Annotated in this window: 55 protein-coding genes and 1 pseudogene (2 of these 56 only partly in view); 21 read left to right on the top strand and 35 right to left on the bottom strand. The window is 71.6% G+C overall.

The genetic code is table 11. The features are described 5' to 3' along the window. A protein-coding gene (locus tag ABZ624_RS14620) for a DUF3152 domain-containing protein (RefSeq protein WP_360087241.1) crosses the window boundary here: on the bottom strand, positions 1 to 1,154 show its 5' portion. 394 nt of this gene lie to the left of the window's left edge; only the first 1,154 of its 1,548 coding nucleotides appear in the window; the start codon lies at positions 1,152 to 1,154; its stop codon lies beyond the left edge, outside the window. Between the two features lie 7 nt (positions 1,155 to 1,161). Continuing rightward, on the bottom strand, positions 1,162 to 2,145 hold the full coding sequence (locus tag ABZ624_RS14615; RefSeq protein WP_360087238.1) for an alpha/beta hydrolase: 984 nt from the start codon (positions 2,143 to 2,145) through the stop codon (positions 1,162 to 1,164). Between the two features lie 232 nt (positions 2,146 to 2,377). On the opposite strand from ABZ624_RS14615, the gene ABZ624_RS14610 reads away from it, so the two are divergent. The 4 genes from ABZ624_RS14610 (at position 2,378) to ABZ624_RS14595 (ending at position 4,201) form a co-directional block, all read left to right on the top strand. Continuing rightward, positions 2,378 to 2,602, top strand: a complete 225-nt coding sequence (locus tag ABZ624_RS14610; RefSeq protein WP_360087235.1) for a hypothetical protein — start codon at positions 2,378 to 2,380, stop codon at positions 2,600 to 2,602. A gap of 157 nt (positions 2,603 to 2,759) precedes the next feature. Then, complete coding sequence (locus ABZ624_RS14605; RefSeq protein WP_360087232.1) at positions 2,760 to 3,401, top strand: TetR/AcrR family transcriptional regulator; 642 nt, start codon at positions 2,760 to 2,762, stop codon at positions 3,399 to 3,401. 134 nt (positions 3,402 to 3,535) lie between these two features. Next, positions 3,536 to 3,763 carry a DUF3107 domain-containing protein gene (locus ABZ624_RS14600; RefSeq protein ID WP_031163497.1) on the top strand — a complete coding sequence of 76 codons (228 nt, stop codon included), beginning with the start codon at positions 3,536 to 3,538 and terminating at the stop codon, positions 3,761 to 3,763. Positions 3,764 to 3,931: 168 nt separating this feature from the next. Then, positions 3,932 to 4,201, top strand: coding sequence for a hypothetical protein (locus ABZ624_RS14595; RefSeq protein ID WP_360087229.1), 270 nt, complete (start codon positions 3,932 to 3,934; stop codon positions 4,199 to 4,201). 94 nt (positions 4,202 to 4,295) lie between these two features. On the opposite strand, the gene ABZ624_RS14590 is transcribed toward ABZ624_RS14595, so the two are convergent. Then, a complete protein-coding gene (locus ABZ624_RS14590; protein WP_360087226.1) occupies positions 4,296 to 5,042 on the bottom strand; it encodes a ferritin-like fold-containing protein in 747 nt (248 codons plus the stop codon). A gap of 506 nt (positions 5,043 to 5,548) precedes the next feature. Here ABZ624_RS14590 and ABZ624_RS14585 point away from each other — a divergent pair. After that, a complete protein-coding gene (locus tag ABZ624_RS14585) occupies positions 5,549 to 8,278 on the top strand; it encodes a DEAD/DEAH box helicase (protein ID WP_360087809.1) in 2,730 nt (909 codons plus the stop codon). Positions 8,279 to 8,366: 88 nt separating this feature from the next. Continuing rightward, positions 8,367 to 9,248, top strand: coding sequence for an alpha/beta hydrolase (locus tag ABZ624_RS14580; protein WP_360087223.1), 882 nt, complete (start codon positions 8,367 to 8,369; stop codon positions 9,246 to 9,248). On the opposite strand, the gene ABZ624_RS14575 is transcribed toward ABZ624_RS14580, so the two are convergent. Then, positions 9,245 to 10,141, bottom strand: a complete 897-nt coding sequence (locus tag ABZ624_RS14575; protein ID WP_360087220.1) for an NYN domain-containing protein — start codon at positions 10,139 to 10,141, stop codon at positions 9,245 to 9,247. The genes ABZ624_RS14580 and ABZ624_RS14575 overlap by 4 nt on opposite strands. Positions 10,142 to 10,368: 227 nt before the next feature. Between ABZ624_RS14575 and ABZ624_RS14570 the strand changes: the two genes are divergently transcribed. Beyond that, the gene (locus tag ABZ624_RS14570) at positions 10,369 to 10,521 is read left to right on the top strand and encodes a hypothetical protein (protein WP_360087217.1); all 153 of its coding nucleotides are present in this window, start codon (positions 10,369 to 10,371) and stop codon (positions 10,519 to 10,521) included. Between the two features lie 55 nt (positions 10,522 to 10,576). Here ABZ624_RS14570 and ABZ624_RS14565 read toward each other — a convergent pair whose 3' ends face one another. From ABZ624_RS14565 to ABZ624_RS14550, 4 genes are all read right to left on the bottom strand, one after another. Then, a complete protein-coding gene (locus ABZ624_RS14565) occupies positions 10,577 to 11,182 on the bottom strand; it encodes a MarC family protein (RefSeq protein WP_351238331.1) in 606 nt (201 codons plus the stop codon). Positions 11,183 to 11,246: 64 nt separating this feature from the next. Continuing rightward, entirely contained in the window at positions 11,247 to 12,104 is an 858-nt protein-coding gene (locus ABZ624_RS14560) for a PHP domain-containing protein (protein ID WP_360087214.1), read from the bottom strand. A 190-nt stretch (positions 12,105 to 12,294) separates the two neighbouring features. Beyond that, positions 12,295 to 12,936 (bottom strand): DUF6758 family protein, encoded by a 642-nt coding sequence (locus ABZ624_RS14555; protein WP_360087211.1) that lies wholly within the window; start codon positions 12,934 to 12,936, stop codon positions 12,295 to 12,297. 196 nt (positions 12,937 to 13,132) lie between these two features. Then, complete coding sequence (locus ABZ624_RS14550) at positions 13,133 to 13,717, bottom strand: suppressor of fused domain protein (RefSeq protein WP_360087208.1); 585 nt, start codon at positions 13,715 to 13,717, stop codon at positions 13,133 to 13,135. 457 nt (positions 13,718 to 14,174) lie between these two features. Here ABZ624_RS14550 and ABZ624_RS14545 point away from each other — a divergent pair, with 457 nt between their 5' ends. Both ABZ624_RS14545 and ABZ624_RS14540 read left to right on the top strand, forming a co-directional pair. Then, complete coding sequence (locus ABZ624_RS14545) at positions 14,175 to 15,305, top strand: magnesium and cobalt transport protein CorA (protein ID WP_360087205.1); 1,131 nt, start codon at positions 14,175 to 14,177, stop codon at positions 15,303 to 15,305. A gap of 23 nt (positions 15,306 to 15,328) precedes the next feature. Next, entirely contained in the window at positions 15,329 to 15,850 is a 522-nt protein-coding gene (locus tag ABZ624_RS14540; protein WP_360087202.1) for a hypothetical protein, read from the top strand. Between the two features lie 65 nt (positions 15,851 to 15,915). Here ABZ624_RS14540 and ABZ624_RS14535 read toward each other — a convergent pair whose 3' ends face one another. Beyond that, positions 15,916 to 16,665, bottom strand: a complete 750-nt coding sequence (locus ABZ624_RS14535; RefSeq protein ID WP_360087199.1) for a hypothetical protein — start codon at positions 16,663 to 16,665, stop codon at positions 15,916 to 15,918. Positions 16,666 to 16,890: 225 nt separating this feature from the next. Here ABZ624_RS14535 and ABZ624_RS14530 point away from each other — a divergent pair, with 225 nt between their 5' ends. From ABZ624_RS14530 to ABZ624_RS14520, 3 genes are read left to right on the top strand one after another with little or no spacing between them, the layout of a single operon-like run. Then, on the top strand, positions 16,891 to 18,180 hold the full coding sequence (locus ABZ624_RS14530) for a CBS domain-containing protein (protein WP_360087196.1): 1,290 nt from the start codon (positions 16,891 to 16,893) through the stop codon (positions 18,178 to 18,180). After that, positions 18,170 to 18,784: a DUF1003 domain-containing protein gene (locus ABZ624_RS14525; RefSeq protein WP_360087193.1), complete on the top strand. Its 615-nt coding sequence runs from the start codon at positions 18,170 to 18,172 to the stop codon at positions 18,782 to 18,784. Before ABZ624_RS14530 ends, ABZ624_RS14525 begins: the two co-directional genes overlap by 11 nt. Before the next feature lie 43 nt (positions 18,785 to 18,827). Then, on the top strand, positions 18,828 to 19,961 hold the full coding sequence (locus ABZ624_RS14520) for an Mrp/NBP35 family ATP-binding protein (RefSeq protein ID WP_360087190.1): 1,134 nt from the start codon (positions 18,828 to 18,830) through the stop codon (positions 19,959 to 19,961). Positions 19,962 to 20,037: 76 nt separating this feature from the next. Here ABZ624_RS14520 and ABZ624_RS14515 read toward each other — a convergent pair whose 3' ends face one another. Then, positions 20,038 to 20,424, bottom strand: a complete 387-nt coding sequence (locus ABZ624_RS14515) for a hypothetical protein (protein ID WP_360087187.1) — start codon at positions 20,422 to 20,424, stop codon at positions 20,038 to 20,040. Positions 20,425 to 20,622: 198 nt separating this feature from the next. On the opposite strand from ABZ624_RS14515, the gene ABZ624_RS14510 reads away from it, so the two are divergent. Next, complete coding sequence (locus ABZ624_RS14510) at positions 20,623 to 23,208, top strand: DUF6185 family protein (RefSeq protein WP_360087184.1); 2,586 nt, start codon at positions 20,623 to 20,625, stop codon at positions 23,206 to 23,208. A 66-nt stretch (positions 23,209 to 23,274) separates the two neighbouring features. On the opposite strand, the gene ABZ624_RS14505 is transcribed toward ABZ624_RS14510, so the two are convergent. From ABZ624_RS14505 to sigE, 5 genes are all read right to left on the bottom strand, one after another. Continuing rightward, entirely contained in the window at positions 23,275 to 23,940 is a 666-nt protein-coding gene (locus ABZ624_RS14505) for a hypothetical protein (protein WP_360087181.1), read from the bottom strand. A 251-nt stretch (positions 23,941 to 24,191) separates the two neighbouring features. Next, on the bottom strand, positions 24,192 to 24,650 hold the full coding sequence (locus ABZ624_RS14500; protein WP_360087178.1) for a sec-independent translocase: 459 nt from the start codon (positions 24,648 to 24,650) through the stop codon (positions 24,192 to 24,194). A 104-nt stretch (positions 24,651 to 24,754) separates the two neighbouring features. Continuing rightward, complete coding sequence (locus ABZ624_RS14495) at positions 24,755 to 26,701, bottom strand: trypsin-like peptidase domain-containing protein (RefSeq protein WP_360087175.1); 1,947 nt, start codon at positions 26,699 to 26,701, stop codon at positions 24,755 to 24,757. A gap of 133 nt (positions 26,702 to 26,834) precedes the next feature. Then, positions 26,835 to 27,890 (bottom strand): zf-HC2 domain-containing protein, encoded by a 1,056-nt coding sequence (locus tag ABZ624_RS14490; RefSeq protein ID WP_360087172.1) that lies wholly within the window; start codon positions 27,888 to 27,890, stop codon positions 26,835 to 26,837. Then, positions 27,887 to 28,597: an RNA polymerase sigma factor SigE gene (sigE, locus tag ABZ624_RS14485; protein WP_360087169.1), complete on the bottom strand. Its 711-nt coding sequence runs from the start codon at positions 28,595 to 28,597 to the stop codon at positions 27,887 to 27,889. Before sigE ends, ABZ624_RS14490 begins: the two co-directional genes overlap by 4 nt. A 234-nt stretch (positions 28,598 to 28,831) precedes the next feature. On the opposite strand from sigE, the gene ABZ624_RS14480 reads away from it, so the two are divergent. Further along, the gene (locus ABZ624_RS14480) at positions 28,832 to 29,530 is read left to right on the top strand and encodes an O-methyltransferase (RefSeq protein ID WP_360087806.1); all 699 of its coding nucleotides are present in this window, start codon (positions 28,832 to 28,834) and stop codon (positions 29,528 to 29,530) included. Positions 29,531 to 29,617: 87 nt separating this feature from the next. Here ABZ624_RS14480 and ABZ624_RS14475 read toward each other — a convergent pair whose 3' ends face one another. Then, positions 29,618 to 29,785: a DUF3117 domain-containing protein gene (locus tag ABZ624_RS14475; RefSeq protein ID WP_018544333.1), complete on the bottom strand. Its 168-nt coding sequence runs from the start codon at positions 29,783 to 29,785 to the stop codon at positions 29,618 to 29,620. Between the two features lie 372 nt (positions 29,786 to 30,157). On the opposite strand from ABZ624_RS14475, the gene ABZ624_RS14470 reads away from it, so the two are divergent. Beyond that, positions 30,158 to 30,961, top strand: a complete 804-nt coding sequence (locus ABZ624_RS14470) for an enoyl-CoA hydratase-related protein (RefSeq protein ID WP_360087166.1) — start codon at positions 30,158 to 30,160, stop codon at positions 30,959 to 30,961. Positions 30,962 to 30,994: 33 nt separating this feature from the next. Here ABZ624_RS14470 and ABZ624_RS14465 read toward each other — a convergent pair. The 3 genes and pseudogenes from ABZ624_RS14465 to ABZ624_RS14455 form a co-directional block, all read right to left on the bottom strand. Next, positions 30,995 to 31,261 (bottom strand): annotated as a pseudogene (locus tag ABZ624_RS14465) (hypothetical protein); the annotation flags it as partial. A 5-nt stretch (positions 31,262 to 31,266) separates the two neighbouring features. Beyond that, a complete protein-coding gene (locus ABZ624_RS14460) occupies positions 31,267 to 31,857 on the bottom strand; it encodes a DNA-3-methyladenine glycosylase I (protein ID WP_360087163.1) in 591 nt (196 codons plus the stop codon). Continuing rightward, positions 31,854 to 32,210, bottom strand: coding sequence for a DivIVA domain-containing protein (locus ABZ624_RS14455; protein WP_360087160.1), 357 nt, complete (start codon positions 32,208 to 32,210; stop codon positions 31,854 to 31,856). The genes ABZ624_RS14460 and ABZ624_RS14455 overlap by 4 nt, the downstream gene beginning before the upstream one ends. 137 nt (positions 32,211 to 32,347) lie before the next feature. On the opposite strand from ABZ624_RS14455, the gene folP reads away from it, so the two are divergent. Next, positions 32,348 to 33,208: a dihydropteroate synthase gene (gene folP / locus ABZ624_RS14450; protein ID WP_360087157.1), complete on the top strand. Its 861-nt coding sequence runs from the start codon at positions 32,348 to 32,350 to the stop codon at positions 33,206 to 33,208. 62 nt (positions 33,209 to 33,270) lie between these two features. Here folP and ABZ624_RS14445 read toward each other — a convergent pair whose 3' ends face one another. Then, positions 33,271 to 34,029, bottom strand: a complete 759-nt coding sequence (locus ABZ624_RS14445) for a TIGR00730 family Rossman fold protein (RefSeq protein ID WP_360087154.1) — start codon at positions 34,027 to 34,029, stop codon at positions 33,271 to 33,273. A gap of 105 nt (positions 34,030 to 34,134) precedes the next feature. After that, entirely contained in the window at positions 34,135 to 35,214 is a 1,080-nt protein-coding gene (dapE, locus tag ABZ624_RS14440) for a succinyl-diaminopimelate desuccinylase (RefSeq protein WP_360087151.1), read from the bottom strand. A gap of 97 nt (positions 35,215 to 35,311) precedes the next feature. Between dapE and ABZ624_RS14435 the strand changes: the two genes are divergently transcribed. Together ABZ624_RS14435 and ABZ624_RS14430 are read left to right on the top strand one after the other, a co-directional pair. Continuing rightward, a complete protein-coding gene (locus ABZ624_RS14435; protein ID WP_360087148.1) occupies positions 35,312 to 36,304 on the top strand; it encodes a heavy metal transporter in 993 nt (330 codons plus the stop codon). A 284-nt stretch (positions 36,305 to 36,588) separates the two neighbouring features. Next, entirely contained in the window at positions 36,589 to 37,008 is a 420-nt protein-coding gene (locus ABZ624_RS14430) for an ATP-binding protein (protein ID WP_360087145.1), read from the top strand. Positions 37,009 to 37,185: 177 nt separating this feature from the next. On the opposite strand, the gene ABZ624_RS14425 is transcribed toward ABZ624_RS14430, so the two are convergent. Next, positions 37,186 to 38,277: a bifunctional succinyldiaminopimelate transaminase/glutamate-prephenate aminotransferase gene (locus tag ABZ624_RS14425; RefSeq protein ID WP_360087142.1), complete on the bottom strand. Its 1,092-nt coding sequence runs from the start codon at positions 38,275 to 38,277 to the stop codon at positions 37,186 to 37,188. Positions 38,278 to 38,414: 137 nt separating this feature from the next. Beyond that, positions 38,415 to 38,735 carry a ferredoxin gene (gene fdxA / locus ABZ624_RS14420; RefSeq protein WP_023546973.1) on the bottom strand — a complete coding sequence of 107 codons (321 nt, stop codon included), beginning with the start codon at positions 38,733 to 38,735 and terminating at the stop codon, positions 38,415 to 38,417. A 140-nt stretch (positions 38,736 to 38,875) separates the two neighbouring features. Between fdxA and ABZ624_RS14415 the strand changes: the two genes are divergently transcribed. After that, a complete protein-coding gene (locus ABZ624_RS14415; protein WP_360087139.1) occupies positions 38,876 to 40,003 on the top strand; it encodes a GNAT family N-acetyltransferase in 1,128 nt (375 codons plus the stop codon). Between the two features lie 7 nt (positions 40,004 to 40,010). Further along, positions 40,011 to 40,877 (top strand): transglutaminase-like domain-containing protein, encoded by an 867-nt coding sequence (locus ABZ624_RS14410; RefSeq protein WP_360087136.1) that lies wholly within the window; start codon positions 40,011 to 40,013, stop codon positions 40,875 to 40,877. A gap of 4 nt (positions 40,878 to 40,881) precedes the next feature. Here the strand turns inward: ABZ624_RS14410 and ABZ624_RS14405 are convergent, their stop codons facing one another. The 8 genes from ABZ624_RS14405 to ABZ624_RS14370 all read right to left on the bottom strand — a co-directional run bounded on the left by ABZ624_RS14405 (position 40,882) and on the right by ABZ624_RS14370 (position 48,688). Further along, positions 40,882 to 41,496, bottom strand: coding sequence for a response regulator transcription factor (locus tag ABZ624_RS14405; protein WP_360087133.1), 615 nt, complete (start codon positions 41,494 to 41,496; stop codon positions 40,882 to 40,884). Next, complete coding sequence (locus tag ABZ624_RS14400; protein WP_360087803.1) at positions 41,493 to 42,683, bottom strand: sensor histidine kinase; 1,191 nt, start codon at positions 42,681 to 42,683, stop codon at positions 41,493 to 41,495. Before ABZ624_RS14400 ends, ABZ624_RS14405 begins: the two co-directional genes overlap by 4 nt. A 5-nt stretch (positions 42,684 to 42,688) precedes the next feature. Continuing rightward, complete coding sequence (locus ABZ624_RS14395; protein WP_360087130.1) at positions 42,689 to 43,429, bottom strand: ABC transporter permease; 741 nt, start codon at positions 43,427 to 43,429, stop codon at positions 42,689 to 42,691. After that, positions 43,426 to 44,355, bottom strand: coding sequence for an ABC transporter ATP-binding protein (locus ABZ624_RS14390; protein ID WP_360087127.1), 930 nt, complete (start codon positions 44,353 to 44,355; stop codon positions 43,426 to 43,428). Before ABZ624_RS14390 ends, ABZ624_RS14395 begins: the two co-directional genes overlap by 4 nt. A gap of 142 nt (positions 44,356 to 44,497) precedes the next feature. Next, positions 44,498 to 46,963 (bottom strand): hypothetical protein, encoded by a 2,466-nt coding sequence (locus ABZ624_RS14385; RefSeq protein WP_360087124.1) that lies wholly within the window; start codon positions 46,961 to 46,963, stop codon positions 44,498 to 44,500. Between the two features lie 188 nt (positions 46,964 to 47,151). After that, a complete protein-coding gene (locus ABZ624_RS14380; RefSeq protein ID WP_360087121.1) occupies positions 47,152 to 47,568 on the bottom strand; it encodes a DUF6113 family protein in 417 nt (138 codons plus the stop codon). Continuing rightward, positions 47,565 to 48,425, bottom strand: coding sequence for an N-acetyl-1-D-myo-inositol-2-amino-2-deoxy-alpha-D-glucopyranoside deacetylase (gene mshB / locus ABZ624_RS14375; RefSeq protein ID WP_360087118.1), 861 nt, complete (start codon positions 48,423 to 48,425; stop codon positions 47,565 to 47,567). The genes ABZ624_RS14380 and mshB overlap by 4 nt, the downstream gene beginning before the upstream one ends. Before the next feature lie 68 nt (positions 48,426 to 48,493). Further along, entirely contained in the window at positions 48,494 to 48,688 is a 195-nt protein-coding gene (locus ABZ624_RS14370) for a hypothetical protein (protein ID WP_351238397.1), read from the bottom strand. A 164-nt stretch (positions 48,689 to 48,852) separates the two neighbouring features. On the opposite strand from ABZ624_RS14370, the gene ABZ624_RS14365 reads away from it, so the two are divergent. Next, entirely contained in the window at positions 48,853 to 50,991 is a 2,139-nt protein-coding gene (locus ABZ624_RS14365; RefSeq protein ID WP_360087115.1) for a prolyl oligopeptidase family serine peptidase, read from the top strand. A gap of 116 nt (positions 50,992 to 51,107) precedes the next feature. On the opposite strand, the gene ABZ624_RS14360 is transcribed toward ABZ624_RS14365, so the two are convergent. The 4 genes from ABZ624_RS14360 to ABZ624_RS14345 form a co-directional block, all read right to left on the bottom strand. Then, positions 51,108 to 52,172, bottom strand: coding sequence for a dipeptide ABC transporter ATP-binding protein (locus ABZ624_RS14360; protein ID WP_360087112.1), 1,065 nt, complete (start codon positions 52,170 to 52,172; stop codon positions 51,108 to 51,110). Continuing rightward, complete coding sequence (locus tag ABZ624_RS14355; protein ID WP_360087109.1) at positions 52,156 to 53,139, bottom strand: ABC transporter ATP-binding protein; 984 nt, start codon at positions 53,137 to 53,139, stop codon at positions 52,156 to 52,158. Before ABZ624_RS14355 ends, ABZ624_RS14360 begins: the two co-directional genes overlap by 17 nt. A gap of 84 nt (positions 53,140 to 53,223) precedes the next feature. After that, positions 53,224 to 54,204, bottom strand: a complete 981-nt coding sequence (locus ABZ624_RS14350) for an ABC transporter permease (protein WP_360087106.1) — start codon at positions 54,202 to 54,204, stop codon at positions 53,224 to 53,226. Continuing rightward, positions 54,197 to 54,916 carry the 3' portion of an ABC transporter permease gene (locus ABZ624_RS14345; protein WP_360087103.1) on the bottom strand. 201 nt of this gene lie beyond the right edge of the window, so the window shows 720 of its 921 coding nt (coding positions 202-921); its start codon lies off the right edge, out of view — the gene reads right to left on this strand; its stop codon occupies positions 54,197 to 54,199. The genes ABZ624_RS14350 and ABZ624_RS14345 overlap by 8 nt, the downstream gene beginning before the upstream one ends.

Below are 54,916 nucleotides of genomic sequence, written 5' to 3'. Positions count from 1 at the left end.
CTCCGGTCGTCGTTCAGGGTCTTCTGCACGGCCTCGGCGAACAGCTCGCCGTCAAGCCCCAGCCCCTGCTCGATGTCCACGCGGTAGGTGTACTTCTGTCCCTTGCCGGGCGCCTTGGCGAAACCGGGCACCGCGTCGAACTTCCCCGGGCCCTTCAGCGTGGCGCTGAGCGGGTACGTCCGGCCCATCTTCTGCTCGTACGACAGCGTGGCCGTGCCCGGCGAGGCCTGTCCGCCGGGGGTGCGCGCGTCACGGGCCTGGTCGGTGGCGGAGTGCGACTGCACGGCACCGCCGTCGCGCGACTCGGTCACCTGTCCGGCGACGACCACCGCGAGGACCGTGGTGACGGCGGCCGCGGCGATGCCCGTGAAGGTCCGGCCGCGCGGCGTCCCCTGGGGGACGGTGCCGCCGTCCTGCGGCTGCGGCTGCGTCGCGGTCGCCCGCGCGGTTCCCCGCGCCCCCTGCGGGGCGCTGTCGCCGGGGCCGTCCGTCTCCGGCGCGTCGGCCGGGTGCCGCTCGGCGGGGCGGGGCTTCCCCACACGGGGCGCGAAGACGCCAACGTCGTCCTCGGCGCCGACAGCGCCGGCGCGCCCGTCGGCGAAGGCTTCGAGGTACTCCTGCCGGGGCCCAGCGCCGGACCCCGGCCCCGCCGGTCGCTGCTGCTGCGGAATCCCGACACCGGGACCGGTCGCCCCCGCGAACTGCCCCCAGCCGCCCCCGGCTTCCCGCTGCTCGGGGTGCCCCCCACGCGCAGGACCACCGTCACGAAGGCGGGGCACACCGTGTGCGGGGGTGCCGTCGGGGAGCCTCGGCATGCCATGAGCCGGGGTGCCGTCGCCGAGACGCGGCATGCCATGAGCCGGGGTGCCGTCGCCGAGACGCGGCACTCCATGGGCGGGGGTGCCGTCCGGGAATGTCGGCGGGCCCTGGGGGGCGCGCGGCGGATGGCCCGCGGCGGCGCCCACCCCGCCCGTCGGCGCCTGGCGCTGCCCTCGCGGCGCCTGTCGTTGACCCGGCAACACCGGTTGTCCGCCGCTCTGCACCGGACTGTCCCCGCCGTCGCCCGAGCGGGTGTCCGGCTGTTCGCTGCGCCTGGCGACTATGTCCGCGGCGTCGCCCTTGGGGGCCGGGCCGCGGCGGCTGTGGCGTCCCACGCCGGCCTCAGCTCCCCGCGCCCGGATCGGTGCCGCTGTCCTCGGTCTCCGCGAGGAGTTCCCGGAACGCCGTGGCCACCACGTCCGGGTACTCCATCATCGCCACGTGCCCGGCGTCCGGCAGGGACAGCAGGCGGGAGGCACGGAAGGCACGGGCGGCCCGGTGGGCCATGCGGAAGCCGACCAGCTGGTCACGGCCGCCGTAGATGAGCAGGGTCGGCGCGAGCACGCGCTCGGCCTGGCGCCACAGCCCGTGCTGTCCGCCGAGTGTGTAGGCGTTGACGATGCCGCGCGCGGAGCGGGTCATCGCGTCCCAGAAGTACGGCAGCCGCAGCCGCCGCTCCAGCTCCTCCACGGCGTGCCCGAACGCCTCGGGCGACACGCGCGCGGGGTCGCCGTAGCAGAGCGCCAGGACCCCGCGCACCCGCTGCTCAACGGTCCACTCCTTGGTCAACCGGGTGAACAGGGCGGTGACACCGGGCACGCCGAGCAGGGCGGTCGGCGCCGCGGTGCGCTGGATGCGCAGCTCCGGCAGGGCGGGCGACACCAGGGTGAGCGTACGGACCAGGTCGGGTCGTACGGCGGCCACGCGCGTGGTGACCGCGCCGCCGAGCGAGTTGCCGAACAGGTGGACCGGGCCGCGGCCGGCCGCGTCGAGATAGCGGATCACCGCGCGCGCGTGCCCGGTGACCGAGTAGTTCCCGTCGTCCGGGGGCGGGGAGTCGCCGAAGCCCGGCAGGTCGACGGCCTCGCTGTCGACGACGCCGTCCAGCTCGGCCATCAGCGACGACCAGTTCTGCGAGGAGCCGCCGAGTCCGTGGACGTACAGGGCAGGCGGCAGGCCCTCGCGCGCGGGACGGCGGGAGCGGATCGACAGGGTGACGCCGGGCAGCCCCACGGACCGCAGCCGTTCGCCCTCACCGACCCGGACGGGCGCCACCTTCGGAAGCACACTGGCGGCCGGCACGGACGGCGACTCGGTCGAAGACATGCGGCAATGTTACGAGGTGATCACGCCGAGGTTCATGTGGCGGCCGTCACAGACTGAACCGTGGGTGACGGGTGAACCGGACTGCGCGTGGGCCCTCCGCGACGGGTGAACAGGGGCGACGAACGGGGGAGACGGCATGGCGTCCGGATCTGCTGTCTCCTAGGCTCGTACAGAGGGCACCCACATGTGGCCCCTGCTTCTTCCAGGGACATTCGTAGGAAGGGAGCCCATCATGGCCTATGACCCGATTGAGCCCGACACCATCGACGACCTGGAGGCCGACACGGACCCCGAGATCGATGTCGAGGCCCCCGAAGTGGACGCCGCCGAGCAGCACGCGGACGTCAAGCCGGACCGGGACGATCCCCTGACGGAAGTGGATCCGGACCGCGCCAACGAGGCCGATCTGGTCGAACAGGCGCGCGTGGTCTCACTCGACGAGGACGACTACCGCTGACGTCGACGCGCTCCTGCGGCCGCACCCGGCACCCACTGCCGCTTTCGCCGCCGTCCGGTACGTGAAATTCTGCGCTCGCACCGCGCACACCACGGTTACCGAAAAGTACGATGGCGGCGCGGCTGACACCGCGATATGGACGACTTTGGGAGGCGGCGTGACAGCCATCGAGCAAACTGAGGCGGTACGCCCACGTGGCACCCGTCTGCCGCGCCGAGCCCGACGGAACCAGCTGCTGGGCGCCGCCCAGGAGGTCTTCGTCGCGCAGGGCTATCACGCGGCCGCGATGGACGACATCGCCGAGCGGGCCGGCGTGAGCAAGCCGGTGCTCTACCAGCATTTCCCCGGCAAGCTCGATCTCTACCTCGCCCTGCTGGACCAGCACTGCGAGTCGCTGATCCAGTCCGTGCGCAGCGCGCTGGCGTCGACGACCGACAACAAGCAGCGCGTCCGGGCCACGATGGACGCGTATTTCGCGTACGTCGAGGACGACGGCGGTGCCTTCCGGCTGGTCTTCGAGTCGGACCTGACGAACGAGCCGGCGGTGCGCGAGCGCGTCGACAAGGTCACCAACGACTGCGCCGAGGCGATCTGCGACGTCATCGCCGAGGACACCGGCCTCTCGCGCGCGGAGTCGATGCTGCTCGCCTCCGGCCTCGGCGGTCTCGCCCAGGTGGTGGCCCGTTCCTGGCTGCACAGCGACCGCAGCGTGCCGCGCGACCAGGCGGTGCAGCTGCTCACCTCGCTGGCCTGGCGGGGCATCGCGGGCTTCCCCCTGCACGGCAGCGAACACCACTGACGGCTGTTTGTTCCCGTGCGCTGTTCGCTGACGGCGTTCGGGCCCGCAGCGTGTACGTCCCCTCACCGGACTAATGTGTGCGGGGTACGGCGCGGAAGATCGCGCACATCACTGGCCGTCGGAGGGACAAAGCCGTGGAGGTCAAGATCGGCGTGCAGTACGCGCCCCGCGAGATCGTTCTGGAGAGCGGTCAGAGCGTCGAGGAGGTCGAGCGCCTGGTGTCGGACGCGCTGGCCGGCAAGACGCAGTTGCTGAGCCTGCAGGACGAGAAGGGCCGCAAGGTCCTGGTGCCGACGGACCGCCTGGCGTACGTGGAGATCGGCGAGCCGACCGTGCGCAAGGTCGGGTTCGGCACGCTGTAGGCCAACCTCGTGAGAAGGGCCCGGCGGCCTGTGCCGCCGGGCCCTTCCGCATGCGGATCGCACACATGTGGCGCACAACTTCTCCACAGCGGAGGATTGCGCTCCGCAGGTCACGGGTATGACGGGCTACGACCGTTCAAGGCAGACCGGCCGTGGGAGGGACCCGACATGATCCTGGAAGCACTCGGCTCCGCAGTGCTCGGTCTGGCCTTCGCCCTGATCGCGGCGTACCGCCTGTCCCACCGGCTGCCGGCCCGCCCGCTGGTCCTCTCTACGGGCATCGCCGGCGCCCTCTTCGGCGACTTCGTCACCCACACCGCCCTCGGCTCCGCCGCCACCTGGCCGAGCCTCCTGGGCGCCGCGATCATCTCGGCGGCGTCGCTGTCCCTGCTGCTCCGCCCGGCGGGCGGGCTGCGCCGACGATCATTGACGGCGTAGGCGAAGCCGAGCCGTCAGGGGCGCGGGGAACTGCGCGAACAACCACGACTCGACCCGCACCCGCCAACGAGCGGAACCGGCACCCCAGTAGGCGCTACGCGGCCAGGCCCAGCGCAGCCATCCGCTTCGTGTGCGCCTCCGTGATCCGCGAGAACATCCTCCCGACCTCCGCGAGATCGAACCCGTCGGCCACCCCGCCCACGAGCATCGTCGACAGCGCGTCCCGGTCGGCGACCACCCGCTGGGACTGCGACAGCGCCTCGCCCATCAGCCGCCGCGCCCACAGGGCCAGCCGGCCGCCCACCCGCGGGTCGGCGTCGATGGCGGCCCGCACCTTCTCCACCGCGAACCCGGCGTGCCCCGTGTCGTCGAGGACGGCGAGGACGAGCTCGCGCGTGTCGGAGTCGAGACGCGCCGCGACCTCCCGGTAGAAGTCGCTCGCGATCGAGTCGCCGACGTACGCCTTGACCAGTCCCTCCAGCCAGTCGGAGGGCGCGGTCTGCTTGTGGAAGCCGTCCAGGGCCGCGACGAACGGGTCCATCGCGGCCGTCGGCTCCTCGCCGATCTCGGTCAGCCGGTCCCGCAGCCGCTCGAAGTGGTGGAACTCGGCCGAGGCCATCTTCGCCAGCTCCGCCTTGTCCGCGAGGGTCGGAGCCAGCTTGGCGTCCTCCGCGAGCCGCTCGAACGCCGCCAGCTCGCCGTACGCGAGCGCACCGAGCAGATCCACGACGGCGGCGCGGTACTGTGGGTCGGCGGAGGCCTGCGCCCAGTCCTGGGCGGCGACACCGGTGGGTTCGGCGGAGGCGGCGGACCCGTTCTCAGGCTTGTCAGAGCTAGTCATGAGCCGCACAATAGCCCGCTTGGCCCTCCTCGTAGCCCCTGGTCAACCACTGTGACGACCATGACGTGACCAATTCGGCCATCGCATGTGCGCGAATCCGGGGTATGGTGGTAATGCGCCTGCCAGAGTGCGTCGACGATGTACGACGTCTCCCGACAGGGCGCACGCATGAGGATGCCCGGTCGGTGGCCCGATCGGCTCCGACCCGACAGCCCTCCCTGGCCGTACGTGAGAGTACGTACGACGACCGGAGGGACACCCTCAGCGGTACGAGCGCTAGAGCGTCGGCAGAGGTCCCGTGTCATACGGCTTGCCTTGAATGGTTCGCCCGTACGGCAGCCGACGTCCCCCGGCACGGTCGCACACGATCCCCCGCGCTCGCCTCGCACCGCGCACACAGAAGAGGCATGACCCTGACTACGACGTTCCGCGAACTTGGGATCCTCCCCGAGACCGCCGAGGCCCTGGAGGCCGTCGGCATCATCACCCCCTTCCCCATCCAGGAGATGACGCTCCCCGTCGCCCTTTCCGGCACGGACGTCATCGGCCAGGCCAAGACCGGCACCGGCAAGACGCTGGGCTTCGGTCTTCCGCTCCTCGAGCGCGTCACCGTCCCCGCCGACGTCGAGGCCGGACGCGCCGCCCCCGAAGACCTCACCGACGCCCCGCAGGCGCTCGTCGTCGTCCCCACGCGCGAACTGTGCACCCAGGTCACCAACGACCTGCTGACGGCCGGCAAGGTCCGTAACGTGCGCGTGCTGGCGATCTACGGCGGCCGGGCCTACGAGCCCCAGGTCGAGGCCCTGAAGAAGGGCGTCGACGTGGTCGTCGGCACCCCGGGCCGGCTGCTGGACCTCGCGGGCCAGAAGAAGCTGAACCTGAAGCACGTCAAGTCGCTGGTCCTGGACGAGGCCGACGAGATGCTCGACCTGGGCTTCCTGCCCGACGTCGAGAAGATCATCAACATGCTGCCGGCCAAGCGGCAGACCATGCTGTTCTCGGCGACCATGCCGGGCGCGGTCATCGGCCTCGCCCGCCGCTACATGTCCCGGCCCACGCACATCCGCGCCACCGCGCCGGACGACGAGGGCGTGACGGTCGCGAACATCAAGCAGTTCGTCTACCGCGCGCACAACATGGACAAGCCGGAGATGGTCTCCCGCATCCTGCAGGCCGACGGCCGCGGGCTGGCGATGATCTTCTGCCGGACCAAGCGCACGGCGGCCGACATCGCCGAGCAGCTGGAGCGCCGCGGCTTCGCCTCCGGCGCGGTCCACGGCGACCTCGGCCAGGGTGCCCGCGAGCAGGCGCTGCGCGCCTTCCGCAACGGCAAGGTCGACGTGCTCGTCTGCACCGACGTCGCCGCGCGCGGCATCGACGTCGAGGGCGTCACCCACGTCATCAACTACCAGTCCCCCGAGGACGAGAAGACGTACCTGCACCGGGTCGGCCGTACCGGTCGCGCGGGCGCCAAGGGTACGGCGATCACGTTCGTCGACTGGGACGACATCCCGCGCTGGCAGCTGATCAACAAGGCGCTGGAGCTGGACTTCAACGACCCGGTGGAGACGTACTCGAGCTCCCCGCACCTGTTCTCCGACCTCGGTATCCCCGCGGGCACGAAGGGCACCCTGCCGCGCTCGGAGCGGACCCGCGCCGGGCTGGACGCGGAGGAGCTGGAGGACCTGGGCGAGACCGGCGGGCGTGGCGCACGCGGCCGCGGCCGTGGTGGCCGGGATGAGCGTGGTGGCCGTCCCGAGGCCGGCACCGCCGAGCGCGAGCGTACGAGCCGCACCCCGCGCAGTCGCCGCCGCACCCGCAGCGGAGCACCGCTCGACGCCGCTACGGCCCCTGCGGCGCCGACCGCCGAGTCCCGCGCCGAGGACACCGCCGGCGTGGAGGAGTCCCGGGCTCCCCGCACCCTGCGCCGCCGTCGCCGTACGCGCGCCGGTGCTCCGGCGCAGCCGGCAGCGGCCGAGGCCGCCGTCGAGTCGCTCGACACGGCGGAGGGCACGCCCGCGCCGACCACGCCCGACCAGGAGGCCACGGCGAAGCCGCGCCGCCGCCGCACCCGCAGGAACGCGGACGCCCAGGCCCCGCAGCCGGCGGAGTCCGCGGTCACGGAGGCACCGGCGACGACGGAGGCCTTGGCGACGGAGGTGCCGGCCAAGCCCGAGCCCGTGGTTCCCGCCCCCGTGGTCGAGGACAGCCCGGCGCCGGAGCCGACGGCCGAGACCACCGAGGCCAAGCCGCGACGCACCCGCAAGTCGGCAGCCGCCGCCGAGACGGCCCCGGACACCACCGAGACCGCCGAAGCCAAGCCCCGCCGGACCCGGAAGACCGCCACTGCCGCCGAAGCCGCCGTGGACACGGCCGAAGCCACCGAGGCCAAGCCCCGCCGCACGCGGAAGACCGCCGCAGCCGCGCCGGAAGCTCCGGAAGCCCCGGAAGCCGAGGCCAAGCCGCGCCGGACCCGCAAGACGGCAGCCGCCGCCGAGACGGCCCCGGACACCACCGAGACCACCGAGGCCAAGCCCCGCCGGACCCGGAAGACCGCCACTGCCGCCGAAGCCGCCGTGGACACGGCCGAAGCCACCGAGGCCAAGCCCCGCCGCCGCACCCGCAAGGCAGCGGAGCCGGCCGCCGAGGCCGCGTCCGTCGTGACCGAGGCCCCGACGGAGGAGCCCGCCCCGGCGACCAAGCCCCGCCGCACGCGCAAGACGGCAGCCGCGGCCGAATCCGCGGTGGACACGGCCGAGGCCACCGAGCCCAAGCCGCGCCGCACGCGGAAGACCGCCGCAGCCGCGCCGGAAGCGCCGGAAGCCCCGGAAGCCGAGGCCAAGCCGCGACGGACCCGTAAGACGGCCGCTGCCGCCGAGACGGCCACCGACACGGCGGAGGGCACGGAAGCCAAGCCGCGCCGCACGCGGAAGACCGCCGCAGCCGCGCCGGAAGCTCCGGAAGCCCCCGAGGCCGAGGCCAAGCCGCGACGGACCCGTAAGACGGCCGCTGCCGCGCCGGAGACGGCCGAGGCCACCGAGGCCGAGGCCAAGCCCCGTCGCGCCCGGAAGACCGCCGCCGCTGCCGCCGACGCCGAAGGCACGGAGGCCAAGCCGCGACGGACGCGCAAGGCTGTCGTTGCGGAGATCCCCGCACAGGCGACCGAGGAGCCGGAGGCCAAGCCGCGCCGCCGTGTCCGCAAGGTCACGGCGGTTGTCGAGGCTGCCGAAGGCTGATCCGGCACACCCGTCACCGGCGGCCCGGCCCACTCAGGTGGACCGGGCCGCCGCGTTTCCGCCCGCCCCGGCCCGATAGCCTCTCCCCATGAGCAGGCCCGCCACCTTCGTCCCGCCGCCCGGTGCTCGGGCGTACTCCCTGCGGACCGCGCGGGGGGAGTTCGCCGTGGTCGACGCTCCCGTGGCCGACGGGGTCGAGCCCCGAGGGGTCGTGCTGCTGCTGCCGGGATTCACCGGGAGCAAGGAGGACTTCAATCCGCTGCACGTGCCACTCGCGCAGCGCGGGTACCGGACCGTCGCCGTCGACGGACGCGGCCAGTACGGCTCGGACGGCCCCGAGAGCGATCAGTCCGCCTATGCGCAAGAGGAGTTGGCGCGGGACGTGCTGGCGCAGGCCGAGGCGCTCGGACAGCCGGTGCATCTGCTGGGGCACTCCCTCGGCGGGCAGATCTCACGCGCCGCCGTCCTGCTCGACCACGCCCCCTTCCGGTCGCTCACCCTCATGGCGTCCGGCCCCGCACAGATCTCGGAGCCCCAGCGGCAGCGCGTGAAGCTGCTGCGGGACGCGCTCGCCGTGATGTCGATGGCGCAGGTGTGGGACGCGATGCGGGCGATGGAGACGCCCGAGGAGACCGAGACGGCCGCACTCGACGGCGGCCTCGACGACCGGGACGACCTGCGGCGCCGCTGGCTGGGCACCAAGCCCGCCCAACTCCTCGCCACCGGACGTCAGTTGTGCACGGAACCGGACCGGGTCGCGGAACTGGCCGCCGTACCGCTGCCGTTCCACGTCCTGTCCGGCGCACGGGACGACACCTGGCCCCTGCCCCTGTTGGACGACATGGCGGTACGGCTGGACGCGCGGCGGACGGTGATCGAGGACGCCGAGCACTCCCCCAACACCGACCAGCCCCTGGCCACGGCGCGCGCCCTCGCCGACTTCTGGGATGCCGCGGGCGAGCAGGGTTAGAACTGCGCCTGCAGATGGTCCCAGAAGCCGTCCCGCAGGGCGCGGCGCAGGTCCGCCTGGCCGCGCAGGGAGTACTGCAGCAGGCCCTCGGCCTCGACCAGCAGGTCCTGGTCGACGGAGCCGGGCAGGTAGGGGTGGCCGGGGAGCAGCTCGACGAGGGCCTCGCGGCCCCGGGATGCCAGCCACTTGGCCGCGATCTGGGCGCCGACGAAGCGGACGTCCTCGCGGGTGGGGCGGGTGCCGGCGGTGGCGTCGTAGGCGGCGGCCGTGCGGCGGGAGACGTACGGCTTGAAGAACTCCAGGTCGAGGGTGCGCTGGCTGTCGACCTCCCAGAGCAGCGGCTCGGCCTGGTTGCGGCCCTCGGGCGCCTCGATGCCCCACAGGTGGACACGGGCGCCGTACCCTTGCGCCGCCTCGACCGCCGAGACCAGGTCCTCGTCTCCGCCGAGGAGCGCCGCGTCGCTGATGGCGCGGTGCCGGGCGAGGGATTCCAGATCCGTGCGGATCAGTGAATCGACGCCCTTCTGCTGGTTGTTGGCGTTGAGGTTGCCCAGGCGGATCTTGACGTCGGGCAGTTCGGCGATGGCCTGCTGCTCGGCGGTGTGAATACGGCGGCGGGCGCCGTCGTACCAGTAGACGCGCAGCAGGCGGCTGTCCGCGAAGACCGAGCGGGCCCGGTCGATGAGGGCCTCGATCAGGCCCTCGGCGTCCAGGTCGAAGGCCCGGCGGTCCTCGGTCCCCGCGACCAGCCGGCCCGCCGCCGCGTACAGATAGCCCGCGTCGACGAAGATCGCGTGGGTGGAGGGCGTCTTCGCCACCTCGGCGAGCATGCGTTTCAGCAGCTCGTTCGTGTGGTCGATGCGGGCACCCAGGGCCGCCAGGTCGTCGTTCATCGCCTCTATTGTCCCGGTCGTCACGCTGCGGACACAACCGGCCCCGATGGGTCCCGCCGGGCTTCCACGGGTGCGGCTTACCGGTCAGTAATTAGCCGTTCGAAAAATTTATTTAGCGTAGGGAATGTTTGTAACAAGGAGCATGTTGACTCAGTACGACACCGGATACACAGCCGGTGCACCAAGTAGTTCTCCGCAGGAGGATGACCAGACGAAGGGAGAAGCCCATGCGCTTCGAGATCATGCGACTCGACGAGGTCGACGGCACCACCGTGGACACCACCGTCGTGGACGCCGCCTCCGTCAACCGGATCGTTCAGCAGGCCGCCGCCATCGGACAGCGCCTGTGGATCCGCCCGGCCGAAGCCAAGGCCTCGTAACGCTCACGCGTTCCGCGCCACTCAAGCTTTCCGGGGGAGCCGAGCCGACGAGGGCTCAGCTCCCCCGGATCACCTGAGTGATCCCGTTGATGATCTGCTGCACGGCGATCGCGGAGAGCATCATGCCCGCGAGCCGTGTCACCAGGACGACACCGCCGTCCTTGATGACGCGGATGATCAGCAGCGAGTAGCGCATCACCAGCCACAGCACGACATGGATCGCGAGGATCGCGGACCACACCGAGATCTGCGTGGACACGCTGTCGGCCTTCTGCACGGCCAGGATCACGGACACGATCGCCCCGGGCCCCGCAAGCAGCGGCATGCCCAGCGGTACGAGCGCCACGTTCACGTCCTTGGTCTGCTTCGGCTCGTCGGTCTTGCCGGTGAGCAGGTCCAGCGCGATCAGCAGGAGCAGCAGACCGCCCGCGATCATCAGCGCGGGGACGGAGACGTGCAGGTAGTCGAGGATCTGGTGGCCCAGGACGCCGAACGTGGCGATGACCCCGCCCGCCACACACACGGCCTGGAAGGCCATGCGCTTCTGCACCTTGGCCGGACGGCCGGCGGTGAGGGCGAGGAAGATCGGGGTGATCCCAGGGGGATCCATGATGACGAAGAGGGTCAGGAACAGGGAGCCGAAGACGGCGATGTCGAACATGGGGGAAGTACTGGCCTTGCTGGAAAAGGGGTGAACTGCGGGCGTGTGAGGGCCGCCGGCGGCCTCAGGCTCCGCCGGTGCCCGGCACCGGGAACGCGCCGGTCGCCCGTCGTGTGATCTCCCCGTACACCTCGGGGTCGGTCGTGTACGCGCCCAGCGACACGGTCTTGCGGCTGCCGTGGTAGTCCGAGGAGCCCGTGACCAGCAGATCCAGGTCCTTCGCCAGGCCCCGCAGCCGGTCGCGCGCCTCGGCGTCGTGGTCCATGTGGTCGACCTCGATGCCGTCCAGACCGGCCGCGGCCATCTCGGCGATCGCCGCCTCCGGGACCGTACGACCCCGCTTGGCGGCGGCCGGGTGCGCGAACACGCAGACCCCGCCCGCGCCCTTGACCAGCCGGATCGCCTCGAGGGGGTCGGTCTCGTGCTTCTCCACGAAGGCCCGGCCGCCGTCGGCCAGCCACTCCTCGGTGAACGCGTCGCTCACCGTCGGTACGACACCCAGCTCGACCAGCGCCGTCGCGACATGCGGGCGCCCCACGGATCCGCCGGCCGCGATCCGCTCGACCTGCTCCCAGGTGACCGGTACACCCAGCGCGGCAAGCTTGGCGATCATGCCCTTGGCCCGCGGCACCCGGTCGTCCCGCACCAGCTCACGCTCGGCGAGCAGAGCGGGCTCCGCGGGATCGAAGAGGTAGGCCAGCAGGTGCATGGAGACGCCGTCGATACGACAGGACAGCTCGGCACCGGTGACCAGCGTGAGCCCCACGGGCAGCGCGGCGACCGCCTCGGCGTACCCACGGGTGGTGTCGTGGTCGGTCAGCGCGACGACGTCCAGCCCGGCGGCAGCGGCATTGCGCACCAGCTCGGCCGGGCTGTCCGTACCGTCGGAGGCCGTGGAGTGACAGTGCAGATCGATACGCACGGTGACTCCAGACGGGAACATGACGGACGGAGGGGGACACCTAAGGATAGCGGTGTTTTCCAGCCCGCCTGTCACACCCGAAACGACGCAGTGCCCTTTACCGCATCCCGCCAGGTGTGCGGGGAACCGCGCGACAAGCCCCCACGCACCCGCACCCGCCCACGGCGAGACCCCGGCACCCCACTGGGCGCTACGGCCGAAGCAAGCGCGGCGACAACGCTCCGCAGGGCACCAGATCCAGCTCCGCCCCCGCGTCCCGCAGATCCGTCAGCACCAGCTCGTCGTACATGAGCAGGCCGGACTGCTCGGGCCACATCACCGCCCACAACCACATCCCGAGCGCCTCGCCGGCGAAGACCGCACGGTCGTCGGGCGTGCGGTAGACATGCCAGAGCGGGGTCGGGCGGCCGGCGGCCAGGACCTTCGCCTGGGGCGGCTTCTCGATGTTCATGTACGACCCCGGGTCCGGGCCGTCGATGCCCGCGTACCGCGCGCCGAGGCCGACGCCGAGTTCCTCGGCGACCAGGATCAGCTCCCCGGGGCCGCCGAGCGGGCCGGGTCCGGAGCAGGCCACGGCGGTCGCGCGGCCACCGCTGCGGTCGTCGCCGGCGTAGGCCACGCCCGTGAAGAGCCAGCCGACCGGCAGCGGCCAGGGCATCCACAGCGGGACGTGCGTGCGGTGCACGACGGCAGCGAGGGCTTCGACGCTGGGCGGGATCACGGGCTGCAGCGGATACACCGTGCCGTGCACATCACACTGCCACGCATCGGCGAAGAGGCCGGGAGCCCTGACCCGGCCACCACACCGCGGGCAACTGGGTTCGCCCCTCATAGGGCTCCACGGTCCTACCCCTGCCCGCCCACGTCAAGGACGATCACCCGTCCGGACGGAACGCGTCACGCCGCCACGTGCCCGCCCCTGCTCGCCACGCCGCCGACCGGTTCGGACACACCTGGCCGGCCGGGGCTCCGGCAGGGCCAACTGGCTGCCTCCGGCGGTCATTTGGTGAGGTTGCTCACCTCGACGCCTACTCCAGCGGGACGGACCTGCGGGCAGGGTCACGCAGGTCCGTCCCGTTCGCGAGCCAGCGCTCCTGGAGGGCCTGGGCGCCGTGCACCCGCTTCCAGGCGGCCTCGTTCGGGGTCATCGGCAGCAGCGGCAGGAACCGTACGGGCTCCATCGGGTCGTCCAGCTCCAGGTCCTCCACCAGGCCGCCGGGCTCGCCCACCAGGACGGAGGTGAAGGGGGCGCCGGGCCACAGCGGGTCGCCCACGTCCAGGGAGCCGCCCGGGGTCACGACCAGCCCCTCCACCTGCGGGGACGCGGCCAGCACGGCGAGCGGACGAAGCACCTTGTCGGTGTCGGCGACACCTGCGCGGACGGAGAGGACCAGCTCGGCGCGGGGGCCCTTGACCGGGTCGGCGAGCATCGCGGTGGGGTCGGTCATGGGGTGCGCGGACATGCCGAGGGTGGCGTACCGCACGACGTCCCCCTCCTGGAACCGGAGCACCTCGATGCGCTCCGTGCCGAGGAAGGTGACGGCGGCGCGCGCGTCCGGTTCGCCCAGGGCGGTGGTCAACCGTGCCTCGACCAGAGGAAGAACATCAACCATGCCGTGAGCATAGAACTCGTCAGTAGCGGGCAAAGCGGCGCCTTGACACATCGGGCGACTGCTACGCTGAGCCGGTGGTTCGGGGCAGCCCGCAGAGCGTGCCGTCAAGTCCCGACACTGAGACTCCCTTACGAGGGACCGGCCGGAGGAGGTGGGGCTGTCATGGATCGAAGTCGACCGTGCAGTACCACTCGCTCTTCCGCCCGCTGAATCTTCTCACTGGCTGGTTTCCGGCTGTTCGACGCCGTCCCGTGCGTGTCCGCCCTTCGGAAGAGCACTTCGTCTTGCTTTGCCTGATCTGAATCAGTTCTGCATCAGTAGCGAAGTCGCCACCGCGACGGTGCGGTGCTCCCCGCTTTGTGGACGTGCCAAACATCCGCAGTGAAAACGTCCTCATTCCGGGTAGTTCCACCCGTCGCCGGCGGTCTTTCGTTGCCTGTCGCGAAGGAGCCTGCTCATGTCGATGATCCGCGACCTGCGCGCCGTGGTCCGTCCGTCCCGCGTCTCGCTGCGCAAGACCACGGGCACGTCGAGCCCGCCGTACGACACCACCCGCGACCCCGCCACGCCCTCGGCGGTCGTGGACTGCGCCGTGTACCGCGACGGTGCGCGCGTGGCGAGCGCGAAGCCGCTCACCCCGCACGAGGCGATGCGGCTGGTGCGGCGGGACGGCGGCTTCGTGTGGATCGGGCTGCACGAGCCGACCGAGGCCGAATTCGCCGGTATCGCGGGCGAGTTCGGGCTGCACCCGCTGGCCGTCGAGGACGCGGTGCAGGCGCACCAGCGGCCCAAGCTGGAGCGGTACGACGACTCGCTCTTCACCGTCTTCAAGACCATCCACTACGTCGAGCACGACCGGCTCACCGCCAACAGCGAGGTCGTCGAGACGGGTGAGGTCATGTGCTTCACCGGGCGGGACTTCTTCATCACCGTCCGGCACGGCGGCCAGGGCTCGCTCAGGGCGCTGCGCCACCGTCTGCAGGACGACCCGGAGCTGCTGGCCAAGGGCCCCTCGGCGGTGCTGCACGCGATCGCCGACCATGTCGTGGACGGCTACATCGCGGTCGCCGACGCGGTGCAGGACGACATCGACGAGGTGGAGACCGAGGTCTTCTCGCCGGGCCGCAAGGGCGGGGTGTCCCGGGGTGTGGACTCGGCGCGGATCTACCAACTCAAGCGTGAGGTACTGGAGTTCAAGCGGGCGGTGGCTCCCCTGCTGCGGCCGATGCAGCTGCTGAGCGAGCGGCCGATGCGGCTGATCGACCCGGACATCCAGAAGTACTTCCGGGACGTCGCCGACCACCTCGCCCGGGTCCAGGAGCAGGTGCTGGGCTTCGACGAGCTCCTCAACTCCATCCTCCAGGCCAACCTGGCGCAGGCGTCCGTCGCGCAGAACGAGGACATGCGCAAGATCACCGCCTGGGCGGCGATCATCGCCGTACCGACGATGGTGTGCGGGGTCTACGGCATGAACTTCAGGTACATGCCCGAGCTGCACTGGAAGTACGGCTACCCGGTGATCATGGGCATCACGGTCGTCATCTGTCTCGGCATCCACCGCACGCTGAAGCGCAACGGCTGGCTGTGAGCGGCGCTGGTTAGGCTGGGCACATGACAAGCGAGCTGCTCGACCGGGCCCTCATCGAGGAGGCCGCGAAGAAGTCCGGCCTCATCTGGGTCAGGGGCGCCGGTGTCCCGGCCGCGCGTGCGCTGTGGCATGTGTGGCACGAGGGCGCGCTGTGCCTGGTCGGCGACGGCCCCGGTGAGCAGCCGCTGGAGGGGCTGGTCGACGGGGGCTCCGCCGAGGTGACCGTGCGCAGCAAGGACAAGGGCGGCCGGCTGGTGACGTTCCCGGCGACCGTGTCCGAGCTGCCGCCCGGCTCCGCCGAGTGGGAGGCGGCGGTCGCCGAGCTGAAGGGCAAGCGCCTGAACGCCCCCGACGGCGAGGAGATGCCGGGCCGCTGGTCCCGCGAGTGCCGGGTGCTGCGCCTGGCTCCGGCGGGGTCGGTGGCACCGTTGCCGTCCGGCAGCCTGGCGGAGGCTCCGGTTGCGACGCCGGCGACCACGCGGATGCCGATCCCGGCGGCCTTGCCGAGGCTGCTTTCGAAGCGGCGGAAGAAGCAGAAGAAGTAACGGCGGGGCCGGAGCTTCGGCCGGCCCCGGCAAGAAGTCGCCGGCGAGAAATCGCCGGCAACCGGCTAGGACGTCGGCAGCTGCCTGCCGTAATCCACGGTCTCACCCTTCGCGGGTTCCGCTACGGCGAAGTCCTTACCCCAGTCGGAGAAGGTGAGCGTGCCCCCACCGCCGGCGCGGGCCAGGCGGAGGGGATACGGCGTGCCCTCCAGGGAGACGTCGAGGCTGCCGCCGGAACCCTTGTCGCCGGTGATGCGGATGGTGCGGGTACCCGCATCGTCGTGGTGGCCGTCCGTCGCCAGTGTGCCGTGCAGTGTCAGCAGCCCGTCGAGGAGGAGGTCCTTGTCCGTGAAGCCGCTGAACTTCCTGTACGCGGGGTCCCCCTGCGGCACCTTCACGTACTTGCCGTTCAGTTTCCCGGCCGCACCGTCCCCGCCGTCCTTGCCGTCGGCCTGGTTCCAGAAGTCCGCGTCGGCCTTCAGATACAGCTGCTTCCCGACCCTGAGCAGCTTGAAGGTCGCCCCCTTCGAGGTCACCGACCCGGTGCCGCCGCCGGCCTTCAGCTGCATGTCCAGCTGGTACGTCCGCCCGCTGGTGACCACGGTCCCGGACAGCCGTACCGCCGGTGCCCCCTGGGCGGCGGCCCGTGTCCTCGCCTGGATCCGGTCGGCGGGCAGCTTGCCCACGCCGTTCGTTCCCGCGTCCGGATCGCCGCCACCGCACCCGGTCAGCACCGCCGTCCCCGTCACGGCGAGTGCGCAGAACGCGGTCACCCGCGCGGCCCGGCGGGCACGACCCTGGGGAATCACAGTCACAGGTGGGGTCGCCTTTCTGACGGTTCCGGAGCGGAGTACCGCAGCGTACCGGTGCCCGGGCCGCCCGGCGGAGCCAGTCCGTCCGGACCCCCCACCAGGGCGTATCCGAGCAGTAGGGGCTAGCCTGAAGCGCACTCGAGCGGGCAAATCCGAGCAATTCACAAAGAAAGCGGAACGCCCGATCAAAGGGCGGTTCCCAGGCACTTCAGCAGAGGAAGCACAGTCATGGCAGCCGGCGCCCCCCGGATCTTCGTCTCGCACCTCGCCGGGGTCCCCGTCTTCGACCCGAGCGGCGACCAGGTGGGCCGCGTGCGCGATCTGGTCGTGATGCTGCGTGTGGGCCGCAGGCCACCGCGGCTGCTCGGGCTGGTCGTCGAACTGGCCACCCGGCGCCGCATCTTCCTGCCCATGACCCGGATCACCGGTGTCGAGTCCGGGCAGGTCATCACCACCGGCGTGATGAACGTCCGGCGCTTCGAACAGCGGCCCACCGAGCGGCTGGTCATCGGTGAGCTGCTGGACCTCCGCGTGCGGCTTGCGGAGACCGGCGAGGAGGTCACCGTCCTCGACGTGTCCGTGCAGCAGCTGCCCGCCCGCCGGGACTGGGAGGTCGACCGCGTCTTCGTCCGCAAGGGGCGCAAGGCGACCGCCTTCCGGCGGGCCAGAGGGGAGACGCTGACCGTCGAGTGGTCCGCCGTCAGCGGGTTCTCACTGGAGGAGCACGGGCAGGGCGCCGAGAGCCTGCTCGCCACCTTCGAGCAGCTGCGCCCGGCCGACCTCGCCAACGTCCTGCACCACCTCTCCCCCAAACGGCGCGCCGAGGTCGCCGCCGCGCTCGACGACGACCGCCTGGCCGACGTACTCGAGGAACTCCCCGAGGACGACCAGATCGAGATCCTCGGCAAGCTGAAGGAGGAGCGGGCGGCGGACGTCCTGGAGGCCATGGACCCCGACGACGCGGCCGACCTGCTCTCCGAGCTGCCCGAGGAGGACAAGGAGCGGCTGCTGAGCCTGATGCAGCCGTCCGACGCGGCCGACATGCGGCGCCTGATGTCGTACGAGGAGCACACGGCCGGCGGTCTGATGACCACCGAGCCGATCGTGCTGCGCCCGGACGCCACGGTCGCCGACGCGCTCGCCCGGGTCCGCAACCCCGACCTCTCCCCCGCCCTCGCGGCCCAGGTCTACGTCTGCCGCCCGCCCGACGAGACCCCGACGGGCAAGTACCTGGGCACGGTGCACTTCCAGCGGCTGCTGCGCGACCCCCCGTACACCCTGGTCAGCGCGCTTTTGGACGAGGACCTGCAAACCCTGGCCCCGGGCGCCGCGCTGCCCGTCATCGCCGGGTTCTTCGCCACGTACGACATGGTGGCCGCGCCCGTGGTGGACGAGTCCGGGTCGCTGCTGGGAGCGGTGACCGTGGACGACGTACTGGACCACATGCTGCCCGAGGACTGGCGGGAGACCGAGTTCCATCTGGACGAGGGAGAGGGGGCGGCCGCACATGGCTCCTGAACGTGAGAGCACCCGTGAGCGCAGTACCCCGGCGGGCGCCACGGCCGCCACCCGGCCCCGCACGCCCCGTCTGGACCAGCCGCGCCCGCCGCGCCGCCGGTTCCTGCCCGAGTGGGACCCGGAGGCCTTCGGCCGGCTGTCGGAGCGCATCGCCCGCTTCCTGGGCACGGGCCGCTTCATCGTCTGGATGACGGTCGTCATCATCCTGTGGGTGGTGTGGAACATCGCCGCGCCGGCGCACCTGCGCTTCGACAACTACCCGTTCATCTTCCTGACCCTGATGCTGTCCCTGCAGGCCTCCTACGCGGCCCCGCTGATCCTGCTCGCGCAGAACAGGCAGGACGACCGCGACCGGGTCAACCTGGAGCAGGACCGCAAGCAGAACGAGCGGTCCATCGCCGACACCGAGTACCTGACCCGGGAGGTCGCCGCGCTGCGCATGGGCCTGGGCGAGGTGGCCACCCGCGACTGGATCCGCTCGGAGCTGCAGGACCTGGTCAAGGAGCTGGAGGAGCGCCGCCGTCACGACGGGCACGCCGGCCATGTCGTATTCCCGGCGGAACGGACGGAACGCCCGCCGGGACGTGACACAGACGACCGCTGACGGGCATCCCTCAGGTCCCTCGGCGCGCCGTACCATCGTCCTTATGGCTACGGAAGACGCGGTGCGCGAGGCACTGGCGACGGTGAACGACCCCGAGATCAACCGCCCCATCACCGAGCTGGGGATGGTCAAATCGGTGCAGATCGGCGCGGACGGAGCGGTCGCGGTCACCGTGTACCTGACGGTCTCCGGCTGCCCCATGCGCGACACCATCACCCAGCGCGTCACCGAGGCGGTCTCCCGGGTCGAGGGCGTCACCCGAGTCGACGTCACGCTCGACGTCATGAGCGACGAACAGCGCAAGGAACTGGCGACGGCCCTGCGCGGCGGCCAGGCCGAGCGCGAGGTCCCCTTCGCCAAGCCCGGCAACCTCACCCGGGTCTACGCGGTCGCCTCCGGCAAGGGCGGCGTCGGCAAGTCCTCGGTGACGGTCAACCTGGCCGCCGCCATGGCCGCCGACGGCCTCAAGGTGGGCGTCGTCGACGCCGACATCTACGGCCACAGCGTGCCGCGCATGCTGGGCGCGGACGGCCGTCCCACCCAGGTCGAGAACATGATCATGCCGCCGTCGGCGAACGGCGTGAAGGTCATCTCCATCGGCATGTTCACCCCGGGCAACGCCCCGGTCGTCTGGCGCGGCCCGATGCTCCACCGCGCCCTGCAGCAGTTCCTGGCGGACGTCTACTGGGGCGACCTGGACATCCTGCTCCTGGACCTCCCGCCCGGCACCGGCGACATCGCCATCTCGATCGCCCAGCTGATCCCGAACGCCGAGATCCTGGTCGTGACGACCCCGCAGCAGGCGGCGGCGGAGGTGGCGGAGCGGGCCGGCTCCATCGCGGTCCAGACCCACCAGAAGATCGTCGGCGTGGTCGAGAACATGTCCGGGCTGCCCTGCCCGCACTGCGACGAGATGGTCGACGTCTTCGGCACGGGCGGCGGCCAGACGGTCGCGGACGGCCTGACGCGTACGACGGGTACGACCGTCCCGGTCCTCGGCTCCATCCCGATCGACGTCCGCCTCCGCGAGGGCGGCGACGAGGGCAAGCCGGTGGTCCTGACCGACCCGGACTCCCCGGCGGGCTCGGCCCTCCGCGCGATCGCGGGCAAGCTGGGCGGGCGGCAGCGAGGGCTGTCGGGGCTGTCGCTGGGGATCACGCCGAAGAACAAGTTCTGAGGACTGCTGCCGCTACGACAGGCTGGCTGCCGCTAGACGAAGGGGCGCCGTCCTTCACGGACGGTGCCCCGGTCCTTCACGGACGGTGCCCCTGCCCCTGCTCGTGCTCGCGCCCCGGGCAGAGGTCGAGCGTGGTGCACAGCATGATCTCCTGACAGGAGCCGGCTGTGGGCTCCCCGCGCGGCCCTTGCTCGGCGTGCGGCACGAACCGCCATTGCGATGCTTTGGCGTGCCGTGTCCTGTCCGCCTTCTCCACGTGCACGTGCAGCGTGCGGTCCGTCGGGTCGTTCGTCTCCACCAACACCTCGTCCGCCGCGAGCGGGAAGTGGTCGTGCAGCAGGCACAGGCCGAATCGGTTCAGATTCCCGTGCTTGGCCAGCACCGCCACCAGATCCCGGACGAACTCCGCGTCCTGAGGCCCCAGCCCCTCGGCTTCCTCGAAGCCGGGCAGCGGAGCTCTCACAGCGGAAACGTTTATGACTGTCATGATCCCTCCGTCAAATAGTTGACGGTCATCGGATTCCATTATCAGCCACTGACCTATTTCCTGCAATTCGGCAGAAAACGGCCGATGGAGTGGGTTGTCGAACCTTCTTCCGCGCGTCGGGGACCGCGACATATGCCACGGGCCTAAATTTGTCGCCGAGGAGGTTTCGGCGCGATGCGGGGTATCCGATGGTGGCGCCTTTTACTGCTGATGGTGCTGGCCGTGATGTGGTGGGCGGCCCCCTCGGCAGCGGCGCGACAGAACAACACTGACACCTGCTGGGGAAATCAGATCGAAGCCAGTAGCGTGGACGCCAGAATCCGATTCGACCAGCACAGCAAGAACTACCTCAAGATCTATTCCTACATGACGGTCAGCGCGCCTCTGGACAAGTGGCCTGCAGCAAGGCAGCTGACCTTCAGCGAGGACTCCGCGGAATACCAAAGGGCAATGCGCTGCCTGCTGCGCGGATCGGACAAAACCCTGCGCCAGGAATGGCGGCCGCATGATCCGGTGGTGACGGCCGACTCCCGAAGAGTCACCGTGCAGTACGATTCCTTCGCCTGGATCAAGGACTACAGCCCAATCCGGCTCGGCCCCTGGCAGATCTCCAGAGACCATCAAAGAATGTGGTGGATCCACCTCCGTCCGCCAACGTTGCAGAATGCGCACTGGCAGACCGTCAAGGCGGAGATGGGCGGCATCTATTTCAATGACCGCTCTCGGCTGGCATCGTCCTCCGACGAGAACACCCTGGTCTGGAGAAATCAGAGGCCCGACCACGTCACTTTCGAAATCGATCTCCCGTGGCAGCGCTACTGGCAACTGAGCTACGGCCAGTCGATCTGGAGCAAGGTCGGAGTCGCGTTTTGGTGGGTGAGCGCTTCCGTCGTGATCGCACTGGCCGCACGGAGCACCCTACGGAAGCGTTCCACCGCCACGGCCGGACCACCGGACCCGACGGCGCAGGGAGTTGCCGCCGACGGCGCAGGCGACGACAGCCCCGCGGGGGCCATGCTGCAATGGGCCCTGCTCAGCGCGGCATTCGCCCTGATGCTGCTGCTGTTCATCCCCCAGCCGCCGATCAGCGCGCAGTGGCGCGCCTTCGTCTGCGTCGCCGCCGGCCTTGCCCTGGTCCTCATCGCACGGCCCTGGTACAGCGGCGCACCCGTCCCCGCCCTGGATGGCGCGGCCGATGACACCGGCACCGCCTACGGCCATCGACGTCGTCAGAGGCACGCCGTGGTCGGCGTGGCGTCGGCGGTGGCGGCGATCGGTCTGCTGGTGCTCGTGGCGCCGGCGATGTTCGGCCTGCCGGGCACTCTCGTGTCAAAGGCGGAGCCCAGTGTCTCCGGCGATGTCGGCTATGTGCTCATGGGCATGGCGACCGTGTGGTTGTGGCTGGCCGCCATGGCCGCCTGGGCGTGGCGTTTCGCCCGGGAGGGAGCGCTGCTCCCCGCGTCCTGGTCACGGACCTGGAACAACGCTCCCGTGCGCTGTGTCATCGTGGTCTCCGCGCTGCTCGCCGCAGTCGCCGGAGGCCTGGTCGGCTGCTTCTGGTGGGTGAACGACAACCAATGGGGAAGGGCCACCTGGCTCACCGACCAGAACGCTGTGCCCCGGGACTACATCAGCAAATCCCGGGCGAATTTCTCGTTCACCGACCTGGCCTGGATTTTCACCTACAGCTGGGTCTTGACGGGTGTCGCACTCCTCGCCCTGTTGCACTTTCGCGTCAGAACGAAAAGGACACAGACGGACCATAAACAGGAGAAGCCGGTCCTCGGCCCGACAGGACCCGACCTGCTGCTAGTCGCGGCGGTGTTCGTCTTCACGGTGGGACTGCGGGGCGCCACCTTCACCGGGACCAACGCCCAGTACGGCGTCTGGCTCATCTTGAACATGGGCTCACTGCTCGCGGTTCTTGCCGCGGGGCGACAGTGGTCGGTACTGAGCCAGATGGGCGGCGCCTTTTGCGCGAAGAAGCTGAGAAGCAGGAAGCGTCGCGCTGAGGTGATGGCGAAAGCCCACGAATACCGCAACATCAACCACCAGTTGCAACTGCTGGACCAGGGACGCGCCGGGGTCGACACACGCGAGCAGTTGGAGGGGCGACTACGGGCACTCCGCCAGTGGTTGGTGGACAAATGCGACGACCGGAATCCACCCGACTATCTTTCCGTCCTGGACGTCGCCCTGGCCTGGGGGCCGAAAGACGACTGGTGGAGCAATGGCGTGCACGCCGCTCGGGTGGCCTTCTGCTTCGGGGTCCCGGCCAGCGGAGCCCTGCTCTATCTGTACGCCAAGGATCCCTGGAACTGGATCCAGCTCTCCTTCGAGCCCACGGCAATCCCGGCACTCGTCGCGAACTTCCTGGCCTACCAGGTGGCGTGGGCCGCCGCCGGGTTCGTCCTGGGCGCGCTCTGGCGCCTGCTCCCCGGCCATCACAGCCCCGCCCGCGCCTGGAGCCTGACCTTCTCCTACGCCGTGCCCGCCTGCCTGTTCCTGCTGCTCAACAAGTTCACCGGCGTGGACTTTCACGACCTGCTCTTCTATTCGGTGCTCATGCTCCTCATCCTGACGCTCACCAGCATCTGGATGGACACCTCGACCTTCAGCGCGGAACGGCTGTACTGGCCCCGTCGTTTCGCGCTGCTGTTGTCGATCTACCAGCTTCGGGGACTCTCGACACAGGTCGCCTGGATTCTCGTCCAGATCGGGGCGGCCGCAGTCATCTGGCAGAAGCTGGCGAGCCGCTAGCCGGGCGCGTCCGGGACCCGCGTCCGGGACCGCCGACGGCTGCGGCGGTCCCCCTGACCGGTCCGGCTAGGCGTAGGCAGCGATGTCCTTGACCACCGCGAACCCCAGGCCGTACGCGCTCATGCCCCGCCCGTACGCCCCCAGGTGCACGCCTGCCTCCGTCGTCCCGGCCAGTACCCAGCCGAACTCCGACTCCCGGTAGTAGAACGAGGCCGCCGTCCCGTCCACCGGCAGGGAGAGCTTGGACCACTCCGGGCCCTCCAGATCGTCGGCCAGGGCCCACGCGGTCTCCGTCTGCTGGTCCAGCCAGTCGTCCCGCAGGGTGTGGTCCATCTGCCCGGGCCAGGTGAACGACAGCAGCCCCACCCCGGCCAGCCACGCGGCCGAGGAGACCGAGGTGGCCTCCAGCAGCCCCGTACCGTCGGCGCTCCTCCGGGGAGGGTGCGCGGCGACGGTGACGACCACCGCGAACTTCTCGCGCGGCTCACCGGCGGAACCGGCATCCGCCCGCACGGAGGGCTCGTCACCGTGTCCGATCGAACCGTGCTCGACGGCACCGTCCGCCGCCGTACCGACCTCCATCAGCCAGCGCGGCCCGGTGAACGCCTCGTCGAGGCCGTACCACGGGAAGGGCGCCAGCAGGTAACCGTCGACCGTACGCCGGCCGGAGGGGGCCTGCTGCGCACCCTCCGCGGCCGGCGCCTTCGCGCCCACCCGACTCGTCGTCTCCATCTGCCCGGACGCCTCCTCGCTCTCGTCGGACCGGGGCGGCCCGCCCCCCTTCGGGCGTACTCCTCCGGTCCGCACAACAACTCGGCAGCATATCCACACCGGTGAGAGCCGCAGGGCAGGCACTGGAGGCACGGGTCGCACGAACGCCCTGTTCGGGACGTGTGCGACGGGTACGTGCTATGAAACGCGTCACGTGCGCGGCATGCGCCCGCGTGCGCGTGTCGACGTGGCGGCGGCTCGGCGGCCCGCGGCTACGTGGCGTCCGCGTCGAAGGGCGGCCGCTCGTCCTTGGCGGGCTCCTCGGGCTTCTTGGTCATGTCGATGCGCCCACCGGACGACGAAGGCGCCGAAGGAGAAGACGGAGAGGAAGCGACGGAAGAATCGGTGTCCCGGCCGTTGACGGCGTCCGTGACCTCGGCCATCTCCTTCTTCAGGTCGAATCCGTTGCGGATCTCCTTCAGCCCCAGCTCGTCGTTGTCCAGCTGCTTGCGGATGAACGTCTTGGGGTTGAGGTCCTCGAACTCGAAGTCCTTGAACTCCGGACCCAGTTCGCTGCGGATGTCCTGCTTGGCGCTCTCCGAGAACTCGCGGATCTTCCGGATCGTCCGCGTCACGTCCTGGATGACCTTCGGGAGCTTGTCCGGACCGAAGACGAGCACGGCGAGCACAATGATCGTCACCAGCTCCAGTGGCCCTATGTCATTGAACACCTGACGCTCCTTGCGATGTCCTCGGTCGCTCAACGGTACCCGGCGTTCCTGGCGGACCGGTACCGTCCCGAGGTGAGACTTCCGTCAGTTCTGCTCCAGGGGTGTCAGTTCTGTGCCGCGGCGCCCAGCTGGAGCGGAACCTCCCGGTCGGTGCCGGCGCGCCGTACCGTCAGCCGCAGCCGGTCACCGGGCCGGTGGGCGCGGATCTTGACGATCAGCTCCTCGGCCGTGTGCACACGCTCTCCGTCGACCTCGGTGATGACGTCACCCGGCTTCAGACCGGCCCGGTCACCGGGGCCGCCCCGGGTCACGGCGGGGCCGCCGCCCGCGCTCTTGCTGTCGATACGGGCGCCGTCGCCGGTGTACGCCATGTCGAGCGTGACGCCGATCACGGGGTGGGTCGCGTGGCCGTCGTTGATCAGTTCCTCGGCGACGCGCTTGGCCTGGTTCACGGGGATGGCGAAGCCGAGACCGATGGAGCCGGCCTGGCCGCTGTCCGAGTCGGAGCCGCTGTCGGCGGACCGGATCGCGGAGTTGATGCCGATCACCTGGGCCCGGGAGTCGAGGAGCGGGCCGCCGGAGTTGCCCGGGTTGATGGGCGCGTCGGTCTGCAACGCGTCGACGTAGCTGACGTCGCTCCCGTCGCCCTGCTCCCCGCCCGCCGTGATGGGCCGCTCCTTGGCGCTGATGATGCCGGAGGTGACGGTGTTGGCGAGGTCGAAGGGGGCGCCGATGGCGACGACGGGGTCACCGACCCGGACGTCGTCGGAGTTGCCGAGGGGCAGCGGGGTGAGCCCGTGCACACCGTGGACCTGGACGACCGCGAGGTCGTAACCGCTGTCCCGGCCGACCACCTTGGCCTTGACGGTGTCGCCGCTGCTGAAGGACACGGTTATCGCGCCCCCCGATGCGGCGGGCGCGACGACGTGGTTGTTGGTGAGGATGTGGCCCTGGGTGTCGAGTACGAAGCCGGTGCCGGTGTCCGCCTGGTCGGTCCCGGTGACGTGCAGCGTGACGACACTGGGCAGCGCCAGGGCGGCTATCGCGGCGACGCTGCCCGGTGGCCGCCCGGCGGGCACGCTTCCGGTCTGCGGCTGACGCCCGTCAGCGCCGAGGCCCTGGCGTTCGACATACGCGCCGGCGACCCCGCCGATGCCGGCGGAGACGACGGCGACCACGAGGGTCCACACGAGCGCGAAGCGCTTCGCCCGCCGTTTGCGCTGCCCGACCGTCAGCACCCCGGCACCGGTCTGGTGCAGCCCACCGTGCACAAGCCCCTGCTCCGCAGGCGAACCGACGGCCCACGGGTCATAACGCCGAGCCCCGTCCTCCAAGGGGGCGGGCACGCCGGCGGACGGGGCGCCGGCTACGGCGGTGTGCGGCGCGGGTGCGACCCCGGCGGCCGGAGCGTGCGACCCCGGTACCGGCGTCGGTGCGGGCGCGGGAGCCCCCGGCGCGGGATTCGGCGGCCCCGGTGTGGGTGCCGATGCCAGGGGTGCCGGCGTCGGTGGAGCCGTCGGTGCGGGTGCGGGCGTCGCCTGGGCCGAGGTGGTCGCCGGGTGCTGTACGGGCGGTGCGGGCGCCCAGGGGCCGGGCTCGCCGTATGGCGGGGTGCTGTAGGGGTCGGGGTCGTGCAACGGTTTCGGCCGCTCGGTGGGGGCCGCCCAGGGAGGCCCCCCTTGTTCGAGTGACTCACCTGCCGCCGGGCTCGCGTCCGCCTCGGCGCCGCCCGCCGGGCCCGGTGCCGGCTCGGCCAGTTCGAAGTCGCCGTCGGCCACGGCCTGGGGCTCGTCCGCCCCGGCCCTGTCCGAGTCCGCGTTCGCCTCCTCGGCGTCCACCGGTCCGGCCGGACGCGCCAGGGCAAAGTCGCCCGACGCGACGTCAGCCGCCCCGGAACTCGCCGAACCTGGATCCGGCTGTTCGGGAACCGCCGGCTCGACCTCGACCGGGCCGTTGCCGCCCGGCGTTCCGTCCCCCTCCGTGGTCTCGCGTGCCACGCCCGCCGCTCCCTCCGGTCCGGCCTCCGGCGAGACACCGTTCCCCTCGTTCATGCTCTCCCCACGGCTGGCCGTGACCAGCGCTTCGGCGGCGGCCACGGAACGTCGACTACGCCCCCGGGTCATCGCCGCGGGAACGGCCCTCACCGGATTCAACCAGGTTCACGGGGCGTGGCGCAGCGGCCGGTCAGGGGGCCGGGCGGGATGTGGAGGGGGAGGGCGACGGAGCGGACGGGGTGTCGGGGACGGGGGCGGGCAGCAGGCCGGAGGCGGACACTCCGGGGACCGTGGACCAGGCGGCGAGCGGGTAGACCACGGTGTCGTCGAGCGGACGTATCAGCGGGGAGACGGCGGCCGCACCCGCCGTCACCGGAGCGGTCAGGCCGCGTATGGCGTCGCCCTGGGCCTGGCCGGTGCCGGGGAACGGCAGTCCGGGCACCAGCGGCGCGGACATCGAGGCCTGGGCCACCCCTGTCTGTCCGAGCTGTGCGCCGCCCTGGGCGAGCAGCGGCCCCGCCACGCGACGGCGCCGGCTGTCGGCCGTGGCGGCGCCCGTGCCGGCGGCCGAGCGCGCCGGGAGCACGTTGCTGCCGGTGCCGGATCCGCCGCGGGCGTCCGCGGTGGCGTCCCCGGGGATGGCGGTGGTCACGCCGCCGAGGGCGACCGCGGCCAGCGAGACCGCGCCGGCGGCGGCGAACGCGAACCGCAGTCCGCGCGAGGCGGAGCGGCCGTCGTCCGGGCGGCCGACGGGGTGGATGCGGAAGCCGCGCTCCCCGGGTGCCGGGACGGCGTGATCGGAGCCGACGGGGGCGGGGCCGTGCGGGCGGGCGGGGGCGTATCCGAAAGCGAAGCGCTCGCCGCGCCTCACTCCGAAGACGCCGAAGGCTCCGAAGACGCCGGGGGTTCCGGCGGATCCGTCCGTGTCGTCGTCGGGGCCGTCTCCGAAGAGTCCGCCCCCGTGCGGCGACATGCCGTCGCCGCCCAGGTCACCTTCCCCGGAGAGGCCCTGGAGGCGGGCCAGGAGGCTCGCCGAGGGCGGCGGCGGGGCCGCCTCCGCGAACACGTTCTTCAGTGCGCGCTGGGCGTCCGCCTCCGCCTTGCACCGGGCACAGGTGGCCAGGTGGGCGAGGACCCGCTCACGCGTCTCATGACCGAGCTCTCCGTCCACCAGGGCGGAGAGCCGGTCTCCCAGGTGCTGTTCTGCGAGGTGTGCCTCGACAGGTTTCGGCCATGATCCACTCACGCGGTCGCGCCCCCTCCCCCCAGAGCGGGGACACGGGCCAGGAAGGTCCGCCGCTCGGCGGCGCGGGCCTCCGGGGAACGGTGCGCGAGGGCCTTGCGGAGCTGGGAGCGGCCCCGGTGGATACGGGAGCGGACGGTGCCGAGCTTCACGCCGAGGGTCGCGGCGATCTCCTCGTACGACAGTCCCTCGATGTCGCACAGGACGACGGCGGCGCGGAACTCGGGCGCGAGGGTGTCCAGGGCCTGCTGGACGTCGGCGTCGAAGTGCGCGTCGTTGAAGAGCTGCTGCGGGGTGGGCTCGCGGCTGGCCAGGCGCTCGGCCGCGTCCTCGCCGAGGGCGTCGAAGCGGATGCGCTGCTTGCGCCGGACCATGTCCAGGAAGAGGTTGGTGGTGATGCGGTGCAGCCAGCCCTCGAAGGTGCCCGGCGAGTACGTCGACAGGGAGCGGAAGACACGGACGAAGACCTCCTGGGTGAGGTCCTCGGCGTCGTGCTGATTGCCCGTCAGGCGGTAGGCCAGCCGGTAGACCCGGCCGCTGTGGGTGCTGACGATCTCCTCCCACGTGGGCGGAGTCCACGCCTGCCCGTCCGCGTCGGTGGAGAAGGTCGCGGTCTGGGTCTCGCCTGCGGCGAGACGGGCGTGGTGGTCAGCAGCGGTGTCGGTCACGGATTTCGGCCTGCCCGCCGACCCGAGGAAGCGCCGCAGCACTCCGCCCCGATCCCCGGGCGCAGCCGCACCTCCCCTGTCGGCTCTGGTGGTGTCCAGTGGAGCCCCTACCATAGCCACCTCGCCCGTTAGCTCCGGATAAGCGGTTTTACGAGAATTTGATACTCGCTGATACGGCTCGTGCGGCTGCGTCAGGAGTTGCTCGGTGTCCTGATCCACCTCTTCGCCCCCGTCGCGTCGCCGGCCACCGTCTCATCCCTATAAACGCCCGGTCCCATCTGCGGGTTCCCGACACCAACGGATACAGTCACGCCCAGGCAACCATGGGGACGGGAGAGGGTCATTACCGGCAACCGGCAGACGAGCTGGGCGTTCGCCGACGCCTTTGTCGCCGAGGACGAAGCGCTGCGGTGGGCCCGTGACCGGGCCCGCGAGGCAGGGCTGCGCTCGGTGTCGCCCGGCACGGGCGCCGCGCTGTGTCTGCTCGCCGCCTCCGTGGACGCGAAGGCGGTCGCGGAGATCGGAACCGGCTGCGGGGTGTCGGGAATCCATCTGCTGCACGGCATGCGCCCGGACGGGGTGCTCACCACGGTCGACCCGGAGCCGGAGCACCAGCAGTTCGCCCGGCAGGCCTTCCGCGGCTGCGGTTTCGCCAGCAACCGGGCCCGCTTCATCCCCGGCCGCGCCCTGGACGTACTCCCCCGTCTCGCCGATGCCGGCTACGACCTCGTCTTCTGCGACGGGGACCGGCTGGAGTACCTGGACTATCTCGCTGAATCGTTGCGCCTGCTCCGGCCCGGCGGTCTGGTGGTCTTCGAGGGCGTCTTCGCCAACGGCCGTACGGTCGACTCGGGACCGCAGCCGACGGAGGTGCTCAAGCTGCGCGAACTGCTGCGCACGGTGCGCGAGAGCCAGGAGCTGGTGCCGTCGCTGCTGCCGGTGGGCGACGGTCTGCTGTGCGCGGTCAAGCGCTGAGCGGCCCGCCGCGGGGGCCGAAAGACGCAACTGCCCCGGCACCGCTTACGGTGCCGGGGCAGCCGGAAGGACACTGTCGCTGGGGCGTCAGACGACGACCTTCTTGAGGGCGTCGCCGAGCGCCTCGGCCTCGTCAGGGGTCAGCTCGACGACGAGTCGACCGCCGCCTTCGAGCGGAACGCGCATGACGATGCCCCGCCCCTCCTTGGTCACCTCGAGCGGGCCATCACCCGTCCGCGGCTTCATGGCCGCCATGCTCGTTCCCCTTCCTGAAACCAGCTCATCGTCTGCCGAGAGCCCTCGGAGGGCATCCGCGGTTCCGGAACGGACACGCGACACCGGCATCGAACACATTGCTTCCCAGCCATTATCCCGCATCGCAGGACCCGATGACCAACATCAGTCGGCATCGCTTGGGCAACGCGCGCGAGCAAAACCACTCAATTCGGGGATGTGGCTGCGATACTGCACCGCTGCACGAAGATCCGCGGAGCGGCTCCGCTCCGGTTTTCTTTGACGCAGGTCACACGTCCGGTCCGGCCCCCGCACGGCGATCTCCGCCATGCTGTCCTTCATACAGGGACGTACTGAGCGGTACGTCATCCGCGACACCGGAGGGGATGCGCCATGGCCGACACCGTGCTCTACGAGGTGAACGACGGACTCGCGACGATCACGCTGAACCGCCCCGAGGCGATGAACGCGCTGAACATCCGGGCCAAGGTCGCCCTCCGGGAGGCGGCGGAATCCGCGGCCGGGGACACGGCCGTACGGGCGATCCTGCTGACCGCCGCCGGGGACCGGGCGTTCTGTGTCGGCCAGGACCTCAAGGAGCACATCGGGCTGCTCGCGTCGGACCGCAAGACCGGGTCCGGGCAGACGATGAGCACGGTCAAGGAGCACTACAACCCGATCGTGCGGGCCCTCGCCGGCGCGGCCAAGCCGGTGGTCGCCGCGGTCAACGGCGTCGCGGCCGGAGCCGGTTTCGGCTTCGCGCTCGCCGCGGACTACCGCGTCGTGGCCGACACGGCGTCCTTCAACACCTCGTTCGCCGGCGTGGCCCTGACCGCCGACTCCGGGATCTCCTGGACCCTGCCCCGGGTGATCGGCCCGAGCCGCGCCGCCGACCTGCTGCTCTTCCCGCGCAGCATCAGCGCCCAGGACGCGCTGGAGCTGGGCATCGCCAACCGGGTCGTCCCCGCCGCCGGGCTGCGCGCCGAGGCCGAGAAGACGGCGCGGGCGCTGGCCGAGGGACCGACGGTGGCGTACGCGGCGATCAAGGAGGCGGTGGCCTACGGCCTCACGCACTCCCTCGCCGAGACCCTGGAGAAGGAGGACGAGCTGCAGACCCGCGCAGGCCAGTCCGAGGACCACGCGATCGCCGTGCAGGCATTCGTGAACAAGGAGAAGCCGAAGTACCGGGGCCGCTGACGCGGAGTCGGGGCGGCGCGGGGCCCTGGCCGGGGAGACGAGACGGCGGGCGGCCGTGATCAGGGGCCGGCCGAGGACGACCGCTCCCCCGTCCGCCGCCCAGACGCGTACGTCGTCCCGGCGCCTGCGGGCGCTGTGGACGCGCGGGTGGTCCGGGTCGGTGAGCTCGCGCGGTGCGCGGTGAACGCGATCACCCCGCGTCGCGACGGCTCGGCTGGGCACCACGCTGACACCGCCGTCGGACGCCGGTAAGTGCCCGTGGGCCGCCGCGTCCGGGATGTCGGCCAGGGGCCCGGACATGCCGGTCAGGCTCCCGCGCCTCTCGCCACGCATGCCTCCAGATGATCATTGACGAGGCCGCACGCCTGCATCAGCGCGTACGCGGTGGTCGGACCGACGAATCTGAGGCCCCGCTTCTTCAGGGCCTTGGACAGAGCCGTCGACTCCGGGGTCACGGCCGGGACGTCGGCCAGGGTCTTCGGGGCCGGGCGGGCGGCCGGGTCGGGGGCGTGCGACCAGATCAGCTCGTCCAGCTCGCCCTCGGCCCAGTCGGCGAGCACGCGCGCGTTGGCGAGCGTGGCGTCGATCTTGGCACGGTTGCGGATGATGCCGGGGTCGGCGAGCAGCCGCTCGCGGTCCTCGTCCGTGAACGCGGCGACCTTCTCGATACGGAAGCCGGCGAAGGCCGCGCGGAAACCCTCGCGGCGGCGCAGGATCGTGATCCAGGACAGGCCCGACTGGAAGGCCTCCAGGCTGACCCGCTCGAAGAGGGCCTCGTCGCCGCGGACCGGGCGGCCCCACTCCTCGTCGTGGTACGACACGTAGTCCTCGGTGGACAGGGCCCAGGGGCAGCGCAGGGCACCGTCGGGTCCGGCGAGGGCGGCGCCGGCGGTCATCGCTGGTCCTCCGGATGACCGCCCTTGTCCGGGCGGGCGGGTGCGGCGGCGGCTCTCGCGCCGGCCAGCGCGGACTCCAGGTCGGCGATACGGGCGTCCCGCTCGGCGAGTTCGGCGGCGAGCCGGCCGAGGGCGTCGTCGACGTCCGCCATGCGGTAGCCGCGCGGGGTGACGGGGAAGCGCAGGCTCTCCACGTCCGCGCGCTCCACCGGGCGGTCCGCGGGCAGCGGGTCCTGCAGCCGCTCCGGCGCCGCCTCGGGCAGCGGGCCGCTCCCGCCGCCGCCCACCACGGCGAGTGTCACCGCGGCGACCACGACGGCCAGCGCGACGACCAGGAACAAGAACATCACCATCGCCAGGGGTCCCCACGCTCTCTGCCGGACGTTGCTCCGGACGCTGCATCTCTCAGGGTCCGATCGTGCCATGCGAGTCTGACAGTTAGGGTCACAGGCGGCCGTACTGCGGAACGTACTAGGAGGGGTCACAGCGGATGCTCAGGCTGGGCAGGCGGGAATTCGGGCCCCACGAGCCAGTGATCATGGCGATCGTGAACCGGACTCCGGACTCCTTCTACGACCAGGGGGCCACGTTCCGGGACGAGCCGGCCCTCGCGCGCGTGGAGCAGGCGGTGGCCGAGGGTGCCGCGATCGTCGACATCGGCGGGGTGAAGGCGGGGCCGGGCGAGGAGGTCACGGCCGAGGAGGAGGCGCGGCGCACGGTCGGCTTCGTGGCGGAGGTGCGGCGCCGCTTCCCGGACGTGATCATCAGCGTGGACACCTGGCGGGCCGAGGTCGGCGAGGCGGTGTGCGCGGCGGGAGCGGATCTGCTGAACGACGCGTGGGGCGGCGTGGACCCCGGGCTCGCGGAGGTCGCCGCGCGGTACGGGGTGGGGCTGGTGTGCACGCATGCGGGGGGTGTGCAGCCGCGTACGCGTCCGCATCGTGTGGCGTACGACGACGTGATGGCCGACATCCTGGACGTGACGGTGGGGCTGGCCGAGCGGGCGGTGTCGCTCGGGGTGCCCCGTGAGTCGGTGCTGATCGATCCCGGGCACGACTTCGGGAAGAACACGCGGCACAGTCTGGAAGCGACGCGGCGGCTGGACGAGATGGTCGCCACGGGGTGGCCGGTGCTGGTGTCGCTGTCGAACAAGGACTTCGTCGGTGAGACCTTGGACCGGCCGCTGAAGGAGCGGCTGATCGGTACGTTGGCGACGACTGCGGTGTCGGCGTGGCTCGGGGCGCAGGTGTACCGGGTGCACGAGGTGGCCGAGACCCGGCAGGTGCTGGAGATGGTGGCCGCCATTTCCGGGCACCGGGCTCCCGCGGTGGCTCGCCGGGGTCTGGCCTGAGCCCCCGGGGGCCGGCCGTGGCACCGGCGCCAGGGGGCCTCAGCCGAAGCCCAGGGCCTTGGTCAGCGGGCCGCCTCCTTCGACACCAGGGCCACCGCCTCGTCGACGTCGTCCGTGACGTGGAAGAGGAGGAGGTCCTTCTCGGCCGCCTTGCCCTCGGCCACCAGGGTGGTCCTCAGCCAGGACACCAGGCCGCCCCAGTACTCGCTGCCGAAGAGGACGATCGGGAAGCGGGTGACCTTCTGGGTCTGGACCAGGGTGAGCGCCTCGAAGAATTCGTCGAGCGTGCCGAGGCCGCCGGGCAGCACCACGAACCCTTGGGCATACTTCACAAACATCATTTTTCGCACAAAAAAGTAGCGGAAGTTGAGGCCGATGTCGACGTAGGGGTTCAGCCCCTGCTCAAAGGGCAGTTCGATGCCGAGGCCGACCGAGACGCCGCCCGCCTCGCACGCGCCCTTGTTGGCCGCCTCCATCGCGCCCGGGCCGCCGCCCGTGATCACCGCCCAGCCGGCTTCCACCAGGCCCCGGCCGAGCCGCACCCCCGCGTCGTACTCCGGCGAGTCCACCGGCGTACGGGCCGAGCCGAACACACTGATGGCGGGCGGGAGTTCCGCCAGCGTGCCGAAGCCCTCGATGAACTCCGACTGGATCCGCAGGACCCGCCAGGGGTCCGTGTGGACCCAGTCCGTGGGGGCACGCTCGTCCAGCAGCCGCTGGTCGGTCGTGCTGGGCATCACCTGGCCGCGACGCCGGAGGACCGGTCCGAGCCGCTGCTCGTCCGGCGGCTGCTTCTTCCCCTCGGGGTTGCCGGTAGCCATGTGCACTCCCTCTGCTTGCCGGTAGTTCGATCTCAGACTAGATCCAGGTGGGTTACGGACGGGGGACGTGAGCATGTCCGGCACGCAGCGCCGGGCGGTGGGGCCTTACGCGGTGAGCCAGTGCCGCAGGCGTTCCTCACCCGCCAGGACCTTCGCCGTCTCCACCCGCTCGTCGCGCTTGTGGGCCAAGTGCGGGTTGCCGGGGCCGTAGTTGACCGCGGGCACGCCCAGCGCGGAGAAACGGGAGACGTCCGTCCAGCCGTACTTGGGCTTCGGGGTGCCGCCGACCGCCTCGATGAAGGCAGCGGCGGCCGGGTGGGAGAGGCCGGGCAGCGCACCGGGGCTGTGGTCGTCGACCGTGAACCCGGTCACCCCGCAGTCCGCGAACACCTCGCGGACGTGCGCGATCGCCTCCTCCTCGGTGCGGTCGGGGGCGTAGCGGAAGTTGACCGTCACCACGCACTCGTCGGGGATGACGTTGCCGGCGACCCCGCCGCTGATGCCGACCGCGTTCAGGCCTTCGCGGTACTCCAGGCCGTCGATCAGCGGCCGGCGGGGCTCGTAGGACGCCAGGCGGGCCAGGATGGGCGCCGCCGCGTGGATGGCGTTGGAGCCCATCCAGCCGCGCGCCGAGTGGGCCCGCTCGCCCTCCGTCCTCAGGAGCACGCGCAGGGTGCCCTGGCAGCCGCCCTCGACCTCGCCGTCGGAGGGCTCCAGCAGGACCGCGAAGTCGCCCCGCAGCCACTCGGGGTGGGCCTCGGCGACGTGCCTGAGGCCGTTGAGGTCGGCGGCGACCTCCTCGTTGTCGTAGAAGACGAAGGTGAGGTCGCGGTTGGGGGCGGGGACCGTGGCCGCGATGCGCAGCTGCACCGCGACGCCCGCCTTCATGTCGCAGGTGCCACAGCCCCACAGCACGCCGTCCTCGTCCAGGCGCGAGGGCACGTTGTCCGCGATCGGGACCGTGTCGATGTGGCCGGCCAGGATCACACGCTCGGCGCGGCCGAGGTTCGTGCGGGCGATCACGTTGTTGCCGTAGCGGTCGACCGTGAGGTGCGGCAGGGCGCGCAGGGCGGTCTCGATCGCGTCCGCGAGCGGCTTCTCGGTGCCGCTCTCGGAGGGGAAGTCCACCAGCTGCGCGGTGAGCGCGGCGGCATCCAGCGTGAGGTCAAGCGAGGTGTCGGCCATGGCGTCGACCCTAGCGCGCCCGGTCGCGGGGGCCGGGAGTAAGCGCTGTCCGGTAACCCCAGGTGAGGGCCCGACGGCCCTCCAGTACCTTGTACGCGTGCCAGAGCCGTCCCCCACCCGTCCCAAACGCCGCGGTCGCCTCTTCCGTTTCGCGGCGGCCCTGTTGGTCCTGTGCGGTGTTGCCGCGTACCTCGTGGTGCAGTACGTCACCGGAGGCGGCGGCGCCCGCGGCTGCAAGGTGGTCTCCGCCGACGGCGACGGGACCTCGTACGAGTTCACGCCGGAGCAGGCCGTGAACGCGGCGACGATCGCCGCCGTGGGCACCGGGCGCGGGATGCCCGAGCGGGGCGTGACGATCGCGCTGGCGACCGCCCTGCAGGAGTCGGGTCTGCGCAACATCGAGCACGGCGACCGGGACTCGCTCGGCCTGTTCCAGCAGCGGCCCTCGCAGGGCTGGGGCACCGAGCAGCAGATCATGGACCCGGCGTACGCGGCGGGCATCTTCTACGCGCATCTGGCCAAGGTGCCGGACTACACCGCGCTGCCGCTGACCCGGGCGGCCCAGGAGGTGCAGCACAGCGGCTATCCGGAGGCGTACGCCAAGCACGAGCCGGACGCGAAGCTGCTGGCGGCTGCGCTGACCGGCCGCGCGGCGGCCACGCTGACCTGTGACGGGCGCCCGGAGCCCACGGCCTCGGCGACGGGCCCGGACGCGGTACGAGCCGCGCTGGTACGCGACTTCGGGCGGGACGCGCTGCAGGAGACCGGGGCGCAGGTGGGCGGTACGCCCGTGCCGTCGCCCTCTCCCTCACCGAGCGTGACCGCGACCGCGCACGGGCGGACGGTGACCGTTCCGGTGCCGCAGGGCACGGAGACGGACGCGAGCGGGCGCACCGGGCGCGAGCGGGGCTGGCAGCTGGCGCAGTGGGCGGTGGCGAACTCCTCGGCTCTGCACATCCAGCGCGTGTCGTACGCGGGGCGGGAGTGGACCGCCGGGAACGGCGGCGACCCGTGGAAGGCGGCCGCCACGGGCGGGGGCGGCGGTGCGGACAAGCCCGTGGGGGCCGTCAGCATCGTGACCGGACAGTAGTACGAGTGATCGCTCCGACGGGTTGTACGGCGCCGGTTCGGCGCGCGTCCCGGCGGGAACGCCGCCGTATCCGGGATCCCTTGGAAATCAAAGGCTGTAAGGATTCTGCGGGTTTTCGGGCGGACGCTCTTTGCCCGTTTTTATCCACACCTGATAATGCGATGCGTTATCCATTCTTTACCTGGGGCGTCCGCAACCTTCGCGGGCTTCGAGCGGTAGTCACGGCGTCCGAGCCGGACACGAGCCCGGACCACACACCGTTCTCTCCCGTCGAATGGAGCATCATGTCCCTCCCTCTGACCCGCCGGATCGCCCGTGCCGCGCTGCTCGTAGCAGCGGGAGCGGCTGCCGGGGTCGGTGCGGCCGGCTCCGCCGGTGCGGCCACGAACCAGCCGGTGGCGACCCCGAACCTGAGCGGCGTGGCCACCCCGGACACGGCGAACGTCGGCAACACCGTCGAGGGTGCCGCGCAGAACGCCACGACTCTCGCGGCCACCACGGGCGGCACCGCGGTCGGCAAGACCGTGCCGGGCGCGGCCAAGACCGGCACCCGCGCCGTGAACAAGACGGCGCCGGTGGCGCGTAAGGCGGCTGGGGAAGTGGCCGGGGCGGCCGGAAGCGTCGTCGGGGACACGGCGTCCTCCACGGCGAAGAGCGGGCTGCCGCAGCTGCCGGTGCAGGGTGGTGCGCTGCCGCTCGGCTAGCGCCTGGCTTTGACCGGTGACGGGGCCCAGGGTGTTTCCTGGGCCCCGTTGCCTTTGGTCCTACGTCGGCAGGGGCCGGGCTGGGTCGAGACGCTGCCCGGTGCCGCAGGCCGTGCCCACCCGTTCCGCCCCGCGGAACGACTGCCCACGGCAGGAGCAGGACTCCGCCCCGGGCGGTTACAGACGGTCCACCGCTGCCTGGACGCGTTCGTCCGTTGCCGTCAGGGCCACGCGGACGAAGTTCTCGCCCGCTTCGCCGTAGAAGTCGCCCGGTGCGACCAGGATGCCGCGGTCGGCCAGGTGGGCGACCGTGGTCCAGCAGGGCTCGTCCCTGGTGGCCCAGAGGTACAGGCTCGCCTCGCTGTGTTCGATGCGGAAGCCGTGGCCGAGCAGGGCGGCTCGCAGGGCCTCGCGGCGGGCGGCGTAGCGCTCGCGCTGTTCGTGGACGTGGCTGTCGTCGGACAGGGCCGCGACCACCGCCGCCTGGGTCGGCGCGGAGGTCATCATGCCGCCGTGCTTGCGGATCTCCAGCAGCGGGCCGAGGACGGCCGGGTCGCCGGCGATGAAGGCCGCGCGGTAGCCCGCCAGGTTGGAGCGCTTGGAGAGGGAGTGGACGGCGACGATGCCGTCGCAGGAGCCGCCGTTGACGTCCGGGTGCAGGACCGAGACCGGGTCGGCCTCCCAGCCCAGCTCCAGGTAGCACTCGTCGGAGACCAGCAGGACGCCGTGGGCGCGGGCCCAGGCGACGATCTCGGTCAGCTCCCGCTGGGGGATGACCTTGCCGGTGGGGTTGGACGGGGAGTTCAGCCAGAGGAGCTTCAGGCCCCTGGGGTCCAGCTCGCGCGGGTCGTCGTAGGCCTCGTAGCCGGCGCGGGCGAGGCGGGCGCCGACCTCGTAGGTGGGGTAGGCCAGGCGCGGGTAGGCCACCTTGTCGCCGGGGCCGAGGCCCAGCTGGGTCGGCAGCCAGGCGACCAGTTCCTTGGAGCCGACGACCGGCAGGACATGGCGGTGGGTGACCTCGCGGGCGCCCAGGCGGCGCTCCAGCCAGCCGGTGATCGCGTCGCGCAGGGCGGGGGTGCCCCAGACCGTCGGATAGCCCGGTGAGTCGGCCGCGTCGATCAGGGCCTTCTGGATCAGGTCGGGCACCGGGTCGACCGGGGTGCCGACCGAGAGGTCGACGATCCCGCCGGGGTGGGCGGCGGCCGTCTTCTTGTACGGCTCCAGCTTGTCCCAGGGGAAGGCGGGGAGCCGGTCGGAGACTGCGGACACGGGAATCAGGCTCACTTTCGTACGGTGCGGCAAACGCCTCGGTCCCGTACGGCGGTGATCAGGCCGACGGGGGCTGATCGGGCCGTACGGGACCGAGGCGGCTCGCTTTGCGGGCGGCCGCTAGGCGCTCGGAACGGTCACTCGCCCTGCGGCGGCAGCGCGGCGACGAAGGGGTGGTCCCGCTCGATCAGCCCGAGCTTGCTGGCGCCGCCGGGAGAGCCGAGCTCGTCGAAGAACTCGACGTTCGCCTTGTAGTAGTCCTTCCACTCCTCCGGGACGTCGTCCTCGTAGAAGATCGCCTCGACCGGGCAGACCGGCTCACAGGCACCACAGTCGACACATTCGTCCGGATGGATGTACAAGGACCGGGAGCCCTCGTAAATGCAGTCGACCGGGCACTCCTCGATGCACGCCTTGTCCTTCACGTCTACACAAGGCTGCGCGATGACGTAGGTCACGCTGTCGTTCCTCCTCGATAGGGCGCTGGCGGGCCTCCTCAGGCTCCGCCGCCTGGCGCGCGGGAGCGCGGCGTCGTCGATGCCCGCCCCTAGTATCTCCGTTCCGGAGCATGATCCGAACAGGAGGGGTGAACTGACCAGTGGAATTCTCGGCGGCAGGACGGCTGGAAGTCCGAATCACCCCATCTGACGTGGGAAAACGAGTCTCCGTACGGCGCTTGAGCGAACCTGGGGCGACGCGGGAGAAGTTCACCGACACGGTGGGTGTTCTCACATCATGGGACGGTGGCGTGCTCATGATCACACGACGGGACGGGCGGAGTGTCCGGATCGCCGAGTCCGCCCTGGTCGCGGGCAAGGTCGTGCCCGCCCGCCACGCGACCGCCGCCCCTCAGGGAGGCGCTTCGCGCCACGGGACGACTGCTCCGGCGCGCCGCCGGGGGCCCGCCGCCTCGTACGGGGAACTCGCGCCCGTCGTCTCGCGCGGGTGGCCGCCGCTGGAGGCCGAGCGGCTCGGGGAGTGGGAGCTGCGGGCGGCAGTCGAGGAGGTGCCGCCCGCAGGACGTCCGGCCGGGGTGGTGGTCGGGCGGCGGGCGGGCTTCACGCGGCGGGCCAACAGTGTGCTGCCGCTCGGTGATCCGGGCGTTCCGCTCGACGCGGCCCTTGCGGCCGTACGACGCTGGTACGACGAGCGCGGCCTGCCCGCCTACATCCAGACGGCCACCGGCGCCGAGGGCACGCAGGAGCTGCTGTGCACGGAGCTGGAGCGGCGCGGCTGGGTGCGGGAGGTGACCGCCGAGGTGTGGACGGGTGCCCTGGCCCGGGTCGCCGACCGGGCCGAGGGCGCCGGTGTGGTGCTGTCCCGGCAGGCGGACGAGGCATGGCTCGCCCGGTACCGGCGCAAGGGGGTGAGCGAGGTGGCCCTGCGGGTGCTGGGAGGAGGTCCGTCGGTGTGGTTCGCGTCCGTGCCGGGTGCGGAGGGTGAGCCCTTGGCCGCGATCGGGCGGTGTGTCGTGGACGGGCGGTGGGCCGGGTTCGCCGCCGTCGAGGTGGATCCCGGCCGGCGCCGGCGGGGACTCGCCACCGAGGTGATGGCCGCGCTGGCCCGGCGGGCACTGGACGAGGGCGCGTCGGCGGCCTGGCTGCAGGTCGAGACGGACAACGAGGGCGCCCGCGCGCTCTACGCCGCGCTGGGCTTCGTACCGCACCACGTGTACCACCACTACCGGGCGCCGGACGAGCAGGACGACACCCGTGGAAGGGCGTGAGCCTGCCATGCGTCCCCCGTATCTGCCGCCGCCGTATCCGCCCCCGCCGGAGCGGTCGGCCGAGTTGCGCCGGAGGTTCGCCGAGGAGGCGCGGTCCGAGCGGCCGGACCTGTCGGCGCTGTGCCTGCTGATCGGCGCCGAGGCGGACGGCTCGCTGGACGAGACCGGCATCGACGCGGCCCAGGCGGAGCTGGACCGGCTCGCGGGCGAGCTGCCGTACCGGCCGGGCGGGCCGCACGCCTGGGCGGAGGCCGTACGACGGCTCCTCGGGGCGCGTTACGAGTTCCACGGGACGCCCGGCGACTACCAGCGGCTGGAGTCCTCCCTGCTGCACGAGGTGCTGCGGCGGCGGCGCGGGCTGCCGATCCTGCTGTCGGTGGTGTGGCTGGAGGTCGCGCGGCGGGCGGGGGCGCCGGTGTACGGGGTCGCGCTGCCGGGGCACTTCGTGGTGGGGTTCGGCGCGGCTCAGGAGCAGGTGCTGGCCGATCCGTTCGACGGCGGGCGGGTGCTGACCGGGACCGACGCGGAGATGCTCGTGGCCGGGGCCACGGGGGCGCCCCTGGACGCCGCCATGCTGGAGCCCGCGCCGCCGCTGGACGTCGTCCAGCGGATCCTGAACAACGTCCGCGCGTGGGCCACGGCCCGGCCCGAGCGGTCGGATGTGGCGCTGTGGGCCGTGGAGCTGGCCCTGCTGGTACCCGCGCATCCGGCACGGCTGCGGTACGAGCGGGGGCAACTGCTGGTGCAGCGGGGTGAGTTCGTGTCCGGTGCGGAAGAGCTGGAGTACTACGCCGACCTGATCGAGGTGGTGGACGAGCCGGCCGCGCAGAAGGTGCGCCAACAGGCCCACACGGCGCGGGCCATGCTCAACTGAGCTGTCAGAGCCAGCCCTTCTCCCGGGCTGTCCGCACGGCTTCCGCCCGGTTGCGTACCGCGAGCTTCTGGATGGCCGTGGAGAGGTAGTTGCGGACCGTGCCCTGGGAGAGGTGGAGGGTCTTGGCCAGCTCGGCGTTGGTGGAGCCGTCGGCCGCCGCGCGGAGCACCTCGCGTTCGCGCTCGGTCAGCGGGTTCGCGCCCTCGGCGAGCGCGGCGGCGGCGAGCGTGGGGTCGATGACCCGCTCGCCGGACAGCACCTTGCGGACGGCCTCGGCGAGCTGGGCCGCCGGGGCGTCCTTGACGAGGAAGGCGTCGGCGCCGGCCTCCATGGCGCTGCGCAGATAGCCGGGTCGGCCGAACGTGGTCAGGACGACCAGTTTGACCCGCGGGAACGCCCGGTGGACCTGGGCGGCCGCCTCGATACCGGTGCAACCGGGCATCTCGATGTCGAGCAGCGCCACGTCCACGCCGTGCGCGCCGACGGCCCCGAGCACCTCGTCGCCGCGCGCGACCTGGGCGACGACCTCGATGTCGTCCTCCAGGCCGAGCAGCGCGGCCAGGGCCTCGCGGACCATCGACTGGTCCTCGGCGAGGAGAACCTTGATCGTGCTCGTCATGCCCCGGATCCTACGTGCCCCGCAAGGACCGCGGGGACGCGGGCGACCAGCCGGAACCCGTGCCTCGTCCGGCCCGCCTCCAGGGTGCCGCCGGCCTTCTCCAGCCGCTCGGTCAGACCCGTCAGACCGTTGCCGGGCCCGTTGTTCGTGCTGCCGGATCCGTTGTCCTCGACGGAGAGTTCGAGCATCGGGCCGTCCAGGGTCTGGCGGCGGGTGAGCTGGACGAGGCACTTGTCGGCGTCACTGTGCCGGACCACGTTGGTGACCGCCTCGCGCAGCGCCCAGGCGAGCACGGACTCGGCCTCCTCGGGGACACCCGTGAGGTCGGGCTCGGCGGGCATCTCGGCGGTGACGCCGGCGGCGGTCAACGCGAGCCGGGTGCCGGCGAGTTCGGCGGCGAGCCGGGGGCGCCGGTAGCCGGTGACGGCCTCGCGGACGTCGACCAGGGCCTGTCGGCTGACCTGTTCGATGTCGGCGACCTGCTGGGCCGCCTTGTCGGGGTGGTCGGGCAGCATCCGGCCGGCCAGCTCGCTCTTCAGCGTGATCAGGGAGAGGGAGTGACCGAGCAGGTCGTGCAGGTCGCGGGCGAGGCGGAGGCGCTCCTCGTTGGCGGCGAGGTGGGCGACGGTGGCCCTCGCCTTGCGCAACTCGACCGTCGTACGGATGAGTTGGCTGACACCGATCATCGCGAACCCGATCAGCGGGACGAGCAGCAGGCTGTCGTCGGCCTTCTCGTCCCAGTGCGCTCCGACGAGGTACATCGCGACGGTCGCCGCGGGAATCGCCCAGAACGCGGCCCGGACCGGCAGCGTGGCCCCGCAGGCGACCGACAGGTAGACGAACAGGCCGAGCCATGCGCCGCCCAGGGTGTACGCCAGCAGGGGGGCGAGCACGCCGAGGACCGCGATCAGTGAGACGGCGACTCGTGGGGCGAAGGTCTGTCCGATGTTCCGGAAGACCAGCGTCAGGTAGGCGGTGACGAAGGCGGCGAGGCCGATCGCGCCGCCCACCGTGCCGGCCGTGGTGTGGCGGCCGGAGGTCAGGTCCTTGACCGGCGAGCTGAGGAAGACCAGCCAGACCCCGATCCACAGCATCTTGACCATCAGCTCGCGCCGGGTGGTCGGGCCCTGGCCGATCCGCACCTGCGTCTCCGGCCCCGCCTCACCGATCTGCTGGTCTTCCGTCATCATGCTCACGCCTTCAGCGTGTCCTTCCGGTACAGCCAGGCCGCGCCGCCCGCGAACAGGACGAAGTACACGGCGAGGATCGCGATGTCCGTCGCACTCGGAGCCTGGCTCTGTTCGATGGCCCGTCCGAGAGCAGCGTACGCGTGCGTGGGCAGCCACTTGGCGATGTCCTGCAGGATCTTCGGGAAGGTGGTGGACGGCATCCACAGGCCGCCGAGGATCGACAGACCGAAGTAGACGATCATCGTGATCGGGCGGACCGCGTCACCGGAGGCGAGGTAGCCGAGGGCGACGCCGAGGGCGGCGAAGACCAGGCTGCCGGCCCAGATGACCCCGGTGAGGGCGAGCCACTGCCAGGCGTCCAGGTGGACGTGCTTGATCACGGCAGCCGCGCCGAACACGACGATGATCGACGGCAGGCTCACCACGGCGGCACTGGCGGTCTTGGCGAGGACATAGCCGCGCCCGGGCAGCGGGGTCAGCCGCAGCTGCCGTACCCAGCCGCTCTCGCGCTCCTTGGCGATGCGCTCGCTGTTGCCCATCAGGACGGCGGTCAGGGCGCCGAAGGAGGCCATGGAGACCATCAGGTAGGTGGCGACGGTCAGGCCGCTGCCGTCGACCTTCTGGTCGGAGCCGGAGCTGCTGGAGAAGATCAGGAACAGGATCGCGGGGTAGAGCACCGAGAAGAACAGGAACTTCTTGTTCCGGAAGGCACGCGCGAGTTCGAGCTTGATCAGGGCAGTCATGACTGCTTGGCCTCCTCGGCCTCCGTGATGGCGACGAAGGCCTGCTCCAGGCCGAGGCCGGCGACTTCGAGGTTGCGGGGGTAGACACCGAGGCCGTACAGGGCGTGGACGGTGGCGTCGGCGTCGGACGACTGGATGCGGACGGTCTGCCCGGATACGTCTATCGAGGTGAGGAAGGGCAGGGCGCGCAGGGCGGCCTCGTCGATCTCGCCCTCCAGGTCGAAGGCGACCCGGCGGGCGCCCGCCTTGGCCTTGATCTCGGCGGCGGTGCCGTCCGCGAGGAGCCGGCCGCGGTGCAGCACCAGGACCCGGTCGGCGATGGCGTCGGCCTCTTCGAGGTAGTGGGTGGCGAAGAGGACGGTACGGCCCTGGTCGGCCTGCTCGCGCATGGTGGCCCAGAAGGCCTGGCGGGCGGAGACGTCCATGCCGGTGGTCGGCTCGTCCAGGATGATCAGGTCGCTGTCGCCGGCGGTGGCGAGGGCGAAGCGGACGCGCTGGGCCTGGCCGCCGGAGAGCTTGTTGACCTTGCGGTCGGCGATCTGCGCGATGCCGGCGCGGGCCATGACGTCCGCGGCCTTGTACGGCTTCGGGTGCAGCGAGCAGCCCAGCTTCACCAGTTCCTCGACGGTGACCTCGTCCATCAGCCCGCCGCTCTGCAGCATGGCCCCGACCCGCCCGGCGACGATCGCCTCGCGCGGGGTGCCGCCGAACAGGCTCACCGTGCCGCTGTCGGGGTGCTTGAGGCCGAGGAGCAGGTCGAGGGTGGTGGACTTGCCGGCCCCGTTCGGGCCGAGGAGGGCGACGGTCTCGCCCGGGTACAGCCGGAGCGAGAGGCCGTCGACGGCCCGCACACTCCCGTACGTCTTGGTCACCTGGTCGAAGCCGACCACCGGTGTGGTGGTGGCCGGTGCCGCAGTTGTCGTCATGGCATCCATGTTCGCGGCGGCGGCCGGGTGCCGGGCAGTGTCGGGGGTCCTGAGTGCCGGATGACAGATGTCATGCGGATGGGGTGACAGGCATGGCAAAGGGGGCGCCCGGTCTCGCTGGGCGCCCCCGTGTACGGCCGGACTAACGGGGGTTGGTGTCGATGACCGCGACCCGGTTGGTCTTGCTGATCAGGGCCTGGCGGAGGGCGAGGTAGACCTCCTGCGGGGTGACCGGCGTCTTCTTGCCGGTGGACCGGGTGATGAGCACGCCGTCGAAGGTCTTGCCGTACAGCTGCTCCAGGGCGGCCAGGTCGGGCTTGTCGACCAGCTTGCCGTCCGAGGTGGGCACCACCCTGAGGAACTTCCAGAGGGATTTCTCCGGGCTCATCAGCACCACGTGCCCCGCGCCCGCCGACACGGTCACCCTGCCCGACATCGCCGGCTCCGCGAACTCCTTCATCTCGCGGTCGACCTCGGCCTTGGACACCGTCGGCTGCTTCGTGGCCGTCGGTACGGTGACCGGGGTCGCCGTGCCCGTCTCGACCATGGCGCGGTAGGCCTGCTCGACCGCCTGCGTCGACTGGGCCGCGTCGATGGCCTTGCCCGCCTTGCCGTAGACGGCGACGGCCGCGCCGGGCTTGAAGTCGATGCCGCCCTCGGTGACCGAGCCGGAGCCGCCGCCGGTCTGCTGCAGGGCCGCCTGCAGCTTCTCCTCGTCCACCGGCATCTCCGGGTCGATGACCCGCTTCTGTCCGAAGAGCGAGCCGATGACGTGGACCGGGTTGTAGTCGCTGGTCGCGGCCTTGCTCACGGTGGCCTGGAAGTCGAACTGGAGACCGGCGTTCTCCGGGGTGATGCTGACCGTGTTGCCGCCGACGGAGAGCTTCAGCGGCTTGTTCACCCGGTTGCCGAAGGCGTCGTCGAGCTTCTTGACGGCGTCGTCCCGGGTGCCGCCGCCGATGTCCACGCCGAGGACCGTGGTGCCCTTGGGGACGTCGGTGTGGTTCATCAGCAGTCCGGCGCCGTACGCACCGCCCGCGACGACGACCACGCCGGCGCCCAGCAGCACCAGCTTGCTACGGCCCTTCTTCTTCGGCTTGGCCCCCGCCTTGGGCGCGGGGGACGGCTCCGGCCTGGCCGGAACCTGCGCGGCCGGGCCGTCGGACCGGGCGCCGCCGAACGGGGAGGTGCCGGCGTCGGGGATGACCGGGATGCCGCTGGTGACGGTGTGTCCGGAGACGTTGTCGGCGGGGCGGTAGCCGGGTGTGCCCGGTTCGGGGGCCGGCTTCTGCGGGGTGAGGATCGCGGTGTCGTCGCTGAGCCCCCCGCCCGGACCGAGACCGGAGGGGCCGCCGGGCTGACCCAGTCCGGAGGGGCCGCCGGACTGACCGCCGGGGCCGGCATTCGGACCGCCCGGGCCGCCAGGACCGGTGGGACCGCCGGGGCCCGCGGGGCCTTCGAGGTCGGTCAGGTCGGCGAGGGCGCTGCGGGGAGCCTGGGTGCTCCGGCCGCCGGGGCCGCCGTAACCGCCTCCCGTGCCGGGCGAACCGCCGGAACGGGGACCGCCGTCGAACGGTTCGCCGCCGGCCGGGCCGGGGCCGCCGGCCGACGGGACGAGGGGGCCGTCGCCGGTGACCGGGCCGCTGGTGGGGCCGGCCGGGCCCTGCGGGCCGCCGGGACCGCCCTGGCCGCGCGGGCCGTTGAAGCCGCTGGCACCGCCGGGGCCGCCGGGACCGTTCGGTCCGCTCGCACCCGCCGTACCGCCGAAGGCGTCGTGACCGCCCGCGCCGGTCGTACCCGTGGTGCCGAAGGTGTCCTGGCCGCCGTTCTCCGAGAAGTAGGGCAGGTCGTCGCGGCGCGGTTCGCCGCTGGACGCGCCGGGGCGGGAGCCGCCGCCCAGCGGGCCGGCGGCCAGTGCCTCGGTCACGTCGAAGGAGCCGGTGCCGCCGCCGTGTCCGGGGGCGACGGGGCCGCCGGTGGCGCCGGGCAGGCCCTTGCCGTTCGTGCTGCCGGAACGGGAGCCGCCCGGGGCGCTCATGGAGCCGACCACACCACCGGGACGGCCACCGCCGGAACGTGCGCCGGTGGTACCGGCCGCACCGGATGCTGCCGGACCACCCGAACGGGTGCCCGACGCGCCGGAGGCGGGGGTGGAACCACCGGAGGTCCCGGCCCCGTTCGTGCCGCCGCCGGCCGGACCGCCCTTGCCGGCGCCGGACTTGCGGGGCGCGAACCAGTCGCTGGTCTTCTCCTCGGACTGGGCGGCGGGCTCCGCGGCGGGCTCGGCGGTGCCGGTTCCGGTGCCGGTGGCGGTCCGGTCGGCAGCGGACCGCGCGTCGGCGGGCGCCTCGTCCCCGGCGGCGTCGGCGTCCACGACGGGCTTGCGCATGACGACCGGCGGGATGGGCCGGGACCCGGGAATGTTGATGCGGATCCGGGTCGTCAGCGTGGTCTCGGTCTTCTTCTCCTCCGGCCGCGTGCCCGAACGGCCCGCGTCCGCACCGTCGCCGGAAGCCATGGGGGTCCCGTACGGCGGCGTGCCGGAGGGGTATGCGGCTCCGCCGCGCCCGTTGGGCCCGGAGGACGGAGTGTCAGTTTCACGACTCAAGGCAGGTTCTCCCAGTTGGCTCCACCGCCCGACACGACCCCACGGTGGGGGTCCCCCGCTCCGGCGAAGCCGAGCGGGGGAGGCTCGGCGGCGCGCACCACCATACTGGCCACTTCTGGCGCGTATCCCATGACCGCTGAGGAAACCCACACCGGACTCGCACGTGCACCGCACGGCGAAGTGGTACGTCACTTGCCAAGTCGGGCGGCGCCGCCGCGAGGTTGCCGCCCGGCGCCGACGGTGGCGCAGATCACAGCGAGGGCCATACCGCCGAGCAGGAAGAGGTAGGAGCCGCCTCCTGCGCCGAACAGGAAGTCCCCTTCGGGGCGCGAGGTGGTGAGCAGGATGACGGCTACGATCCAGCCCGCCACCGGTGCGACCGCCCCGCCCCGGCTGCCGGTGGCGTACGCCCCGCCGAGGAAGAGCCCGGCCGCGCCCGCGAGGGCGAGCAGCAGCCCGCCGGGGAACCAGGCGGCCTGGACGAGGGCGCCGGCGACAGCGGTGACGGCGCCGAGGAGGAAGAGGCCGGTACAGGCGGCGGCCCGCCCGGCAGAGGGCGGTCGCAGTGGCTGGGCGAGCAGCGGTCCCTGTCCCGGGTTGCTCATGACGTCTCCTCCAGGTCGAGTCCGGCGAACAGGTCGGTTTCCCCGGGCTGCGCCGTGCCGTGCACCAGCTCGTAGTACTCGGTCGTGAACAGCGGCTGGGCCAGTTCGTTGGAGAGCGCGAAGTACGGCTCCGCCACCTCGATCTGGGTGACGTGGGCGCGCATCGCGGCTGCCTTGGCGGCGGCGTGGGCGGTGCCGTCGACGGCGGTGGTGATCCGCTCGTCGCCGACCACGCCGGGTACGTCGTCCAGGGACGCGCTCTTGTCGAACGGCAGTGCGGACAGCTCGTCCTGGAGGCGGGCGAAGGCGGCCTCGGCGACCGAGCGCGGGACGCGGTTCCAGTAGACCTTGGCGATCCGGTGGCCGCGCTCGGCCGCGAGGCCGACGGCGCGCATGGCGACGCGGTGGGCCTGGATGTGGTCGGGGTGGCCGTACCCGCCGTTGTCGTCGTAGGTGACGAGGACCTGGGGGCGGATCTCCAGGATCACCTCGGCGAGGTGTCCGGCGGCCTGGTCCACATCGGCCTGCCAGAAGCATCCGGGGTCACCGTTGTCCGGAATGCCCATCATGCCGGAGTCTCCGTACCGCCCCGCCCCGCCGAGCAGCCTGGCGTCCGTCACCCTCAGCTCACGCACGGCGGCGGCCAGCTCACCGCGCCGGTGCGCGCCCAGCGCCGGGCCCGTCAGATGCCGCAGTTCCGGCGGGATGACCTCGCCCCGCTCCCCGAGGGTGCAGGTGACCAGGGCCACATGGGCCCCCTCGGCCGCGTACCTGGCCATGGTCGCGCCGTTGTTGATCGACTCGTCGTCCGGGTGCGCGTGCACCAGCAGCAGACGCCGGGCTGGCAGTTCCGTCATGGGACCACCCTACGAGGCGGTCTCGCCCTCGCGGCGCGGCAGGCCGTCCGCCGGGCGGTCGACGCCGCTCAGAACTTGATGCTGCCGATCATGCTGGCGACGTTGGTCGTCAGCTGGCTGATCGTCGGAGCGACGGTGGACGAGGCGAGGTAGAAGCCGAGCAGCATGCACACGATGGCATGCCCACCCTTGAGCCCTGACTTCTTGATCAACAAGAAGACGATGATCGCCAGCAGCACCACCGCCGAAATCGAGAGTGCCACGGCGGCTCACCTCCAAAGATCGTCAGATCCAGATCAGTTGAGCAAATCCACGCAGACGCCAGCAGGTTCATACCCACGCAGCGGTAGTGATCATAACTATGCGTGCTTGCGCATCGCTCGGCGCACAGCCGCACAAGGGGGCGCATGGCCAATATGGTCGGGGTATGACGACCGAGCCTGACTCCTTCCCCCGTCGGCACGCCCGGACCCAGCGGTTCACGCTCGGCGCGCCGCGCGCGTTCACCGTGGCGCCCGACGGTTCGCGTGTCGCGTTCCTGCGCTCCGGCTCCGGCACCGACCGGGCCAACTCCCTCTGGGTCATGGATCTTCCGGAGGGCGAAGAGCGCCTGGCGGCCGATCCGGGCGCCCTTCTCGGCGGCGCCTCCGAAGAGCTCTCGGCCGAGGAGCGGGCGCGTCGGGAGCGCAGCCGGGAGGGAGGTGCGGGCATCGTCGGCTATGCCACCGACAGTGCGGTGGAGTTGGCGGCTTTTGCCTTGTCGGGGCGGCTTTTCACGGCCGAGCTGCCGGCCGGCACGACCCGTGAACTCCGGGTGCCGGGACCGGTGGTCGACCCGCGTCCCTCCCCCGACGGCAGGCACATCGCCTATGTCGCGCGGGGTGCGCTGCGGGTCGTGGGCGCCGAGGGCGACGGCGACCGGGCGCTCGCCGAGCCGGAGCCCACGGAGGGGCCGGGGCGGGTCACCTACGGGCTCGCGGAGTTCGTCGCGGCCGAGGAGATGGGGCGTTCGCGGGGATTCTGGTGGGCGCCGGACGGGCGCCGGCTGCTCGTGGCGCGTATGGACGACACGCCGGTGCGGCGGTGGTGGATCGCGGATCCGGCCCACCCGGAGCGTGAGCCGCATAACGTCGCCTATCCGGCCGCCGGCACGGCCAACGCGGACGTACGGCTGTACGTGCTCGGGCTCGAAGGCGAGCGCAGGGAGGTGGCGTGGGACCGGGACCGCTACCCGTATCTGGCCCGTGTGCACTGGTCAGCGGCGGGTGCGCCACTGTTGCTGGTGCAGGCGCGGGACCAGCGCAGCCAGCTGTTCCTGGCGGTGGACCCGGACACCGGGACGACGCGCATGGTGCACGCGGACGAAGATCCAAGTTGGCTTGAACTGTTCGCCGGAGTGCCCTGCTGGAGCCCCTCCGGGCAGCTTGTCCGGATCGCGGACGAGGGCGGCGCCCGGGTGCTGGCGGTCGGCGAACGGCCCTTGACCAGCGGCCAGTTGCATCTGCGTGCGGTACTGGACGTGGGCTCCGACGACGTGCTGGTTTCCGCCTCGGCGGGCACGGAGGCAGAGGCGCCCGAGATCGGCGAAGTCCATGTGTACCGGGTGAACGAGCTGGGCGTGGAGCGCGTGTCGCAGGAGCCCGGCGTGCACTCGGCGGTGCGCGCCGGAGGCGTGACGGTGCTCGTGTCGGCGACCCTGGACAGGCCGGGCGCTCGTGTCCAGGTGCTGCGTGACGGAAAACCGGCGGCGACTGTCCGGTCGTACGCCGAAGATCCCGGTTTGTCCCCGCGGGTGACCCTCACCCAAGGGGGCGCACGTCGAATTCCGTGCGCCGTGCTTATGCCACGGGACTACCACGGCGACAGTCCCCTGCCCGTCCTGATGGACCCCTACGGCGGCCCGCACGGCCAGCGGGTGCTCGCCGCGCACAACCCCCACCTCACCTCGCAGTGGTTCGCCGACCAGGGATTCGCGGTGGTCGTGGCGGACGGACGCGGTACTCCGGGGCACTCGCCGGCCTGGGAGAAGGCGGTCCGGGACGAGCTGGCGGCCGTTGTGCTCCAGGACCAGGTGGACGCGCTGCACGCGCTCGCCGGGGACTTCCCGCTGGACCTGGACCGGGTGGCGATCCGTGGCTGGTCCTTCGGCGGCTATCTGGCGGCGCTGGCCGTGCTGCGCCGCCCGGACGTCTTCCACGCCGCGGTCGTCGGCGCCCCGGTCACCGATCTGCGCCTGTACGACACCCACTACCAGGAGCGCTACCTCGGCCACCCGGACGAGCAGCCCGAGGTCTACCGCCGCAACTCGCTGGTCGACGACGCGGGTCTGGTCGACCCGGCCGAGCCGCACCGGCCGATGATGGTCATCCACGGGCTGGCGGACGACAACGTCGTCGTCGCCCACTCCCTGCGGCTGTCCTCGGCCCTGCTCGCCGCGGGCCGCCCGCACGAGGTCCTGCCGCTGTCCGGGGTGACGCATATGACCCCGCAGGAGACCGTCGCGGAGAACCTGCTGCGGCTGCAGCTGGACTTCCTCCGGCGTTCGCTGCCCCAGCCGGGAAAATGACCGCCAACTGCGTTAACGCACAGGCAACTTCGGGGAAGCCCCACCGATATACGGACACGGGAGGCTGATCGGCGTACGGCCGTGCGGGTGCCGTGAACGGGCCGGGGTGCGCCATGTCACCCCGGCCCGTTGCCGTACTCGCCGCCCTCCGCCGGAACCACCTGCCGCTCCTCCGCGAAGTGGCAGGCCGAGGCGTGGGCCGCCGGGCCGGACGTGTCGCGGAAGGCGGCCGGTACCGCGAGCGCCGGGACCTCGCGGGCACAGCGTTCCTGCGCCTTCCAGCAGCGGGTGCGGAAGCGGCAGCCGGAGGGGATGGCGGTCGGGGACGGCACATCGCCGGTGAGGATGATCCGCTCGCGGTGTTCGCGGGCCTCCGGGTCCGGGACCGGGACCGCCGACAGCAGCGCCTGGGTGTAGGGGTGCGTGGGGTGGTCGTAGATCTCGGTCTCACTGCCGGTCTCCACGATCCGCCCGAGGTACATCACGGCCACCCGGTCGGAGATGTGCCGGACGACGGACAGGTCGTGCGCGATGAAGACGTAGGAGAGGTCGAACTCCGACTGGAGGCGGTCCAGGAGGTTGATCACCTGGGCCTGGACCGAGACGTCGAGGGCGGACACCGGCTCGTCGGCGACGATCACCTCGGGACGCAGGGCCAGCCCGCGTGCGATGCCGATGCGTTGGCGCTGGCCGCCGGAGAACTGGTGCGGATAGCGGTTGACGTACTCCGGGTTGAGGCCGACCACGTCCAGCAGCTCCTGGACCCGGCGGCGGCGGTCGCCCTTGGGCGCGGCATCGGGGTGGATGTCGTACGGCTCCCCGACGATGTCCCCGACCGTCATCCGGGGGTTGAGGGAGGTGTACGGGTCCTGGAAGACCATCTGGATGTTGCGGCGGACCGTCTTGAGGGCCTTGCCGGACAGCCGGGTGATGTCCTCGCCCTTGAACCTGATGGAGCCGGCCGTGGGGCGTTCGAGACTGCAGAGCATCTTCGCGACCGTCGACTTGCCGCAGCCCGATTCCCCGACGAGGCCGAGGGTCTCCCCCTTGCCGAGGGTGAAGTCCACGCCGTCGACGGCCTTCACCGCGCCGACCTGCCTCCTGAACAGGATGCCCTGGGTGAGCGGGTAGTGCTTGACCAGCCCGGTCACGTCGAGGAGCGGCTCAGTGGTCGCGGCCATTCAGGCACTCCCTCCAGAAGTGGCAGGCGCTGCCGCGTACGCCGGAGACCTCGTACAGCGGGGGTTCGTCGGTGCGGCAGACGTCCCTCGCCATCGGACAGCGCGGGTGGAAGGAGCAGCCGGGCGGGATGTCCATCAGGTTCGGCGGCAGGCCCTTGATGGCGTACAGCTCCTGTCCCTTCTGGTCCAGACGGGGGATGGAGTCCAGCAGACCGCGGGTGTACGGGTGGGCGGGCGCCCTGTAGATGCCGTGCACCGGCGCCGACTCGACGATCTTCCCGGCGTACATCACGGCGATCCGGTCGGCGACGTCCGCCACGACGCCCAGGTCGTGGGTGATGAGGATGAGCCCCATGTGGTACTCGCGCTGCAGCTCGGCGAGCAGGTCCATGACCTGGGCCTGCACGGTGACGTCCAGGGCGGTGGTGGGCTCGTCGGCGATGACGAGCGCCGGTTCCAGGGCCAGCGCCATGGCGATCATGATGCGCTGGCGCATGCCGCCGGAGAACTGGTGGGGATAGTCCCGCACCCGCTGGGCGGCGCCCGGGATGCGCACCCGCTCCATCAGTTCGACGGCCTTGCCGCGCGCGTCCTTCTTCGACATCCCGCGGTGTACGACGAACATCTCGCCGAGCTGGTCCCCCACGGAGAGAACGGGGTTGAGGGCCGACAGGGCGTCCTGGAAGATCATCGCCATTCCGGCGCCCCGGACCCTGCGCCGCTCCTCTTCCTTCAGCTTCAGCAGATCCCGTCCCTGGAACAGGATCTCGCCCCCGGTGATCCTGCCCGGCGGCATGTCGAGGATCCCCATGACAGCCTGCGCGGTGACGGACTTGCCCGACCCGGACTCCCCGAGCACGGCCAGGGTCTCCCCAGCGTCGACCTCGTAACTCACCCCGTTGACGGCATGCGCCACCCCGTCCCGCGTCCGGAACTCCACGCACAGCTCCCGCACTTCGAGCAACACCCCACCATCACCTCGGCTTCGGATCGAAGGCGCCGCGGACTCCGAACACCCCACACATGTCCCGCACTTCCCGTGGCACGGCCGTCACCTCAGCTTCGGATCGAGCGCGTCGCGGATGGCGTCGCCGAGCATGATGAAGGCCAGGACCGTGATGGCCAGGGCGGCCGAGGGCCACAGGAGGGCGTGGGGGGCGTTGCGGATGTACGGGGAGGCGTTGGAGATGTCGATGCCCCAGGAGACGCTGGGCGGCTTGAGCCCCACGCCGAGGTACGACAAGGTCGCCTCCAGCGCGATGTAGGTGCCGAGGGCGATGGTCGCCACCACGATCACCGGGGCCACGGCGTTCGGGGCGATGTGCCGCAGCAGGATGCGGGAGTCGGAGGCGCCGAGGGCGCGGGCGGCCTGGACGTAGTCGTTCTGTTTGGCGGTGATGACCGAGCCGCGGGCGATGCGGCTGATCTGCGGCCAGCCCAGCAGCACCATGAAGCCGATCACCGGCCAGACCGTGTTGCTCGTCACCACGGAGAGGAGGACGAGACCGCCCAGGACCACCGGGATGGCGAAGAAGATGTCGGTGATCCGGGACAGGACCGAGTCCCAGGCACCGCCGAAGTAACCGGCGAGGGCGCCCAGGACCGACCCGACGGCGGACACCCCGAGCGTCGCCAGCACGCCCACCGTCACGGACGTACGGGCGCCGTACACCGTGCGCGTGTAGACGTTGCAGCCCTGGCCGTCGTAACCGAAGGGCGCGCCCGGCCCCGCACCGTCCTGGGCCCTGGCGAGGTCGCACTTCAGGGGGCTGCCGGAGGCGACCGCCGAGGGCCACAGCGAGATGAAGACCAGGAAGACGATGACCAGGGCGGAGAGCAGGAACACCGGGTTGCCGCGCAGGTCCCGCCAGGCGTCGGACCAGAGGGAGCGAGGTCTGCCGGACGGCCCGGTGCCTTCCGGTCCCCCGGGAGTCCGTTCCAGCGTGGCCGCCTCGCTCGCGCCCAGGTCCATCGCCCCGCCCATGCCGGTCCCGGCGATCGCGCCCTCGGGCTCGTACGGCTGCTCAGGCATAGCGGATCCTCGGGTCGAGTACGGCGTACAGGAGGTCGACGAGGAGGTTGGCGGCCAGGAAGACCAGGACGAGGACCGTCACGAAGCCGACCACCGTCTGGGTGTTCTGACGCAGGATGCCCTGGTAGAGCTGGAAGCCGACGCCATGGATGTTGAAGATCCGCTCGGTGGCGATCGCTCCGCCCATCAGCGCGCCGATGTCGGCCCCGATGAAGGTGACCACGGGGATCAGCGAGTTGCGCAGCAGATGCCGGACGATCACCCGGCGCCGGGGCAGGCCCTTGGCGATCGCCGTACGGACGTAGTCGGACCGCTTGTTCTCCGCGATGGCGGTGCGGGTCAGCCGGGTGACGTAGGCGAGGGAGACGGAGGCGAGGACCAGTCCGGGCAGGATCAGCTCGTCGTAGCCGCCGTAGCGCACGGACGGGCTGATCCACTGCCATCTGATGCCGAGCAGCAGCTGGAGCAGCAGACCGGTGACGAAGGTGGGGACGGAGATCACCACCAGGGTGGCCAGCAGCACCCCGGTGTCGACGGGCCGGCCGCGCCGCATGCCCGTCAGCACACCCAGCGACACCCCGACGACGATCTCGAAGAGGATCGCGACGACCGTGAGCCGGATGGTGACGGGGAACGCCGCTCCCATCAGCTCGGTGACCTTCTGGCCGTTGAAGGCGGTGCCGAAGTCGCCGGTCAGGACGTTGCCCATGTA

Origin of the sequence: Streptomyces sp. NPDC007205 (genome assembly GCF_040634095.1) — a bacterium.
GTDB lineage: Bacteria > Actinomycetota > Actinomycetes > Streptomycetales > Streptomycetaceae > Streptomyces.
The sequence above is the reverse complement of the archived record's forward strand: the minus strand, read 5'-3'. Positions and strand labels throughout refer to the sequence as shown.

What these genes read in the sequence shown, in the direction of transcription:
- ABZ624_RS14595 (WP_360087229.1), top strand. Translation starts at nt 3,932, where the DNA reads ATGATCCTGGAAGCACTCGGCTCCGCAGTGCTCGGTCTGGCCTTCGCC.
- ABZ624_RS14580 (WP_360087223.1), top strand. Translation starts at nt 8,367, where the DNA reads ATGAGCAGGCCCGCCACCTTCGTCCCGCCGCCCGGTGCTCGGGCGTAC.
- ABZ624_RS14615 (WP_360087238.1), bottom strand. Translation starts at nt 2,145, where the DNA reads ATGTCTTCGACCGAGTCGCCGTCCGTGCCGGCCGCCAGTGTGCTTCCG.
- ABZ624_RS14550 (WP_360087208.1), bottom strand. Translation starts at nt 13,717, where the DNA reads ATGGTTGATGTTCTTCCTCTGGTCGAGGCACGGTTGACCACCGCCCTG.
- ABZ624_RS14570 (WP_360087217.1), top strand. Translation starts at nt 10,369, where the DNA reads ATGCGCTTCGAGATCATGCGACTCGACGAGGTCGACGGCACCACCGTG.
- ABZ624_RS14540 (WP_360087202.1), top strand. Translation starts at nt 15,329, where the DNA reads ATGACAAGCGAGCTGCTCGACCGGGCCCTCATCGAGGAGGCCGCGAAG.
- ABZ624_RS14545 (WP_360087205.1), top strand. Translation starts at nt 14,175, where the DNA reads ATGTCGATGATCCGCGACCTGCGCGCCGTGGTCCGTCCGTCCCGCGTC.
- ABZ624_RS14525 (WP_360087193.1), top strand. Translation starts at nt 18,170, where the DNA reads ATGGCTCCTGAACGTGAGAGCACCCGTGAGCGCAGTACCCCGGCGGGC.
- ABZ624_RS14470 (WP_360087166.1), top strand. Translation starts at nt 30,158, where the DNA reads ATGGCCGACACCGTGCTCTACGAGGTGAACGACGGACTCGCGACGATC.
- ABZ624_RS14585 (WP_360087809.1), top strand. Translation starts at nt 5,549, where the DNA reads ATGACGCTCCCCGTCGCCCTTTCCGGCACGGACGTCATCGGCCAGGCC.
- ABZ624_RS14365 (WP_360087115.1), top strand. Translation starts at nt 48,853, where the DNA reads ATGACGACCGAGCCTGACTCCTTCCCCCGTCGGCACGCCCGGACCCAG.
- ABZ624_RS14565 (WP_351238331.1), bottom strand. Translation starts at nt 11,182, where the DNA reads ATGTTCGACATCGCCGTCTTCGGCTCCCTGTTCCTGACCCTCTTCGTC.
- ABZ624_RS14505 (WP_360087181.1), bottom strand. Translation starts at nt 23,940, where the DNA reads ATGGAGACGACGAGTCGGGTGGGCGCGAAGGCGCCGGCCGCGGAGGGT.
- ABZ624_RS14430 (WP_360087145.1), top strand. Translation starts at nt 36,589, where the DNA reads ATGTCCCTCCCTCTGACCCGCCGGATCGCCCGTGCCGCGCTGCTCGTA.
- ABZ624_RS14495 (WP_360087175.1), bottom strand. Translation starts at nt 26,701, where the DNA reads ATGAACGAGGGGAACGGTGTCTCGCCGGAGGCCGGACCGGAGGGAGCG.
- ABZ624_RS14460 (WP_360087163.1), bottom strand. Translation starts at nt 31,857, where the DNA reads ATGACCGCCGGCGCCGCCCTCGCCGGACCCGACGGTGCCCTGCGCTGC.
- ABZ624_RS14475 (WP_018544333.1), bottom strand. Translation starts at nt 29,785, where the DNA reads ATGGCGGCCATGAAGCCGCGGACGGGTGATGGCCCGCTCGAGGTGACC.
- ABZ624_RS14445 (WP_360087154.1), bottom strand. Translation starts at nt 34,029, where the DNA reads ATGGCTACCGGCAACCCCGAGGGGAAGAAGCAGCCGCCGGACGAGCAG.
- ABZ624_RS14395 (WP_360087130.1), bottom strand. Translation starts at nt 43,429, where the DNA reads ATGACTGCCCTGATCAAGCTCGAACTCGCGCGTGCCTTCCGGAACAAG.
- ABZ624_RS14555 (WP_360087211.1), bottom strand. Translation starts at nt 12,936, where the DNA reads ATGAGGGGCGAACCCAGTTGCCCGCGGTGTGGTGGCCGGGTCAGGGCT.
- ABZ624_RS14575 (WP_360087220.1), bottom strand. Translation starts at nt 10,141, where the DNA reads ATGAACGACGACCTGGCGGCCCTGGGTGCCCGCATCGACCACACGAAC.
- ABZ624_RS14610 (WP_360087235.1), top strand. Translation starts at nt 2,378, where the DNA reads ATGGCCTATGACCCGATTGAGCCCGACACCATCGACGACCTGGAGGCC.
- ABZ624_RS14380 (WP_360087121.1), bottom strand. Translation starts at nt 47,568, where the DNA reads ATGAGCAACCCGGGACAGGGACCGCTGCTCGCCCAGCCACTGCGACCG.
- ABZ624_RS14455 (WP_360087160.1), bottom strand. Translation starts at nt 32,210, where the DNA reads ATGGTGATGTTCTTGTTCCTGGTCGTCGCGCTGGCCGTCGTGGTCGCC.
- ABZ624_RS14360 (WP_360087112.1), bottom strand. Translation starts at nt 52,172, where the DNA reads ATGGCCGCGACCACTGAGCCGCTCCTCGACGTGACCGGGCTGGTCAAG.
- ABZ624_RS14400 (WP_360087803.1), bottom strand. Translation starts at nt 42,683, where the DNA reads ATGACGGAAGACCAGCAGATCGGTGAGGCGGGGCCGGAGACGCAGGTG.
- ABZ624_RS14520 (WP_360087190.1), top strand. Translation starts at nt 18,828, where the DNA reads ATGGCTACGGAAGACGCGGTGCGCGAGGCACTGGCGACGGTGAACGAC.
- ABZ624_RS14350 (WP_360087106.1), bottom strand. Translation starts at nt 54,204, where the DNA reads ATGCCTGAGCAGCCGTACGAGCCCGAGGGCGCGATCGCCGGGACCGGC.
- ABZ624_RS14410 (WP_360087136.1), top strand. Translation starts at nt 40,011, where the DNA reads ATGCGTCCCCCGTATCTGCCGCCGCCGTATCCGCCCCCGCCGGAGCGG.
- ABZ624_RS14510 (WP_360087184.1), top strand. Translation starts at nt 20,623, where the DNA reads ATGCGGGGTATCCGATGGTGGCGCCTTTTACTGCTGATGGTGCTGGCC.
- ABZ624_RS14405 (WP_360087133.1), bottom strand. Translation starts at nt 41,496, where the DNA reads ATGACGAGCACGATCAAGGTTCTCCTCGCCGAGGACCAGTCGATGGTC.
- ABZ624_RS14530 (WP_360087196.1), top strand. Translation starts at nt 16,891, where the DNA reads ATGGCAGCCGGCGCCCCCCGGATCTTCGTCTCGCACCTCGCCGGGGTC.
- folP (WP_360087157.1), top strand. Translation starts at nt 32,348, where the DNA reads ATGCTCAGGCTGGGCAGGCGGGAATTCGGGCCCCACGAGCCAGTGATC.
- dapE (WP_360087151.1), bottom strand. Translation starts at nt 35,214, where the DNA reads ATGGCCGACACCTCGCTTGACCTCACGCTGGATGCCGCCGCGCTCACC.
- ABZ624_RS14590 (WP_360087226.1), bottom strand. Translation starts at nt 5,042, where the DNA reads ATGACTAGCTCTGACAAGCCTGAGAACGGGTCCGCCGCCTCCGCCGAA.
- ABZ624_RS14390 (WP_360087127.1), bottom strand. Translation starts at nt 44,355, where the DNA reads ATGACGACAACTGCGGCACCGGCCACCACCACACCGGTGGTCGGCTTC.
- mshB (WP_360087118.1), bottom strand. Translation starts at nt 48,425, where the DNA reads ATGACGGAACTGCCAGCCCGGCGTCTGCTGCTGGTGCACGCGCACCCG.